The organism is Streptomyces sp. CB01635 (genome assembly GCF_002803065.1).
In the GTDB taxonomy this organism is placed as follows: Bacteria; Actinomycetota; Actinomycetes; order Streptomycetales; family Streptomycetaceae; genus Streptomyces.
The window spans coordinates 55,160-110,096 of record NZ_NNBL01000017.1 but is presented as its reverse complement, the minus strand read 5'-3'; the positions used below and the strand labels follow the sequence as shown (position 1 = coordinate 110,096).

The 54,937-nt window shown below is 69.0% G+C and carries 58 protein-coding genes, 5 pseudogenes and 1 riboswitch (2 of these 64 cut by a window edge); of the genes and pseudogenes, 35 read left to right on the top strand and 28 right to left on the bottom strand.

Features of this window, described 5'->3' with window-relative positions; genetic code table 11:
• The 9 genes in view from CG723_RS31680 to CG723_RS31640 are tightly spaced (at most 44 nt apart) and all read right to left on the bottom strand, a layout consistent with a single transcriptional unit that may run on beyond the window.
• Positions 1-1,102: the 5' portion of an FAD-binding oxidoreductase gene (locus CG723_RS31680; protein WP_100596939.1), read on the bottom strand. 290 nt of this gene lie to the left of the window's left edge; 1,102 of the gene's 1,392 nt are visible here — the first part of the coding sequence; the start codon lies at positions 1,100-1,102; the stop codon falls past the left edge of the window.
• Positions 1,099-2,235, bottom strand: a complete 1,137-nt coding sequence (locus CG723_RS31675; RefSeq protein ID WP_234374632.1) for an acyl-CoA dehydrogenase family protein — start codon at positions 2,233-2,235, stop codon at positions 1,099-1,101. The genes CG723_RS31680 and CG723_RS31675 overlap by 4 nt, the downstream gene beginning before the upstream one ends.
• Entirely contained in the window at positions 2,232-3,236 is a 1,005-nt protein-coding gene (locus tag CG723_RS31670) for an ABC transporter substrate-binding protein (RefSeq protein ID WP_234374631.1), read from the bottom strand. Before CG723_RS31670 ends, CG723_RS31675 begins: the two co-directional genes overlap by 4 nt.
• A 28-nt stretch (positions 3,237-3,264) precedes the next feature.
• Positions 3,265-4,365, bottom strand: a complete 1,101-nt coding sequence (locus CG723_RS31665) for an LLM class flavin-dependent oxidoreductase (protein ID WP_100596936.1) — start codon at positions 4,363-4,365, stop codon at positions 3,265-3,267.
• 44 nt (positions 4,366-4,409) lie between these two features.
• Positions 4,410-5,381: an ABC transporter substrate-binding protein gene (locus tag CG723_RS31660; RefSeq protein ID WP_100596935.1), complete on the bottom strand. Its 972-nt coding sequence runs from the start codon at positions 5,379-5,381 to the stop codon at positions 4,410-4,412.
• Positions 5,378-6,136, bottom strand: a complete 759-nt coding sequence (locus tag CG723_RS31655) for an ABC transporter ATP-binding protein (protein WP_100596934.1) — start codon at positions 6,134-6,136, stop codon at positions 5,378-5,380. Before CG723_RS31655 ends, CG723_RS31660 begins: the two co-directional genes overlap by 4 nt.
• A gap of 2 nt (positions 6,137-6,138) precedes the next feature.
• Complete coding sequence (locus CG723_RS31650) at positions 6,139-7,047, bottom strand: ABC transporter permease (protein WP_199841963.1); 909 nt, start codon at positions 7,045-7,047, stop codon at positions 6,139-6,141.
• 26 nt (positions 7,048-7,073) lie between these two features.
• Entirely contained in the window at positions 7,074-7,922 is an 849-nt protein-coding gene (locus tag CG723_RS31645; protein WP_100596933.1) for a sulfurtransferase, read from the bottom strand.
• Positions 7,919-8,626 (bottom strand): alpha/beta hydrolase, encoded by a 708-nt coding sequence (locus tag CG723_RS31640; RefSeq protein WP_100596932.1) that lies wholly within the window; start codon positions 8,624-8,626, stop codon positions 7,919-7,921. Before CG723_RS31640 ends, CG723_RS31645 begins: the two co-directional genes overlap by 4 nt.
• Positions 8,627-9,009: 383 nt before the next feature.
• On the opposite strand from CG723_RS31640, the gene CG723_RS31635 reads away from it, so the two are divergent.
• Positions 9,010-9,858, top strand: coding sequence for a LysR family transcriptional regulator (locus CG723_RS31635; RefSeq protein WP_100596931.1), 849 nt, complete (start codon positions 9,010-9,012; stop codon positions 9,856-9,858).
• Positions 9,859-10,750: 892 nt separating this feature from the next.
• On the opposite strand, the gene CG723_RS31625 is transcribed toward CG723_RS31635, so the two are convergent.
• Positions 10,751-11,668 (bottom strand): LLM class F420-dependent oxidoreductase, encoded by a 918-nt coding sequence (locus tag CG723_RS31625; protein WP_100596930.1) that lies wholly within the window; start codon positions 11,666-11,668, stop codon positions 10,751-10,753.
• 299 nt (positions 11,669-11,967) lie between these two features.
• On the opposite strand from CG723_RS31625, the gene CG723_RS48070 reads away from it, so the two are divergent.
• From CG723_RS48070 to CG723_RS31615, 3 genes are all read left to right on the top strand, one after another.
• Positions 11,968-12,171, top strand: coding sequence for a winged helix-turn-helix transcriptional regulator (locus CG723_RS48070; RefSeq protein WP_100596929.1), 204 nt, complete (start codon positions 11,968-11,970; stop codon positions 12,169-12,171).
• A gap of 353 nt (positions 12,172-12,524) precedes the next feature.
• On the top strand, positions 12,525-12,611 hold the full coding sequence (locus CG723_RS49355; RefSeq protein WP_351255689.1) for a putative leader peptide: 87 nt from the start codon (positions 12,525-12,527) through the stop codon (positions 12,609-12,611).
• A gap of 124 nt (positions 12,612-12,735) precedes the next feature.
• Positions 12,736-13,998, top strand: a complete 1,263-nt coding sequence (locus tag CG723_RS31615; RefSeq protein WP_234374630.1) for a vanadium-dependent haloperoxidase — start codon at positions 12,736-12,738, stop codon at positions 13,996-13,998.
• Between the two features lie 546 nt (positions 13,999-14,544).
• Here CG723_RS31615 and CG723_RS31600 read toward each other — a convergent pair.
• Positions 14,545-15,492 (bottom strand): glutathione S-transferase C-terminal domain-containing protein, encoded by a 948-nt coding sequence (locus CG723_RS31600; RefSeq protein ID WP_159032602.1) that lies wholly within the window; start codon positions 15,490-15,492, stop codon positions 14,545-14,547.
• Positions 15,493-15,603: 111 nt separating this feature from the next.
• A complete protein-coding gene (locus tag CG723_RS49350) occupies positions 15,604-15,669 on the bottom strand; it encodes a putative leader peptide (RefSeq protein ID WP_351255692.1) in 66 nt (21 codons plus the stop codon).
• Positions 15,670-15,706: 37 nt separating this feature from the next.
• Positions 15,707-15,852: riboswitch (SAM riboswitch) on the bottom strand.
• A gap of 517 nt (positions 15,853-16,369) precedes the next feature.
• Between CG723_RS49350 and CG723_RS31595 the strand changes: the two are divergent.
• The 6 genes and pseudogenes from CG723_RS31595 to CG723_RS31575 form a co-directional block, all read left to right on the top strand.
• Positions 16,370-16,606, top strand: a pseudogene (locus CG723_RS31595) (GNAT family N-acetyltransferase); the annotation flags it as partial.
• Between the two features lie 110 nt (positions 16,607-16,716).
• The gene (locus CG723_RS49345; protein WP_351255686.1) at positions 16,717-16,839 is read left to right on the top strand and encodes a putative leader peptide; all 123 of its coding nucleotides are present in this window, start codon (positions 16,717-16,719) and stop codon (positions 16,837-16,839) included.
• Positions 16,840-16,915: 76 nt separating this feature from the next.
• A complete protein-coding gene (locus tag CG723_RS31590; protein ID WP_100596927.1) occupies positions 16,916-18,124 on the top strand; it encodes an LLM class flavin-dependent oxidoreductase in 1,209 nt (402 codons plus the stop codon).
• Positions 18,125-18,143: 19 nt separating this feature from the next.
• The gene (locus CG723_RS31585) at positions 18,144-19,517 is read left to right on the top strand and encodes an NtaA/DmoA family FMN-dependent monooxygenase (protein WP_100596926.1); all 1,374 of its coding nucleotides are present in this window, start codon (positions 18,144-18,146) and stop codon (positions 19,515-19,517) included.
• Positions 19,514-20,611, top strand: a complete 1,098-nt coding sequence (locus CG723_RS31580; RefSeq protein WP_100596925.1) for an LLM class flavin-dependent oxidoreductase — start codon at positions 19,514-19,516, stop codon at positions 20,609-20,611. Before CG723_RS31585 ends, CG723_RS31580 begins: the two co-directional genes overlap by 4 nt.
• A 14-nt stretch (positions 20,612-20,625) precedes the next feature.
• Positions 20,626-21,753 (top strand): LLM class flavin-dependent oxidoreductase, encoded by a 1,128-nt coding sequence (locus CG723_RS31575; RefSeq protein WP_100596924.1) that lies wholly within the window; start codon positions 20,626-20,628, stop codon positions 21,751-21,753.
• 377 nt (positions 21,754-22,130) lie between these two features.
• On the opposite strand, the gene CG723_RS31570 is transcribed toward CG723_RS31575, so the two are convergent.
• Both CG723_RS31570 and CG723_RS31565 read right to left on the bottom strand, forming a co-directional pair.
• Positions 22,131-23,594: an MFS transporter gene (locus tag CG723_RS31570; protein WP_100596923.1), complete on the bottom strand. Its 1,464-nt coding sequence runs from the start codon at positions 23,592-23,594 to the stop codon at positions 22,131-22,133.
• A gap of 106 nt (positions 23,595-23,700) precedes the next feature.
• Positions 23,701-24,087: a winged helix-turn-helix transcriptional regulator gene (locus CG723_RS31565; RefSeq protein ID WP_100596922.1), complete on the bottom strand. Its 387-nt coding sequence runs from the start codon at positions 24,085-24,087 to the stop codon at positions 23,701-23,703.
• Between the two features lie 175 nt (positions 24,088-24,262).
• Here CG723_RS31565 and CG723_RS31560 point away from each other — a divergent pair, with 175 nt between their 5' ends.
• Entirely contained in the window at positions 24,263-24,832 is a 570-nt protein-coding gene (locus tag CG723_RS31560; protein ID WP_267893746.1) for an LUD domain-containing protein, read from the top strand.
• 151 nt (positions 24,833-24,983) lie between these two features.
• Positions 24,984-25,307, top strand: a complete 324-nt coding sequence (locus tag CG723_RS31555) for a TauD/TfdA dioxygenase family protein (protein WP_324905606.1) — start codon at positions 24,984-24,986, stop codon at positions 25,305-25,307.
• 903 nt (positions 25,308-26,210) lie between these two features.
• Here CG723_RS31555 and CG723_RS31545 read toward each other — a convergent pair.
• The gene (locus CG723_RS31545; protein ID WP_100596921.1) at positions 26,211-26,927 is read right to left on the bottom strand and encodes a hypothetical protein; all 717 of its coding nucleotides are present in this window, start codon (positions 26,925-26,927) and stop codon (positions 26,211-26,213) included.
• 240 nt (positions 26,928-27,167) lie between these two features.
• On the opposite strand from CG723_RS31545, the gene CG723_RS31540 reads away from it, so the two are divergent.
• The gene (locus tag CG723_RS31540; protein WP_100596920.1) at positions 27,168-28,340 is read left to right on the top strand and encodes an RNA-guided endonuclease InsQ/TnpB family protein; all 1,173 of its coding nucleotides are present in this window, start codon (positions 27,168-27,170) and stop codon (positions 28,338-28,340) included.
• 115 nt (positions 28,341-28,455) lie between these two features.
• Here the strand turns inward: CG723_RS31540 and CG723_RS31535 are convergent, their stop codons facing one another.
• Positions 28,456-29,037, bottom strand: a complete 582-nt coding sequence (locus CG723_RS31535; RefSeq protein ID WP_100596919.1) for a hypothetical protein — start codon at positions 29,035-29,037, stop codon at positions 28,456-28,458.
• 444 nt (positions 29,038-29,481) lie between these two features.
• Here CG723_RS31535 and CG723_RS31525 point away from each other — a divergent pair, with 444 nt between their 5' ends.
• The 9 genes and pseudogenes from CG723_RS31525 (at position 29,482) to CG723_RS31485 (ending at position 34,789) form a co-directional block, all read left to right on the top strand.
• Entirely contained in the window at positions 29,482-30,024 is a 543-nt protein-coding gene (locus tag CG723_RS31525) for a hypothetical protein (protein ID WP_234374628.1), read from the top strand.
• Between the two features lie 9 nt (positions 30,025-30,033).
• Positions 30,034-30,261 (top strand): annotated as a pseudogene (locus tag CG723_RS31520) (transposase); the annotation flags it as partial.
• 76 nt (positions 30,262-30,337) lie between these two features.
• Entirely contained in the window at positions 30,338-30,523 is a 186-nt protein-coding gene (locus CG723_RS48065) for a hypothetical protein (RefSeq protein ID WP_234374627.1), read from the top strand.
• 507 nt (positions 30,524-31,030) lie between these two features.
• Positions 31,031-31,336, top strand: coding sequence for a hypothetical protein (locus CG723_RS48060; protein WP_234374626.1), 306 nt, complete (start codon positions 31,031-31,033; stop codon positions 31,334-31,336).
• Positions 31,337-31,362: 26 nt separating this feature from the next.
• Complete coding sequence (locus tag CG723_RS31510; RefSeq protein ID WP_100596918.1) at positions 31,363-31,806, top strand: VOC family protein; 444 nt, start codon at positions 31,363-31,365, stop codon at positions 31,804-31,806.
• Between the two features lie 193 nt (positions 31,807-31,999).
• On the top strand, positions 32,000-32,539 hold the full coding sequence (locus tag CG723_RS31505) for a kinase (RefSeq protein ID WP_100596975.1): 540 nt from the start codon (positions 32,000-32,002) through the stop codon (positions 32,537-32,539).
• A 111-nt stretch (positions 32,540-32,650) separates the two neighbouring features.
• Complete coding sequence (locus tag CG723_RS31500) at positions 32,651-32,845, top strand: DUF6417 family protein (RefSeq protein ID WP_100596917.1); 195 nt, start codon at positions 32,651-32,653, stop codon at positions 32,843-32,845.
• Positions 32,846-32,984: 139 nt separating this feature from the next.
• Complete coding sequence (locus CG723_RS31495) at positions 32,985-33,473, top strand: hypothetical protein (protein ID WP_199841962.1); 489 nt, start codon at positions 32,985-32,987, stop codon at positions 33,471-33,473.
• A 287-nt stretch (positions 33,474-33,760) separates the two neighbouring features.
• Positions 33,761-34,789 carry a YihY/virulence factor BrkB family protein gene (locus CG723_RS31485; RefSeq protein ID WP_442802611.1) on the top strand — a complete coding sequence of 343 codons (1,029 nt, stop codon included), beginning with the start codon at positions 33,761-33,763 and terminating at the stop codon, positions 34,787-34,789.
• A gap of 166 nt (positions 34,790-34,955) precedes the next feature.
• Here CG723_RS31485 and CG723_RS49340 read toward each other — a convergent pair whose 3' ends face one another.
• Positions 34,956-35,159 (bottom strand): hypothetical protein, encoded by a 204-nt coding sequence (locus CG723_RS49340; RefSeq protein WP_442802609.1) that lies wholly within the window; start codon positions 35,157-35,159, stop codon positions 34,956-34,958.
• Positions 35,160-35,529: 370 nt separating this feature from the next.
• Between CG723_RS49340 and CG723_RS31475 the strand changes: the two genes are divergently transcribed.
• Positions 35,530-35,892, top strand: a complete 363-nt coding sequence (locus CG723_RS31475) for a four-helix bundle copper-binding protein (protein WP_100596915.1) — start codon at positions 35,530-35,532, stop codon at positions 35,890-35,892.
• A 118-nt stretch (positions 35,893-36,010) separates the two neighbouring features.
• On the opposite strand, the gene CG723_RS31470 is transcribed toward CG723_RS31475, so the two are convergent.
• The 4 genes from CG723_RS31470 to CG723_RS31450 all read right to left on the bottom strand — a co-directional run bounded on the left by CG723_RS31470 (position 36,011) and on the right by CG723_RS31450 (position 39,457).
• Positions 36,011-36,433: a hypothetical protein gene (locus CG723_RS31470; RefSeq protein WP_100596914.1), complete on the bottom strand. Its 423-nt coding sequence runs from the start codon at positions 36,431-36,433 to the stop codon at positions 36,011-36,013.
• Positions 36,434-37,242: 809 nt separating this feature from the next.
• On the bottom strand, positions 37,243-37,554 hold the full coding sequence (locus CG723_RS31460; RefSeq protein ID WP_100596913.1) for a hypothetical protein: 312 nt from the start codon (positions 37,552-37,554) through the stop codon (positions 37,243-37,245).
• A gap of 304 nt (positions 37,555-37,858) precedes the next feature.
• Complete coding sequence (locus CG723_RS31455) at positions 37,859-38,272, bottom strand: (R)-mandelonitrile lyase (RefSeq protein ID WP_100596912.1); 414 nt, start codon at positions 38,270-38,272, stop codon at positions 37,859-37,861.
• A gap of 288 nt (positions 38,273-38,560) precedes the next feature.
• The gene (locus CG723_RS31450; protein WP_100596911.1) at positions 38,561-39,457 is read right to left on the bottom strand and encodes a helix-turn-helix transcriptional regulator; all 897 of its coding nucleotides are present in this window, start codon (positions 39,455-39,457) and stop codon (positions 38,561-38,563) included.
• 337 nt (positions 39,458-39,794) lie between these two features.
• Here CG723_RS31450 and CG723_RS31445 point away from each other — a divergent pair, with 337 nt between their 5' ends.
• The 7 genes and pseudogenes from CG723_RS31445 (at position 39,795) to CG723_RS31410 (ending at position 46,532) form a co-directional block, all read left to right on the top strand.
• On the top strand, positions 39,795-40,157 hold the full coding sequence (locus CG723_RS31445) for a DUF2255 family protein (RefSeq protein ID WP_100596910.1): 363 nt from the start codon (positions 39,795-39,797) through the stop codon (positions 40,155-40,157).
• Positions 40,158-40,257: 100 nt separating this feature from the next.
• The gene (locus CG723_RS31440) at positions 40,258-41,331 is read left to right on the top strand and encodes a zinc-binding dehydrogenase (RefSeq protein WP_159032601.1); all 1,074 of its coding nucleotides are present in this window, start codon (positions 40,258-40,260) and stop codon (positions 41,329-41,331) included.
• Between the two features lie 208 nt (positions 41,332-41,539).
• Positions 41,540-42,306: pseudogene (locus CG723_RS49335) on the top strand (SDR family NAD(P)-dependent oxidoreductase).
• 70 nt (positions 42,307-42,376) lie between these two features.
• A complete protein-coding gene (locus CG723_RS31430) occupies positions 42,377-43,222 on the top strand; it encodes an SDR family oxidoreductase (RefSeq protein WP_100596908.1) in 846 nt (281 codons plus the stop codon).
• Between the two features lie 167 nt (positions 43,223-43,389).
• Entirely contained in the window at positions 43,390-44,370 is a 981-nt protein-coding gene (locus CG723_RS31425; RefSeq protein ID WP_100596907.1) for an aldo/keto reductase, read from the top strand.
• A gap of 1,523 nt (positions 44,371-45,893) precedes the next feature.
• Positions 45,894-46,079 carry a DUF6381 family protein gene (locus CG723_RS31415; RefSeq protein ID WP_100596906.1) on the top strand — a complete coding sequence of 62 codons (186 nt, stop codon included), beginning with the start codon at positions 45,894-45,896 and terminating at the stop codon, positions 46,077-46,079.
• Positions 46,080-46,271: 192 nt separating this feature from the next.
• Positions 46,272-46,532, top strand: a complete 261-nt coding sequence (locus CG723_RS31410) for a hypothetical protein (protein WP_159032600.1) — start codon at positions 46,272-46,274, stop codon at positions 46,530-46,532.
• Positions 46,533-46,814: 282 nt separating this feature from the next.
• On the opposite strand, the gene CG723_RS31405 is transcribed toward CG723_RS31410, so the two are convergent.
• A complete protein-coding gene (locus CG723_RS31405; RefSeq protein ID WP_234374625.1) occupies positions 46,815-47,453 on the bottom strand; it encodes a type III effector protein in 639 nt (212 codons plus the stop codon).
• Between the two features lie 126 nt (positions 47,454-47,579).
• On the opposite strand from CG723_RS31405, the gene CG723_RS31400 reads away from it, so the two are divergent.
• From CG723_RS31400 to CG723_RS31390, 3 genes are all read left to right on the top strand, one after another.
• Positions 47,580-48,014, top strand: coding sequence for an Hsp20/alpha crystallin family protein (locus tag CG723_RS31400; RefSeq protein ID WP_100596903.1), 435 nt, complete (start codon positions 47,580-47,582; stop codon positions 48,012-48,014).
• A 113-nt stretch (positions 48,015-48,127) separates the two neighbouring features.
• Entirely contained in the window at positions 48,128-48,514 is a 387-nt protein-coding gene (locus CG723_RS31395) for a DUF2267 domain-containing protein (RefSeq protein ID WP_100596902.1), read from the top strand.
• 46 nt (positions 48,515-48,560) lie between these two features.
• Complete coding sequence (locus CG723_RS31390; protein WP_100596901.1) at positions 48,561-48,992, top strand: DUF2267 domain-containing protein; 432 nt, start codon at positions 48,561-48,563, stop codon at positions 48,990-48,992.
• 478 nt (positions 48,993-49,470) lie between these two features.
• Here the strand turns inward: CG723_RS31390 and CG723_RS48050 are convergent.
• Positions 49,471-50,233, bottom strand: a pseudogene (locus tag CG723_RS48050) (sigma-70 family RNA polymerase sigma factor).
• A gap of 62 nt (positions 50,234-50,295) precedes the next feature.
• On the opposite strand from CG723_RS48050, the gene CG723_RS49330 reads away from it, so the two are divergent.
• Positions 50,296-50,835 (top strand): sigma factor-like helix-turn-helix DNA-binding protein, encoded by a 540-nt coding sequence (locus tag CG723_RS49330; RefSeq protein ID WP_442802608.1) that lies wholly within the window; start codon positions 50,296-50,298, stop codon positions 50,833-50,835.
• 16 nt (positions 50,836-50,851) lie between these two features.
• Here CG723_RS49330 and CG723_RS31375 read toward each other — a convergent pair whose 3' ends face one another.
• The 3 genes from CG723_RS31375 to CG723_RS48040 all read right to left on the bottom strand — a co-directional run bounded on the left by CG723_RS31375 (position 50,852) and on the right by CG723_RS48040 (position 52,035).
• Entirely contained in the window at positions 50,852-51,256 is a 405-nt protein-coding gene (locus tag CG723_RS31375) for a hypothetical protein (protein WP_159032598.1), read from the bottom strand.
• A 282-nt stretch (positions 51,257-51,538) separates the two neighbouring features.
• Positions 51,539-51,787, bottom strand: coding sequence for a DUF6192 family protein (locus CG723_RS47065; RefSeq protein ID WP_199841979.1), 249 nt, complete (start codon positions 51,785-51,787; stop codon positions 51,539-51,541).
• Positions 51,788-51,852: 65 nt separating this feature from the next.
• The gene (locus CG723_RS48040) at positions 51,853-52,035 is read right to left on the bottom strand and encodes a hypothetical protein (RefSeq protein ID WP_234374624.1); all 183 of its coding nucleotides are present in this window, start codon (positions 52,033-52,035) and stop codon (positions 51,853-51,855) included.
• Between the two features lie 299 nt (positions 52,036-52,334).
• Between CG723_RS48040 and CG723_RS31365 the strand changes: the two genes are divergently transcribed.
• Entirely contained in the window at positions 52,335-53,300 is a 966-nt protein-coding gene (locus CG723_RS31365; RefSeq protein WP_100596899.1) for a class I SAM-dependent methyltransferase, read from the top strand.
• 499 nt (positions 53,301-53,799) lie between these two features.
• Here CG723_RS31365 and CG723_RS31360 read toward each other — a convergent pair.
• Together CG723_RS31360 and CG723_RS31355 are read right to left on the bottom strand one after the other, a co-directional pair.
• Positions 53,800-54,483: pseudogene (locus CG723_RS31360) on the bottom strand (SDR family oxidoreductase); the annotation flags it as partial.
• A 148-nt stretch (positions 54,484-54,631) separates the two neighbouring features.
• Positions 54,632-54,937, bottom strand: the final stretch of a protein-coding gene (locus CG723_RS31355) for a PDR/VanB family oxidoreductase (RefSeq protein WP_100596897.1). 654 nt of this gene lie beyond the right edge of the window; only the last 306 of its 960 coding nucleotides appear in the window; its start codon lies off the right edge, out of view; its stop codon occupies positions 54,632-54,634.

The window sequence follows — 54,937 nt, the reverse complement described above, 5'->3', positions numbered from 1 at the left end:
GGCGTATGGAGATGGCGCGGATCTCGGTGACCGCTTCCGCCAGCCGGGAACGGGGCACCGCGATGTCCTCGATCAGTGGACGGCCGAGGCGTTCCAGCGCGGGCAGGGCCAGCCGACGGGCGGCGAGCAGGGCCTCGGCCTCGGCCGGGTCCGCCGTCGTCTCGACCGTCGTGGCCAGCGGGGCGAGGAGCCGGGCGACCGTCTCCGCCTCGGCCGCCGCGCCCGCGCCGTCGCACTGCACGAGCAGCAGGGCCGAGCCGCGCTCGCGCAGCGCGGGGTCGATGGCGTGTAGCACCGGCCCGTCGACCAGCTCCGCCAGAGCGGGTTCGACCCCGGCCCGCCCGATTGCGTACGTGGCCTCGGCAGCGGCCTCGAAGGAGGCGAAGTACGCGGCGAGCGTGGCCGTCGCCACCGGGACGGGCCGCAGCCGCAGTGTCGCCGACGTGATCACGGCGAGCGTGCCCTCGGAGCCGGTGAGCAGGGCCGTGAGGTCGTAGCCGGTGACGCCCTTGACCGTACGGCGGCCGGTGCGTACGACCGTGCCGTCCGCGAGCACCACCTCCAGGCCGAGCACGCTGTCCCGCGTCACCCCGTACTTCGCGCACCGCAGCCCACCGGCGTTGGTCGCGATGTTCCCGCCGATCGTGGACAGGGCCGCGCTCGCCGGATCGGGCGCATAGCGCAGCCCGTGTGCGGCTGCCGCCCTGTCCAACTCCGCTGTGATCACGCCGGGTTCGACGACCGCGAGCTGGTCGTCCGGCGACAGTTCGAGAATGCGGTTCATCCCGGACAGATCCAGGACGAGGTCGCCCTCGCCCGCCGTCGCCCCTCCCGAGAGGCCGGTGCCCGCGCCACGGGGGACCACCGGCACGCGCAGGGCGTGCGCGTGCCGGAGGGTGACGGTCACGTCCTCGGTCCGCTGGGCGTGTACGACTGCCAGGGGGATGCCGTCGGGCCGTGTGCCGGAGCGGTCGGTGGCGTGCGCGGCGAGCGTGGGTGGGTCGGTGGTGAGCCGGTCGGGGGCCAGGTCGCGGGCGAGGAGGCCGAGGAGCCTGGCGGACGTGGTGGTCGCGGGTGCTGCCGGTGCTGCCGGTGTTGTCACAGGTCCTGTGCCTTCGTGTCGTTCAATGCCTTCGTTCCGATCGCGAGCAGGGATATGTCCTCCTGGGGTGCGTGCACAGGCGCGCACTGGATGTCGCGGAAGTGCCGTTCCAAGGGGTTGCCTCGGGCCAGGCCCGGATTGCCGAGCAGGCGTACGGCCAGCTCCACGGCCCGTACGCCGTGGCGGTCGGCCAGTACGCGCGCGCCGAGTGCCTGCTCCGGGGTGTACGAGGAGTCGCCGGCGTCGACCCGGGCGGCACCGTCGAACACCAGCTGTTCGGCCGCGCCGAGCAGCACCTCGATCTCCCCGGCTGTCCGCCGGAAGCGTTCCGTACGGGCCACTGAATGACCGAGATTGGCGGGCACGCGGGAGTGCGCGAAGGTGTGGAAGAAGGCCTGCGCGGCCCGCGCGACACCCAGGTAGAGCGCGGCCAGCGGCAGATGGAGGGCCGCGCCCGCCCGGTTGTCCTGCTCGGAGGAGGGACCGTGCGGGCCCAGGCCGACGACGTGCTCGTACGGGATCTGCACCTCGCGGAACTCCACATCGTGGCTGCCGCTCGCGCGCAGCCCCAGCTGGTCCCACCGGTCGGTGATCTCGATGCCGGGGGAGCCGCCCGGGACCAGGAAGGTGCCCACGCGCGGCTCCGGCTCGTCGGTGGTGGCCCATACGAGGAACCAGTCGAGCCCGTCGGCGCCGGTCACGAACCGCTTGCGGCCACTGACTGACCAGCCGTCGGCGGTGCGCCGGGCGCGCGTCGCGGGCAGGCCGCCACGCGCGGGGGAGCCGAGATCGGGCTCCACGCGCGCGTGGTTGATGAGAACCGGTCGCTCTTCGGACTCCTTGAGTACCCGCGCGTACACCTCGTCGGGCCAGTGCGGCTGCGCGGCCTGCCGGGCGTGGGTGTTGAGCGTCATCGCCGTGATCAGGGCGACGGACGGGTCTCCCTGGCCGAGCGTGTGCAGGATGCGCGCGGTCTCGGCGAACCCGGCGCCTCGGCCGCCGTACCGCTCGCCGACGGTGGCGGTGAGCAGTCCGGCGCCGTGGACGGCCTCGAGTGATTTGGCGGGGAACGTCGCCGACTGGTCGTATCCGGGGGCCAGTTCGGCGAGGCGGGCCGTCACGTGCGCGTTCACAGTGCCTTCTTGAGGTCGGTGTTCAGCTTGCGGGACCAGAAGGACTTGACGTCCAAGCGCGACTTGAGCGTGCCGAGTTCGGTGAAGGCGTCGGCCACCTTTTGTTGTGAGGTGACCGTGTCGTCACCGACGGTCCTGGCTTGCGTCGGCTCCTGCGCCTGCGCGTCGCGGAAATCCTTCTCCGCCTGGACGACGGGCTGGTGGGTGGTCCTGGCGATCACCTTGGCGAACTCGCTCTGGCGCCCGTCGCGGACGTACGCGTACGCGCGGCTGATCCGGGCGATTAGATCGGCCGTGGCGGCCCGTTGGGCGGGACTCTCGAGCACGCTGTCACGCGCCGACCAGAGGAAGTTGCCCGACAGGATGTCCTTGCCCGAGCCGACCGTGACGGCGCCCTGATCGCGGGCGGTGATGATCGACGTGCCGTACGAGGCGAAGGCGTCGATGCCGCCGCCGTTCAGGGCCGCGAGTCCGTCGTTGGGCAGGAGGGGCTTGGCGTCGATGTCGGACCACTTCAGGCCTGCCCGCTTCAGCAGTTCGTACAGGAAGTAGTGGGCGGTGGTGTTCTGGACGTATCCGACCTTCTTGCCCTTCAGGTCCGCGATGTCGGTCACCTCGGAGCCCTTGGGGACGACGACCTCCTGATTGAGTGTCGCGGCGCGCTGTACGGCGACGACCTCGAAGTTGGGCTTCCCGTCGGCCGCCGCGAAGATCGGCGGGATCTCACTAGAGGAGGCGACGTCGAGGGCTCCGGCCCGGATGGCCTGGAGCTGCTGGTCACCGCCCTGGAAGAGGCTCCACTCGACCTTGTACGGGGTGTCGTCGAGGTGGGCGAACTTCAGGATCGCCTCCTCGTTCTTCCAGCCGGTGGCGCCGACGTTCAGGGTCACGGGCGACAGGTCGGATGCGGACTCGGCTTTCGCCGAGGTCCCGCAGGCTGCCGCGAACGGCCATAGGAGGACGAGGGCGGCGGCGGACGCGCGCAGGGTGTGCCGGAACACGGAATCTCCATGATGGGTGGAAGGGGGGTCAGGCGGCCTGGGAGGTCGCGGCGCGGTGCGCGAGCTCCTGACGGACCAGCGGCAGGATGTAACGGGCGTAGTCGATCGCGTCGTTGAGGGGGTCATAGCCGCGGATCGACAGCAGGTCGCAGCCGATGTCGACGTAGTCGAGCAGCGCCTTGGCGACCGTCTCTGGGGAGCCGACCAGCGCGGTGGAGGCGCCCGCGGCATTGGTGGCGGCCGCAGGGGCTGTCCACAGGCAGCGGTCGTGGACCTCGCCACGCTCGGCGATGTCGAGCAGTCGCTGCGAGCCGACGTTGGCTGGACGCCCCGTCGTCCGGTAGTGGCGCAACAGCTCGGTGCCCGCCGCCTGTTCCTGGAGCACGCCGAGTGTGCGGTGTGCCTTCTCCCAGGCCAGTTCGTCGGTGGGCGCGATGATCGGGCGGAACGACACCCAGATCCTCGGACGGGGACGCCCAGCGGCGTCGGCGACCGCGTTGACGGCGGCGATCTGCTCGGCCGTCTCCTTGAGTGGCTCGCCCCACAGCCCGAAGATGTCGCCCTGCTGTCCGCCCACCCGGTACGCGTCCTGCGAAGAACCGCCCACCGAGATCGGTACGAGCCCGTTCGCGGGCCGCACGTCGGAGTGGAAGCCCTCGAACTTGTAGTGCTTGCCCTCGTGCGAGACCGGCCCGCCCGCTGTCCACACCTTGCGCAGGATCTGGATGTACTCGTCCGAACGCTCGTACCGCTCGGCCTTGTTGAGGTAGTCGCCCTCGCGGTGCTGTTCCTCGTCGCTGCCGCCGGAAATGATGTGCACGGATAGGCGCCCGTTGCTGATCCGGTCCAGCGTCGCGAAGGCGCGAGCCGCATGGGTCGGGAAGATGACGCCCGGCCGGTGTGCCAGGACCGGGCGGATGCGCTCGGTGTGCGTGGCGACGAACTGTGCCAGCTGGAGGGCGTCCGGGGACGCCGAGTGGTAGGCGACCAGGGTGTGGTCGAAGCCGCCGTCGTCCAGGGCGCGGGCGTAGCGGCGTACGTAGTCGGGGTCGAAGCCGGTACGCGCGCTCGCGGCGGGACCGGACGCCCCGGAGTCGGTGTGGACAGCGCTGATGAACTCGACAGGCATTGTGAACTCCTTGCTTCGAAAGGCCGCTTGCGGGCTTCAAAAGGTCACTTGAGGACGGAGGTGTCGGCGGACTTCGCCACGTCCACGTTCGGGTCGAGGACGCCGATGCCGTGCATCAGATCGGCCACGCCTTGAACGGTCCCGTTCACATCGGAGGTGATCGGCAGGACCTTGCTGTACGCGGCGGAGGCGAGCGTCTTGGCCACGGAGGCGTCGGCGCCGTTGCGCTCGACGATGGCGTCGGCGTACGCGTCCTGGTGTGTACTCGTCCAGGTCAGGGCCGTGGTCAGGCGCCGCAGGAAGTCACTGAGCGCGGCCTTCTTCGCCGAGTTCGCCAGCGCCTTGTCCGAGGCGCCGATGAAGCCGTACCCGCTGACGCGCCCGTCGGCGCCGTCGACGAGGAGGCGGCCGCCCTGTCCCAGGCCGACGGCCTGGTATACGCCGAAGGTCGCCCAGGCCTTGAGCTTCCCGGAGGAGAAAGCGGCCTGCGCGTCGGTCGGCAGCAGGTACTGGACCTTCACGTCGGAGTACTTGAGTCCGTTCTGCCTGAGCACGTTGGCCAGCAGGTACTCGGAGATACTGCCCTTCGCCGAGGACACCACGACCTTCTGGCCCTTGAGGTCCTTGACGCGGCTGATGCCCGAGCCCTTGCGGACGACGATTCCGACGTGCCGGCCGTCGTTCTTGAGCGCGGCGACGTTCTTGAACTTCACCCCGCCGCTGAGCGCCTGGAGTGCGGGCAGATCGGCGGAGTACGCGGTGTCGGCGGCGCCCGCCTGAACGGCCTGGTAGAGCGGGGCCGCACCCTCGAACTCCGCCCACTTCACCTTGTAGTCGGCACCCTTGAGCGCGCCGGAGGCGGCCACGATGGTCTGGAGGGTCTTGGCCTGGTCACCGATGGTCAGGGTGACCGCGTCCTCGCTGCCGGCGGCGTCGGCAGAGGAGTCGGCGCCGCAGGCGGTGAGCGTCAGCAGGGCGGAGAGGCTCAGCGCGGCGGCGGCGAGTCGGCGTATCACGAGGGGATCCCTTCGGGGGTACGGGTGCCGGCGTCGGCCGGAGCGTTGGTGTGGATAACGCCGAGCCATCCGAGGAGGCGGGCGCGGAGGGTGACGAACTCGGGCGCGGTGAGATCCCGGGGGCGGGGCAGGTCGACGGTGAGGTCGTGGGCGATGCGCCCCTCGTCCATCACGAGAACACGGTCGGCGAGCAGCAGCGCCTCCTCCACGTCATGCGTGACCAGGAGGATCGCGCAGCCGTGCCGCTGCCACAGCTCGGCGACCAGCTGCTGCACCCTGCCCCGGGTCAGCGCGTCCAGCGCGCCGAACGGCTCGTCGAGGAGCAGGAGCTCGGGCTCGCGGACGAGAGCGCGTGCCAGCGAGACACGCTGGGCCTGACCTCCGGAGAGAGTCTTCGGCCAGACGGCTGCCCGCTCCGCGATGCCGACCTCGTCCAGTGCCCGCTCGGCGAGCGTGCGGTCGGGCCGTCCGGGCAGCCCGAGGATGACGTTGCGCCACACCTTCAGCCAGGGGAGCAGCCGGGGTGACTGGAAGGCGGCGCTGCGCCGCTCGGGCACGGTGACCTCGCCGCCGATCTCGTCGTCGAGCCCGGCGAGGATGCGCAGCAGGGTCGACTTGCCGCAGCCGCTGTGGCCGAGCAGGGCCACGAACTCGCCCTCGCGGATGTCGAGGTCGAGATCGTGCAGGACGGTGTGGCCGTCGAAGGCGCGTGAAAGCCCGCGGATCTCTACGCTGTTGAGAACAGAGGCGGTCATTGTCAGGCCTCGCCGTCGAAGTTGGATCGCCAGGTCAGCAGCCGGCGCGAGAGGATGCGTACGGCGAAGTCACAGGCGAGACCGAGCAGCGCGTACACGACGAGGCAGAGCACGATGATGTCCGTGCGGAAGTATTGCTGGGCGTTGCTCATCAGGTAGCCGAGCCCGGCGTCGGCATTGACCTGCTCGGCGAAGACGAGCGCCAGCCAGGCGGTGGAGAGCGCGTACCGCAGACCCACCAGCGCTCCGGGCAGCGCGCTGGGCAGGATGACGTACCGGATCAGGCCCAGCCTGCTGAGGCCCATCATCCGTGCGGCCTCGACGAGTTGGGAGTCGGTGGAGCGGATGCCGCCGTAGATGTTGAAGTACAGCGGATAGGTCACGCCGAGCGCGACCAGCGCGATCTTCGGGGTCTCCTCGATGCCGAACCAGACGATGAACAGGGGGATGAGACCCACCCAGGGGATCGCCCGGAACATGCCCATCGAGGAGTCGATGACGTCCTCCCCGAGCCGGAAGAGACCGGCCAGCAGGGACAGGCTCAGCGCGATCACCGCACCGATGAGGAAGCCGGTGGCGGCCCGGCGTCCCGACGCGGCGATGGCGCTGGGGAGTTCGCCGCTCTTCGTCAGTTCGACGGCCTGATCCAGCACGTCCATGGGCGAGGCGAGCACGGACTCGGGGAGTACGCCGGTGGTCGACGTCAGAAGCCAGAGGAGTACGAGACCCGCGGGCCCTGCGGCACGGCGTACCGAGCGGGGAACGGTAAGACGGCGGGCCGTGCGCGCGGTGCCGCGGATGATGACGCGCGGTGCGGGCGCCCCCTTCGAGGGCGCGATGTCGATCTCGGGTGTGGGGTCGTCTTCATCCGGCGGCGCTGTGGCCGTCAGACCGATCGGTTTTGTCGTCATGATGGGGGAATTCCTCTCGCGTCGCCTCAGGACGGCAGGGGGCCGGTCACGGCGGGACGTGCGGGATCGGCGGACCAGGAGGACCAGGAACCTGGGAAGAGCGTCGCGTCGAAACCGGCCAGGGCCAGCGCGGCGATCTGATGGGCGGCGGTGACGCCGGAGCCGCAGTAGACGCCGACGCGGGCGGCTTCGGCGGCGCCCCTGCTCGCGAACCTCTTGCGCAGCACCTCGGCGGGCAGGAAGGTCCCGTCGGCCGCGAGGTTCTCCCCGGTCGGCGCGGAGACCGCGCCCGGGATGTGGCCCGCACGCGGGTCCACCGGCTCCACTTCACCCCGGTACCGCTCGGCCGCTCGGGCATCCAACAGGAGCCCCCTCGCGACGAGTTCGGCGGCACCGTCCGCGTCGGTGACCGGCAGCCCGCCCGGACGCAAAACGATGTCACCCGGCGCCTGATCGGCGGGCGCACCGGACTCCAGGGGCTGCCCGGCCGAGCGCCAGGCACTCAACGCCCCGTCCAGGAGTGTCACGTCGGCCACGCCGGCGTAGCGCAGCAGCCACCACGCCCGAGCCGCGGCCGTGTTCCCCGAGTCGTCGTACACCACGACCGGCCGCCCGGCCCGCACGCCCCACCCCCGCGCGGCGGCCTGCAGATCCGCAAGGTCCGGCAGCGGATGACGGCCACCGGTCGGGCTCGGCGGCGCGGCCAGCTCGGTGTCCAGATCGACGTACACCGCACCAGGGATGTGCCCGGCCGCATAGTGGACGCGGCCATGCGGATCGCCGAGCGCCCAGCGGACGTCGAGCAGCACCGGCGGGGCGTCGGAGTGCAGCAGGGTGTCGAGCTCGGCGACCGTCGTCGTCACGCGGGCTGTCATGCGAGGTCCTCGGCGATCAGGGGCAGTTCGGCGGAGAGGCGCAGCCGCTCCAGGAAGAGGACGACCGTGGCGGCGGCCGTGCGGTGCAGCGCGTCGTTCAGTACGTCGTGGCGGCCGCTGTTGAAAGTGACGGTCCGCACCCCGGCAAATCCCGCGTACGCGCTGAGCGCCTGGTCGAGGGGGCTGACGGTGTCCTCCGCGCCGTGCAGGGCCAGCACCGGGACGCGGACGAGATCGAGGCGGAGCTCCGGTAGGTCCGAGGCTTCGTCGAGGGATCCGCGCCGGAAGTCCGGGTCGTTCGTGAGACGGCCCCGGTGGGTGGGGCAGGCGGTGCGTGCCTCGAGTTCGGCGTCCCAGCTCCCGGCGACCCAGGGGGCGGTAGGCAGGCCGGCGAGGATCAGAGCGTCGATCCCGGGCGTCTGCTCGGCGGCGAGGTGGGCGGCGTACCGAGCCCCGGTGTCCGAGCCGACGAGCACCTTCGGCCCGGACAGCGTCTCGTCGGCGAGGAGTTTGGCGGCCTCTTCGAGCACCGACGGGTCCGCGGACGGGTCACCGAGGGCACGCACGCGGTAGGCGTCGAACGCGAGCCGGCGGCCGAACCGCTCGTACACGCCGCCGTGTTCGCCCCGCCCGGCCAGCACGATCAGCGTGCCGCGCGCGGCGAGTCCTTCGGGTTCGTTCCAGGAGGAGAGAGATGTGGGCATGAGGGGGCAACTCCTTTGAGGGGCAGGGGAACAGGGGCATATGGCGGCGCGAGGCACTGCTCAGAACCCGTTGTCACGTGTCAGTCGGACAGCACGCGACCCGGGAGGGATGCGAGGGAGGAGGCTCAGCGGGCCGGACGCGTCAGTGACGGTCGGCGGAGCGCTTCAGGAGATCGCGGAGCTCTTCAGGAGTTCAGCGACAGCGCGCGCTGCTCGCCACGCCGAAGTCGATGACTCGGCGCTGCGTCAGGAAGGCAGCGGAAGCGGTCGTGTGAAGCATGGCCTCATCATGACCGGCCGCGACCGATCGCGTCCAACGACGATTCCGCATCGAAACCGATAAGCAATCGCGATCGGTACTGGAAGCGGGCTACGGTCACCGCATGCCCCAACCTGTCCTCGACATCGTGGCCCTGCGCAGCCTGACCGCGATAGCCGACCGCGGCGGCTTCCATCGCGCGGCCGACTCCCTCGCCCTCAGCCAGTCCGCGGTCAGTCAGCACGTGCGCAGGCTGGAGAAGACGCTCGGCCGCCCGGTTGTCGAACGCGAGGGCCGCGGTACGCGGTTCACGCCCGAGGGGCGGCTGCTCGTGGAGCAAGCCCGCCGTATCCTCGCTGTCCACGACCAGGCGGTACGAGCCCTGCTCGACACGGACGGCGACACCGTCACCGTCGGTTCCACCGAGCATGCCGCCGACCAGTTCCTGCCGCGGCTCACCGCCGCCGTCCAGGAGGTGCGCCCCGGCTGCCGGGTGCGCTTCCGCATCGACCGCTCGGCACGCCTCGTCGAGGCCGTGGAGCGCGGCAGCGTGGACGTAGCGGTGTATGTCACTGAAGCCGCCGCCACCGAGGGCACTCCGGTCGGCGGACTGCCGCTCACTTGGCACGCGACACCCGGCTGGGCGCCGCCCACTGCGCCCATTCCAGTTCCGCTCGTTGCCATCGAGGACCCCTGCGCGATCCGGCGCCGGGCCATCGCGACCCTCGCCGCGCACGGCGTGGCGGCCTCGGTGGTCGGCGACGCCGGCTATCTGGCGGGCGTTCTGGACATCGCCCGCACCGGCCAGGGCGTGGCTCTGCTGGCCGCGGTCGGACCCGCCCCCGACGGCCTGACCCCGTACGACGGGCTGCCCTCGGTCGCCCCGATCGCCATGAGCGCGCTGGCCCGCCCCGGTGCGGACCCGGCCACCGTTACGGCCGCCTTCGAGGCCGTACGGGACCTGCTGCGCTGACACCAGGCGGGTGGCTGGCCCGTACGAGTTGTGTCCGACGCGGCGATGCGGTCCCGCGTTGTAGACCAGGTCACGGCACTCGCCACGACGCTGGCCCCCGCCTCTGCGGGCCATGGGCCTGTGCCCGGACGAAGGCCGCCAGAACTGCCTCCCGCCACCGCGCAGTTCGGCCCGTCCCGGCAAGGAGCGGACACGGCGTGTGCGCAGGGACAAGATCGGTTGGCGATAGGGAAGGGCGGGGTGCACCGTGTTCTGAGTAACACCGGCAGAAGGGGAGACACGTGGGCGGCAATCCGCGGCGGGTCCTCCCGCGGGAGCCGGCCAGTCGAGTCCTCGAAGCTGCGGCGGCGTAGGGTCGCGACACCTGGTGGGTCAAGCGTCGTGAAGACGGTCCGCTGGCCGACGGACGAACCCGCGAAAAGCGCGGGACCAGGGACTTCGAAGACGCGGACGCTGCGGCTGCCAATGAATCATCCACCCAGGTCACGGTCTTGATCGACAGTTTCCGGGCCGTGTCCGCCACTAGTGTCAGGGCCTTCGTCTGATCAGGGTATCTACGTCTTCGTGATCTGTAATGCTGCTTCGCCCGGTCTATCTCGCCGCGACCAACACCTCCGCGCTCTCGTGCCTACTGCCGATGAGTGAGCGGAACAATGACATCGAGATCCTGGCGTTGTGACACCAACTGCTGGTCCTCTAGCGCCAGGTCGGCAAGCCCAGGTTCCTCGACACCGACTGTGCCGTCCTCGCCGGCCTGCTCACCCACCTCCCGATGGACAAGCCGCAGCATCTCCTGTTGCTGGTGCGCCTGGACACGCGAACTCGCGGCTCTCGGCATCCAGGCCGCCGCGCTGCTCGCTAGCGGCACTCGCAAGGGCACCACCGGCGCGCCTCAGGCGTTCGCCAGCTCTCCGAGTAGTTTCCATGTACGGCGTCGGTCCGCCTCGCCGCCCAGGTCCGTCGATGTGAACACCACCTCGGTCGCCCCGGCTTCTCGGTACCGGCGCACCTCGGCGGCGACAGTCTCCTCGTCGCCGATGACGGCGAGGTCGACGGCCCGGGTGGCGCCGGAGAGCCCGATGACACGCTGGTAGGAGGGGAACTGCTCGTAGAACGAGAGAGTCCCGGTCGCGGTCTCCCGTACCGTCTCGGCGTCGGCGGTGACGACGCCGGGCACGAACGCCACGATCCGGGGCGCGGGTCGACCCGCTACCTCGGCCGCGGCCGTGACGGCCGGGACGATGTGCTCGGAGAGCGCGCGCGGACCGGCCAGCAACGGCAGGATGCCGTCCGCGAGTTCACCCGAGACACGCAGTGCCTGCGGGCCCATGGCGGCCACCAGGAGCGGTACCGGTGGCTCGGCACCAGGTACTTGCGCCGGCAGGGGTGTGGTGGCGTTGAGCAGCTCGCCGTGGAAGTCGGAGTTGCCCGTCTCCAGAAGTTGGCGCAAGGCGGTGAGGAATTCGCGGAGCCGGCCGATGGGACGCTCGTACGGGAAACCGAAAGCCGCTTCGGTCAGCTGTTTTGTGCCGAGCGCGAGGCCCAGGTGGTAGCGGCCGCCGGTCGCGGCCTGGGCCGTCTGGGCCTGGCTGGAGACAAGCAAGGGGTGACGGCCGAAGATCGGGATCGCTGCGGTGCCGACGTGCAGTCCCGGCACCTCGCGGCCGACGATCGCGGCGAGTGTGGGGGAGTCGTACGCGAAGGTCTGGCCGAACCACGCGGAGCGCAGTCCGGCCTCGTGAGCTTCCCGCGCGAGTTGCACCGCACTGTCGACTCGGTTCTGAAGTGAAAGCGTTACTCCGATGGTCATACTCACGGCAACCAATAGTCGCGCGACCGCCATTCCGGCTCATTTATGACAAGCTCGTGGCGGCTTGGTACCGGCTGCCGCTGCTGGAAGAAGTCTCGCGACGCCGATGAGGAACGCGGCTCGGTCCACCGCGCCGGATCAGGGTGAACCCGGTGTTCTCCGCGACGGCGGCGACTTCGGCGGCAAGCCGCAGTGCGGGCCGGACATGGAGTTCCTTCCGAACCGTCGGCCCGACGGGCCGACCGGGCTCAAAGACGTGCGGAAGGACAGACAGTGGAGACGGTGCGGCAGTAGCCCACGTGTCGCGCAAGGTGTACGCGACCGTGCCGCCTAAGGTCGAGTACCGGGCGACTGGCATGGCCGTCGAGTGGTACAGCTCGCTCACGGACCTGACGAAGTGGGCCGAGCGGCGCCGTGAGGCCATCGCGGACTCCCGCGAGGCGTACGACCGTGAACACGGCCGCCCCGCCGAAACAACCTTGACCACCGAACACCGTCCGTGATCAGGGAGGCGTCGTCCGAACTGCCGTCCAATGGGCGGCAGATGTCCGCCTGATGGGTGGAAACGGCCCTTATCTACGCGTAGTACGTGGACGGACAGCGAGAGGCCGTTCCGGTCCGTGTTCGAAAGGGCCTCGCTGGTCGAGCTGCCGGCCGGCGCGTGGTTCGACGTGGCCTTGCTCGAGCCGGTGGTGCAGGAGCCGAGGTGACGACCCCTTCTCCGGCTTCTCCGGCTTCTCCGTGAAGCTCCCTCGGGTAACGGGCGCATGGCGGAGACACGAAGCGGTCGTTGCAATGCCAAGCGGTCAACACCGGTTTGTTGACCAAGAATTGGGGCGCGGATAGCGTCCTTGTCATGCGGATCTCTCTGCGGATCTCTCTGCGGTTCACCCGGCGGCGTGCCGTTGACCTGTTGCGTGTCGCCGCCGCGCTGTGTAGCTGACCCTCACCGCATCGCCGCGGCTGTCCTCATGCCCATCCGCCGTTGGCTCCGATATCGAGCGTGTGCAGGTCGGCGCGTGCGCCCCGGCAACAACACTCACCCGCACGTCCGCGAAGGAGTATCCGTGAACCCGATCAGAACCCGCCGCTCAGCCCTGAAGGCGCTGGGCTCGGCCGCCCTGCTGGCTGCCTCCGGCACCGTCCCGTCCGCCACGGCCGCCGTGGCGGACGAGCGGGAGTCACGCCCGTCCGTGGTGCTCGACTGGTATGACGCGACCGCCACGACCATCTCGGCGGCCGGAGCCGCAACTCAGATCACCAACAGCCGCACCTGGGCCGTCAGCTGGCTCGCGGCGGCCCGAGCCACCCGCGAGGTGCCGCTCGGAGTGGACAGGAGCGACTTCCAGGACGCGGCCCTGGCGTCCGCCGTACACGACTCCCTGGTGGCCCTGGCTCCGTCCCGTACTCAGGAGCTGGACGCTGCGCTGCGCGCGACGTTGGACCGCGTTCCGGACGGACCGGCCAAAACGAAGGGAGCGGCGGCCGGTGCCCGAGAAGCACGGCTGGTCCTCGCCTCCCGTGAGGGCGATGGCCTCGACCCGGCCTCGGTGAACGCACCGTTCACCGTGCCGCCGGCGGCCCCGGGCGTTTGGCAGCCGACCCCGCCCGCCTACGCCACGGCCGCACAGTACGGCAACCGGATCGCCAGGCCCTTCCTGCTGGTCGGCCCCGACCAGTACCGGCTGCCGGCGCCGCCCGTCCTGGACTCCGCGCGTTACCGTGCCGACCTGGCCGAGGTCCGTGCGTACGGGGCCATGAATAGTTCCGTACGCACGGAGCGACAGACCGAGACCGCCATCTTCTGGTTCGGTTCCTCTCTGACGCTGTACATCGAGCCGCTGCGGGTTGCCCTGGCCCGAGCACCGCATTCCACCGCCGGACAGGCCAGGCTGGTGGCCCTGTTCCACGTCGCCCTGGTGGAAACGCAGATCGCCACGTCCGACACCAAGTACACCTACCTGCGCTGGCGCCCGGTTACAGCCATCCACGCTGGCGCCATCGACCCCGACCCCGAATGGACGCCGCTGCACATCACGCCGGCCCACCCCGACTACCCCAGCGGGCACAACACCTACGCCGGCGCGGCGGAGACGGTTCTCACGGCGCTCACCGGATCGCGCACTGGCCCGTTCGAGCTGACCAGCCCCACCGCTCCCGGCGTGACCCGCACCTACACGGCCTGGCGCCAACTGTCCCAGGACAACCTGGACGCCCGCGTGTACTCCGGCATCCACACACGCTCAGCCGACGAGGCCGGCCTTGTCCTCGGCAAGCGGGTCGCGGAGCACACGTTGCACAACGCGGAACGGCTGTTCGGCGTGTTGTGAACGACGACTGACCGGCGGCCCGGCGGCTGCGTCCCGTCCCGAACGTTCCCTACTCGAACGCGGCCGCCGCTTCCCGCCGCGCCTGAGCCACCGCCTGGGGCGAGTAGGTCGTCACCTACGACAGCGGCGGTGGCATCTGGGCGGCCCGGCTCTGGTGGATGCTGCGGCCGATCTCCGTGCCGGTGGCGGTGCTCGACGGCGGATGGCAGGCGTGGGAGGCGGGCGGACACCCGATCGGCCACGGCGACGAGAGGGATGGCGGCGAGACGAGTGCCACGCCGGTCACCCGTCGCCTCATCCCGCCCCGGCATGTGGACCGGCATCGAGACGGCGGGGGCTGTCAGCCGCGGCGAGCGTCCCGGCACGCTGGTGTGCGCGCAGCCGCACGGCGACTTCAACGGCTCAGCCCCTACCCGCTGCAGCCGATGCAGCCACATCCCCGGCAGTCTCGGCCTCCCGGGGCGCGGCCTCCTCTTCGGCACGGGCTGGTTCCTGCCCGCCGCCGAACTCGCCGAACGCGTCGGCACGGTCCTCAACCGCGACGCGTCACCGGTGATCCTCTATCGTGGCGGCGGCATCACCGCCGCTGGCACCGCGCTCGCCCTCACGCTCCTGGGCCGTCAGGACATCGCCTTGTACGACGGTTCGGGTCGAGGAATGGTCCCAGGATCCGCCCCGACCGCCCGTGACGGGCACCTGAGTCCCGGGTTTCCACGCCGCGTCGGACACCGAGTCGGTCCTGCCCGGGAAGGCGGGGTGGTCGCCGAGGCGGCGAACGTAGTCCCGGAGACGGGGATGCGAGCAGAGGGTGCCGACCGGGCCGAGATGGACGAGCGCCACCCACAGGTCCACGTCAGCAGCCGTCAGATCCTCGCCCAGCGCATAGGGTTGACCGCCGAGCCGACGATCCAACAGGTCCAGTGCCGCCCATCGCCTTGATGGTTCGGCGGCCGGGGCGACGTCCAGCTCCAGCAGGTCACGGAGGGCGTCGATGTCCGCGGCGAGGGCCGGCGGGTGCAGCGGGGAGGGGCAGTCTCCGTCGTGGCCGGACAGCAGGCCCGCGAGATCGCGAAGGATGTCGGGGGTGTGGTTGCTGACGATGCGCCCGCTCCACCGGTCGCACAGCGCGGGCGCCGTCAGCGGTCCGTCGTAGTGGTGCACCGTGGCCTCGTACGCACGGCGCAGTGAGGCGAGGGCGTCGGGTGTCTCGGCGGGGTGCCCCAGGAGTGTGGTGGCGATCGAGTCCTTCAGGCCGAGCAGGCCGACGCTGATCGAGATGCGCAGCGAGCGCGGACAACTCTGCGACAGAAACAGTTCGTAGCGGTGCGGTGCCGGGTAGAAGCCGCCGGCCAGACCGACGCCGATCCGGCTGTGGAAGCGGTGGGGGAGGGGGGACGGTGCGGCCGCTCTGGGGCGGTGGCCCGAAGCGGACGAACTCTGGATACAGGCACCGGACTTGTCTGTGCTAGAACTGCGTGAAGATGTCTCGGACATGACTCTCCCTTTGGGAACGAGGAAGCCACCGCCGCCTTGTGGGCGTCAGCGGCCGAATGTGGAGCGGCTGCGCTTGCCGCACCGGTCCGGATCGCACGGACCGGTGGCGGATCAGTAAGCGCTGGAGACGCGCAACAGATCGATGTGCAGGCGTCTCGTCAAGCCGTTCCAGGGCATTCCCACCGGTCCCACCTCCCGGGGCTCGCAAGACGCGAGACCACGCTTGCCCCGCCGCACCGGCGGGACCTGGTCGTCACCCGGGGCACCCCGTCGCGGTGGAAGGGTTGCCTGTCAGCGGGCCGGGGCCGATGACCACATGAGCGGGGCGAACCCGCGCCGTGGGCGCTGACAATCGTGACCGTTCACGTCAGTTTCGGTGCGCTCCGTGACTCCGTCAAGAAGGCCGACAATGCGGTCTCACCTGGTGGTCACTCGCATTGACATTCTTTTCGGGAGCTGCCTAACTTGCGCCGGAGACCGAGATGCCCCAGGGCCGGAGACGTGATGGTGACAGCGATGTACGCAGCTGACGGGATGGCCGCACGGCGGCGCCTCGGCCGCGTCCTGCTGTGCTCGGACCGCTCCGTCGACCTGCTGCGCGTCAACAGCGCGCAGTGTACGGCTCCTTGCTGCGCCCTCTGCCAAGGCTGACGGCTTTCTGAGTCTCTGACGACCACCGTTGTCGTGGTGTGTTCTTTCCCTGCCCAGCCCCAGTTCCACGTGTAACCCGTGCGTCCCCCCGTGCCGAGCCGGTCCCGTGCCGTGTGGTTCTGCCGCCTTCCGTGGTCCTGGGTGTCCAAAACCGCTGGAGCCCTCCATGAGTGAATCTCCCGGCATCGTTGCGTCGTTGGCGCCAGCGCCGCCCGTCGAGGCGATCCCGGACCACCACGGCCGCGGCCTGGCCACCCGGCTGGTCCGCGCGGTCGCGGCGGGCATCAGGGAACGCGGCGACACTCCCTTTCTCCACGCGGCCGCGAGCAACACCCACGCGATCCGGCGCTACGAGTCGATCGGGTTCACCCTGCGCCGCCGTACCCGGCTCATGCTGGTGCGCACCCCGGGCGGACAGCCAAAAACGCAAGGCCGGGACGGACAGCCGGAAGGAAGGGCATAGCCGTGCTGTTGTACTTGTCGACGAGCGAGTGGTGTTCCTCCGGGGACCCTCGAGCGCGAGACCGGCAGGGACCCCGCGGCCGCCGGACCGTAAGGGTGGAGGTGAGGCACATGCGCCTGCGTCCTGTGTCCCGCCTCCACGCCGTGAAACCCGCCTCGCTCCACCGCCTGCACCTGTACTCCCGACCGCACATCGATCTGATGCGCGTGGCCGGCGCGCTCTGTTGCTCCTGACCTCTTGTTCTCGCAGCCGCGCCCTTCGTAGGAGGGCCGGCTCTCTCGTACGGCTGATCAGGAAGGCGTCACTCTCGTGTCCTCGTCACCCTCCCCTCTGCACCTCGCCGTCGCCCTCGACGGCGCCGGCTGGCACCCGGCCGCCTGGCGCGAGCCCGTCGCCCGCCCCCGCGAACTCCTCACCGCCGCCTACTGGACCGACCTCGTCGTCGAGGCCGAGCGCGGTCTGCTCGACTTCGTAACCATCGAGGACGCGCTCGGCCTCCAGTCCTCGTCCTTCAGCGAACCCGACGGCCGCACCGACCAGGTCCGCGGACGCCTGGACGCCGTCCTCATCGCCGCACGAGTCGCCCCGCTGACCCGCCGCATAGGTGTGGTGCCGACGGTGGTGGCCACGCACACGGAGCCGTTCCACATATCCAAGGCGATCGCCACCCTCGACTACGTGAGCACCGGCCGCGCGGGCCTGCGTGTACAGATCACGGCACGCCAGAACGAGGCCGCGCACTTCGGACGCCGTACGTTCCCGCCGTTCCGCAAAGAGGACTACGACACGCCCGCTGTGCAGGAAGTGGTGGCCGACGCCATCGACGAGGCCGCCGACTACGTCGAGGTGGTGCGCCGCCTCTGGGACAGCTGGGAGGACGACGCGGAGATACGGGACGTGGCCACCGGCCGCTTCGTCGACCGGGACAAGCTGCACTACATCGACTTCGAGGGCAGGCACTTCGGCGTCAAGGGCCCCTCTATCACCCCCCGCCCGCCCCAGGGACAGCCGATCGTCAGCGCCCTGGCCCATTCGACCGTTCCCTACCGGTTGGTGGCCCGAGCCGCCGACATCGGTTACGTCACCCCGCACGACGCCGGCCAGGCCCGTGCCACCGTCGAGGAGATCCGCGTCGAGCAGACGGCGGCTGGCCGTGCCGACGAGACCCTGCACGTCTTCGGCGACCTTGTCGTCTTCCTCGACGACGACCCCGCCGAGGCCGCGGCCCGCCGCGAGCGCCTGGACGACCTCGCGGGATACCCGTACACCAGCGACGCCCGGATCTTCACCGGCAGCCCAGCCCAACTCGCCGATCTGCTGCAGGATCTGCAGTCGTCGGGACTGTCCGGCTTCCGGCTGCGTCCCGCCGTCGCCGGTCACGACCTCCCGGCGATCACGCAGGGCCTGGTCCCTGAGCTCCAGCGCCGGGGCGCCTTCCGGCATGCCTACGAGGCTGACACCCTGCGCGGCCTGCTGGGCCTCGCCCGCCCCGCCAACCGTTACGCCGCTACCGCCTGAGCCGGAAGGATCCCCGACCATGAGCAAGCCGCTCAAGCAGATCCATCTCGCGGCCCACTTCCCTGGTGTCAACAACACCACCGTGTGGAGCGACCCCGAGGCCGGCAGCCACATCGAGTTCAGCTCCTTCGCGCACTTCGCACGGACCGCCGAACGTGCCAAGTTCGACTTCCTGTTCCTCGCCGAGGGCCTGCGACTGCGCGAACAGGGCGGAAAAATCTACGACTTGGATGTCGTCGGACGCCCGGACACTTTTACGATCCTCACCGCGCTGGCAGCGGTCACCGAACACCTCGGCCTGACCGGCACCATCAACTCCACCTTCAACGAGCCCTACGAGGTGGCCCGCCAGTTCGCCAGCCTCGACCACCTCTCGGGCGGGCGCGCGGCGTGGAACGTCGTCACCTCCTGGGACGCCTTCACCGGCGAGAACTTCCGCCGCGGCGGCTATCTCCCGCAGGAGGAGCGCTACTCCCGGGCCAAGGAGTTCCTGACCACCGCGCACGAACTCTTCGACTCCTGGCACGGGGACGAGATCGTCGCCGACCAGACCACCGGCGCCTTCCTGAGCGACGCGAAGGCAGGCGCCTTCGTGCACCAGGGACAGCACTTCGACATCGAGGGGCAGTTCAACGTCCCGCGCTCCCCGCAGGGCCGCCCAGTGATCTTCCAGGCCGGCGACTCGGAGGAGGGCCGCGAGTTCGCCGCGGCCGGTGCCGACGCGATCTTCAGCCGGTACGCCACCCTGAAGGAGGGCCAGGCCTTCTACACGGACGTCAAGAACCGCCTCGCCAGGTACGGACGCCGCGCCGAACAGCTGCTGATCCTGCCCGCCGCGAGCTTCGTCCTAGGTGACACCGACGAGGAGGCAGAGGAGATCGCCAAGGAGGTGCGTCGGCGGCAGGTGAGCGGAGCCACCGCCATCAAGCACCTGGAGTTCGTCTGGAACCGGGACCTGTCCTCGTACGACCCCGACGGCCCCCTCCCCGACGTCGATCCCGATCTCGGCGAGCACACCATCGCCCGAGGCCGAGCCCAGGTCCGGATGTACCGCGACCCGCTGGCCACCGCACGCGAGTGGCGCGAGCTCGCGACCGCCAACAACTGGTCGATCCGGGATCTGGTCATCGAGACCGGAAACCGGCAGAACTTCGTCGGCTCCCCGGCCACCGTCGCCAGAACCATCAACGACTACGTCCAGGCCGATGTCAGTGACGGCTTCATCCTCGCCCCGCACATCACGCCGACCGGCCTCGACGCCTTCGCCGACCAGGTCGTCCCCCTGCTCCAGGAACGCGGCGTGTACCGCGCGGAGTACGAGGGCACCACTCTGCGCGACCACCTCGGCCTGGCTCACCCGGACCAGGTGCGCGACGAGGGTGCGGCGTCATGAAGTTCCTCGCGATCACACTGATCGTGCACGCCCCGCATCCGGTGACGGGCGTACGAAAGCCCACCCAGGACCGCTTCCGCGAAGTGCTCGACAACGCGCTCCTCGCCGAGGAGCTGGGCTTCGACGGCTTCGGCGTGGGGGAGCGGCATGAGCGGCCCTTCATCTCCTCCTCGCCACCCGTCGTCCTCAGTCACATCGCCGCCCTCACCTCCCGGATCCGGCTGTTCACGGCGGTCACCACGCTCAGCCTCCTCGACCCGGTGCGGGCGTACGAGGACTACGCGACCCTGGACCATCTCTCCGGTGGACGCCTCGACCTGATCATCGGCAAGGGCAACGGAGCCGCCCAGCGGGACCTGTTCCAGGTCACCCCCGAGGACCAGTGGGACCGCAACGCCGAGAGCTACGAGGTGTTCCGCAAGATCTGGCGCCAGGAAAAGGTGACCGCCGAGACCAGCTTCCGCCCGGAACTCAAGGACGCGGAGGTGTGGCCCCGGCCCCTCCAACAGCCAATCCGGGTCTGGCACGGTAGCGCGACCAGCAAGGAGTCGGTCGATCTGGCCGCCCGTTACGGCGACCCGCTCTTTTCCGCCAACGTCACCAACCCTATAGAGCCCTATGCCGAGTTGATCCGCTACTACCGCGAGCGCTGGGGACACTACGGCCACGATCCGGCTGCCATCGCGGTCGGCGCGGGGACGGCGGGCCTCTACGCGGCCCGCACCTCCCAAGAGGCGATCGCCGCCTACCGGCCCGTGTTCGAGGGGAACCTGGCATTCCAGAAACAGCTGGGCCTGGAGCCGGTGTTCTCGACACTGGAGGACTTCGTGGAGCGCAGCTCGGCGCTGATCGGCAGCCCCCAGCAGATCATCGAGAAGGTGCACCGCTACCACGAACGGTTCGGGCACACGGTGCTGCATCTGCACGCGGACGCAGGCGGACTGACGGACCGTCAACATCAGGAATCCCTCGCGCTCTTCCAGTCGGAGGTCGCGCCGGTGCTGCGCCGCGAGATCCCCGATCCGCCGTTCTCATGGGGCCCCGTCCTCGCGGAGTCCGTGCCCGTGTCCGAGTCCGTGCCCGCCGACCACTGAGGAGCCCTCCGTACATGACTGACATCCCCCTCGGCGTCCTGGACCTGGTCCCGATCTCATCCGGTTCCACCGCCACCGAGGCGCTGCGCAACACCATCGACCTGGCCCGGCAGACGGAGAGCTTCGGGTACGCCCGATACTGGTTCGCCGAACACCACCTCAACCCGGGCGTGGCCGGCACCTCGCCCGCAGTCGTCCTCGCCCTGACCGCCTCCGCGACCTCGACCATCCGGCTCGGCTCCGGTGCCGTACAACTCGGCCACCGCACCGCCCTGTCCACGGTCGAGGAGTTCGGCCTGATCGACGCACTGCACCCCGGGCGCCTCGACCTGGGCCTCGGCCGCTCCGGCGGACGCCCGCCCGGCGGGGCCGCCACCCCGCTGCCGACCGCGACTGAGGTGGTCGATGGCCGGGCCCCGGGCGGCCTGCGCGTCCCGCCCCGGGCCTCCTTCAAGCATCTGCTCGGCTCACCGCGCATCGCCCTCCAGCGCAAGCTGCTCCAGCAGCCGAACGCCGATTCGCAGGACTACGGCGAGCAGATCGACGACATCCTGGAGTTGCTGGCGGGCACGTACCGCTCCGCCGACGGCGTAGAGGCCCACGTCGTGCCAGGGGAGGGCGCCGACGTCGAGATCTGGATCCTGGGCAGCAGCGGCGGCGAGAGCGCCGAGGTCGCGGGCCGCAACGGTCTGCGGTTCGCGGCGAACTACCACGTCAGTCCTGGCACGGTGCTGGAGGCGGCGGAGGGCTACCGCGCCGCTTTCCAGCCTTCCGACGTCCTGGACGAGCCGTACGTCAGTGTGTCCGCGGACGTCGTGGTCGCCGAGGACGCCGAGACCGCCCGCGAACTCGCCACCGGCTACGGCCTCTGGGTCCGCAGCATCCGTACGGCCGAGGGCGCGATCCAGTTCCCCACGCCGGACGAGGCGCGCGCCCACGCATGGTCCGACGCGGATCGGACGCTGGTCCAGGACCGCCTCGACACCCAGTTCGTCGGCTCCCCGGCCCGGGTCGCCGACCAGCTGGAACAGCTCCAGGAGGCCACCGGCGCCGACGAGCTGCTGATCACCACGATCACCCACGGCCACGCGGACCGGGTGCGGTCCTACGAGTTGCTGGCCGAGGAGTGGCGCAAGAGGTGAGGCGCTGGACGATCAGTGCCAGGACCTTCGGGTGATCAGTGGGGGCGGCGTATCAGAGCGCGGCGGCGACACGCACCGGATCGGTGTGGCGGCGGGCAGGTCGGAGAGGGGAGGCGGGCGCCGCCTCCCCTGGACGTTCTCGGCGGGGCCGGTCCCGCTGCCCGAAGACGTGTCGTCACCGCTGTTCGTAGGTGCGCTGTGCCAGGCCGGTGCGTAGACGGGTCAGGCGGTCAATCTCGGCGTCGAGGGCCGCGAGGCTGTGATCGACCACGTCGGAGCTAGGGACGTCGGGGGCGGTGTGTCCGCACCGTCGTTGAGGATTCTCGACCGCACGCCGATCCGGTCGACGACACTGCGCAGGCCCGGTGATCCAGCCATCACGCTTCCTCGCGAGCGGGGGCGGAGTGAGGGTGCCCGGGCGCGGCAAGCGGAGGACGGCGCCGGCGGGCCGTGAGGCCGGGGCGCAGCAGCGACAGGACGGCGGCCGCGGCAAGCAGACCGGCACAGATGAGAATCGCCTGCGCGAAAGGCGCACGAGAGCCGCCCGTTGCTCCCGACGTACCGCGCAGGTAGCTCCCGGAGACGGCGCTCAGGGCGACGGCCGCGGCGATCCGCTGAGCCATCTGGAGAATGCCGCCGGCTACTCCGGCTGCCTCGGCCGGGGCGTGCTGAAGAACCAGGGCTTGGTTGGGGGAGACGGTGAGCCCGGCGGCGGCACCGGACAGGAGTTGAACGGCGGCGAGCACCAGAGGGAGCGAGGTGCGCGGCACGGTGAGGGCGACGGCCGCGCCGCCCAGCAGCGTGAGGATTCCCAGGGCGAGACCGAGCGTGACGGTGTGCGGTCCGAGGTGGCGCACCACGCGCCAGGCCACGGCCGAGGTGACTCCCATGGCCACGGCCGAGGGGAGGGTGACGAGAGCGGCGGTGAGCGCGGACAGTCCGAGACCGCTCTGCAGGAACATGGTCAGGACCAGCGTCGCGGCCAGTGAGGAGCCGAAGGAGGCCATCGCGATGGCTGTCCCGAGCGTGTAGGGGCGCGAGCGCGGGAGCGAGGGGTGTACCAGCGGAACCCGCCCGGATCGTCTGCGCAGACGTTGCCCCAGGACCAGGCAGCAGGCCAGTGCGACCGCGGCGCCGGCCCACAGTGCCGCTACCAGGGCGCTGCCCGGTGTACTGATGAAGGGCAGCATCAGGGCCAAGGTCAGGGCACCGGCCCACACCAGCCCCCACCAGTCGAGCTGACTGCGCCCGGCGGTCCGTCGTGCCTTGGGGAGCCAGCGGAACGCGAGCCAGAGGGTGACCATCCCGCAGGGTGTGTTGAGGAGCAGGCACAGCCTCCATCCCAGTTCAGGGCCGCAGGCTGCGACCAGGGCGCCACCGAGGGCCGGTCCGAGCGCCGCGGCGACGCCGCCCGTGACGGCGTACAGGCCCAGAGCACGCGCCCGGTCCAGGCCACTGAAGACGTCCTGGAGGGTGCCTATGACCTGGGAGTTGACCAGACCCGCCCCGGCGCCCTGCACCAGCCGCGCGGCGATCACCAGGTCCGGTCGCGCACCGGTAGCTGCGACCGCACCGAACAGGACGAAAGCCGACAGCCCGACGAGGAACAGGCCTTTGCGCCCGTGCACGTCACCGAGGCTGCCGCCCGGCACCAGCATCAGCCCGAAGGTCAGCGAGTAACCGGCGACGATCCACTGCACGTCGGTGGGACCCGCGCCCAGCGAATGACGCAGCGCCGGCACAGCGATGTTGAGGACTGACTGGTCGAGCAGAGTCGTGGTCCCTGCCGCCATGCACACCATCAGCACCCGCCGGGCGGCGCGATCTTCTCCCGGGAGCATGCGCACATGGTCACACCGGCGGCCGGTCCCTGTCTCCCGTCACAGGGGCCTGTTCGCACAACGGAAACATCGCGTTCGCAGGTGACGAGGAAGAGGGTGGTGCGTCTCAGGCGCGGGTGTCGTACACGTCCCGGGCCTTGTCGATGTCGTCGATGTGGTCCAGAGCCCAGTCGAGGAGCGTGCGCACCGTGTCGAGGAGCGTCCGGCCGAGCGAGGTGAGCTCGTAGTCGACGCGGGGCGGCACGACGGGGTGCACGGTGCGCGAGATCAGACCGTCGCGTTCCAGACCACGCAGGGTCTCGGTGAGCATGCGCTGGCTGATACCGGGGACGGCGTTTTTGATTTCGGTGCAACGCCTCGTGCCCGGCCCGAGTTCGTTGATGACGGTCAGCGACCACTTGGAGCCGACGCGGTCCAGGACGTCACGGACCCGGCAGGTGGTGTCGTCCCGCCCGTTCAGCACTCTCATGGGATCGGCGTCGTGGGTGGTCATGGTTCCCTCCGGCTCACTGAGGCAGTAAAAAGTGCCGTCTTCCGTGGGCGGTCCAGGGTTTCGCAGACTGACGCCAGTAACCAGACGGATCCGATGCCTTCACCGGGAGGACCCCACGACCGCACCAGCACCCGTAGTCGACGAGACCTTCGCGAAGCCCGCCGACGAGGCCCAGTTGGACCGTGCCGCCGTAGCACTACGCGACCACAACTTCATTGTGCACCTCGTCGACACGCTGACCGACGCCCGCGAACTCGTCCTCTCGCTCGTCCCGCGCGAGGAGACTGTGTTCACCGCCAGCAGCGAGACGCTGCGCCTGTCCAAAATCACCGAAGCGATCGACCAGTCCGGCGACTTCACCTCGGTACGGACCGCCGCGGGCGACCTGGGCGCCGACGTGGACGCCCAGGTCCGGCTTGGCGCCACGCCCGATGTGGTCCTCGGCAGTGTGCACGCGGTCTCCGAGGACGGATACCTGCTGGTCGGCTCCGCGAGCGGCAGCCAGGTCGCCCCCTACGCGTCGGGCGCCCGCAAGGCGATCTGGGTGGTCGGCGCGCAGAAGATCGTCCCGGATGTGGCGACCGGGCTCCGCCGCATCCATGACTACAGCCTGCCCAAGGAGTGGCGTCGGCTGCAGGAGAACTACGGCCAGACCTCCTTCATCGGCAAGATCCTCATTCTGGAGCGCGAGGCCTTCCCCGAGCGCGGTGTGGTCGTCCTCGTCCGCGACGCCGTGGGCTTCTGACACGCTTGCCCGGAAGATTCATGCACCTGCAATGATCCGCCCGGGGCTCGCCTGGTAGACCTGGTGAGGTGAGTCCCAACGCTGCTGTACCGCAGGTTGTACGTGGATCTGGCGCGCGTCCGCGTGTCGCCGCGTCTGACGTCGCCTTCCCCTGTCCAGGAGGAGGCGGCCTCAGCGCGAGATCCCCGTACGGCAGCACACAGGGGGTGAGACGGGCCGGAAGGGGCTGTTCATCAGCACATCGGCGAAGGGCCTGACCGGCCTCACGGAGTCGGAGGGGAAGGCGCTGCTCGACCATCTGCTGCGGCACGCGTCGTCGCCCGACTACACGATCCGCTTCAGCTGGAACCCGGGCGACTTCGTGCTCTGGGACAACCGGGCGACCTGGCACTACGCCGTGGACGACTACGGCGACGGCGCCCGCGCCTACCGCAAGGTCATCGGAGTGGAACCGGTGCGGCAGCCCGCGGCCTGACCGCGTTCGGTGAAGTGCCCTGCGCCCGCCACGACCGGGGGAGGTGGGCGCAGGGCACTTCACGCCGGGCCCGGTGCTTCCTGCGGCTGCGCCGTGCACGAGTGCCAGGGACAACTGCGCAGCCACTCCTCTCCGGGGCTATGGAACGCGGGTCGCCGACCGCGGTTTCCGCGCTGGTGCGCTTCGCCGCCCGGCTTGGGCGCCCCAGATCGCGTTCGGGTGCGCGGTGTTTCCGAGGACGCGGATGCGGCGGGTGGCGTGTTCGCTGATGGCCAGGATGTAGTGGCGTCGGCCGGTCAGGGTGACGCTCTCGATGAAGTCGCAGGCAGCAGTGCGTCGGCTCACAAGTGCTGCGATGTCGCTCTTGCCGAGACTGTCTGCGCGCAGGCAGCGCACATGCGAATGCCCGTGACCACCCGGCTGGCTCTCCTTTCCCAGATGGGCCGCCGACTGTGACTTTGTAGAGGCGCGATGCCGTACCGAGCGGTCCCGACTTCCGGCGGTCGGGACCGCCTGTCGGACGCCCCTGCGCTCAACTCGACGCACCTGTCGTCACGTTGGCAGGAAATCAATGAACGGGGAACACCCGGCCTGTTCCATCGGCTGGGTTCCGGGTGGTCAGGAGAGTTGGTCTCTGCTCTCTCCGGTTGAGCTGCAGGGCCGGGTCGGCGTCTTCGGCAAGCCAAGGCCTGCCGAAGAAGCCGCAAGCCAGGAATTGTTGCTCGCGCCACAGCTCGGTGCGACCGGTCACCGTCGGCGCCGGAGCGATGCGCTGTGCCTCGGGCGGCCGGTCCACGCGATGTTCATGTCAGCACTGCTCCAGCCGCAGCATTTGCCCCTGCCCGTGGACCCCTCGAGGTTCACGAACGATCCGTCAGGGGGCCGGGCCCGAGGCGGGCAGTGTCAGGCCTTCGGCGTGGCGTTCACCACGACCTCCGCGGAGTTGTTCTTCGTATCCGGGTCGAAGGCGAACTCCCCGAAGACGGGGCGCACCACGACTGGTCCGGTGGCGTCCTGCACCACGGTGTCCACGCGCAGCTGGAAGGCGAAGGCACGCTCGGTGTTCTCCGACACCCAGTACGGCAGGTTGCAGTCGTAGCGCGGGGCTCCCACCCGGTTCGGGTAGTAGCCGCCGGTCAGCGTGCGCGGGCGGCACTCCGTGGGGGCGTCGGAGACGGTCGTTCCCTGCGGTACCCGGAATTCGACGACTGCGGCCGGGTCGCCGGAGCCCAGGTTGCCGAACCAGGCGGGGCCCTCGTTCTGGAACCGGACCTCGGCAGTGACCGTCTCGCCTGCGCTCCCCATGACGTCGGTGCCGCGCACCGCGAAGTCGGCCGTGTTGTCGGCGAGTACCTCCTGCGCCACGTAGTTGTCGCCGCTGTCGATGTCGGTGACGCCGCCGGCCGGGTCCACGCTGAGATCGAGCCGTTCGTACAGCGCCTTGTCGTTGACGGCGACCACCAGTTGCTCGGGCAGCTCCACGCGGGCTCCCGGGGCGATCTCGTCGTCGAAGGTGCACGTGGCATGCGTCATCGGCGCGTCCTCGCCACCGCCCTCGTCTTTGCGGTACGTGCACTGCGGGTACGAGGTGACGAAGTCCAGGCCGTAGGAGGCGCTCATCTTCAGCGGATTCTTGCGAGGAACCCCGGGCGTTCACGCCCGGGAGGAATCGCATGGGATGCGACGCGGAGCGTCGCCGTGATGTGCCGCAGGCCATGACGGCCGCGGAGCGGCCCGGGGCGTTCCGGCGGAGCCGGGCTCTGCCGGTGTGCGGTCAGGGCCGTGGCCGGTATCGCTCGTTCGGGTGAGGTGGGGCGAACGTGTGGTGGGTCTTCGTCCAGGTGTATAGGTTCGCTGATCGTGAAGCTGGTAGTGCGGGTGAAGCTGCTGCCGACGCACGTACAGGCGGCGGCACTTGAGGCGACCCTGTATGCCTGCAATCAAGCGGCGACCTGGGCGGCCGGGGTAGCTTTCGAGGAAAACGCGCGACGTCCGCTTGAGCTCCGCAAGCACACCTATGCCGAGTTCCGGGCCAGGTGGCAACTGGGCGCCCAGGCCGCCCAGCACGCCATCAAGAAGACCTGCGATGCCTACACCACCTTGAAGGCGAACCTGCGTAACGGCCGGTACGGGCGGCCCGGTTGCAGGCGGCACACTCGCGCCTCGGGCAAACCGGTGGTCTTCCGGCCCCAAGTGGCGCAGCCCTACGACGACCGGATGCTGTCCTGGCAGTACGAGCAGCAAACGGTGTCGATCTGGTCCACGGCAGGCCGGCTGAAGAACGTGGCGTTCACCGGGCAGGCCGGGCAGCTGGAGGTCCTGGCTGCGTACCGCAAGGGTGAGTCCGACCTGGTGTGCCAGGGCGGGAAGTGGTTCTTGATCGCGACCTGCGACATCGACGAAGCGACCGCGAGCACTCACCCGGTCGGGTTCCTCGGCGTCGACCTGGGGATCGTGAACATCGCGGTCACCTCCGACGGGGCACGCCACTGCGGCAGGCGGATCAACCGCAAGCGCGAGAGTGACCGCAACCTGCGGTCCAAGCTGCAGAAGAAGAACACCAAGTCCGCCAAGCGGCGGGCGAAGAAGCATGCGGGCAAGGAAGCCAGGCGCGCCAAGGACATCAACCACAAGATCAGCAAGCGGATCGTGGCGGAGGCTGAACGCACCGGTCGCGGGATCGCCCTGGAGACACTCACGGGTATCCGCGAGCGGGCACGGCTGAGAAAGCCCCAACGTGTCAAGATCCACTCCTGGCCCTTCGCGCAACTCGGCTCGTTCATCGCCTACAAGGCGAAGCAGGCCGGCGTGCCGGTCGTCTACGTCGACCCGGCGTACACCAGCCAGGAATGCTCCCAGTGCCATCACACCGCACGCGGAAACCGGCCCTCCCAGGCCGTCTTCTCGTGCCGGGTCTGCGGCTTCGTTGAGCACGCAGACCACAACGCGTCCCACAACATCCGCCAACGCGGCTGGATGGCATGGGTCTGCGGGGCCCAGTCAACGGCCCCTGAACTTACCCTCATCGCGTGAGAACTGGACGCAGCCGACCCCATCACCACCAGTGATGACTCGAGCAGCAAGCCCGGTCGTTCACGACCGGGGTAGTTGACGGTGTAGCCGTGCGCCGTCTCGTTGCCCTCGTTGGTCACGCTGACCGGCCGCGGAAGGTTGGCGCCCGGCTGCACGCCCTCTGCCTTGCCGGGGTCGTTGAGCGCGAGTCCGGGCCCGACGCCACCGTCACCGTGGTGGTGAAACCCTGCGGCGACTTCATCGTGCCGGACGGCGTGGTGGCCGTCGCCGTGTACGAGAGAGTGCCCTGCGCGCCCTTCAGCGCGCCGGTGGCGGCCCGGATCCCCAGGTGCACGGCGTCGACGTTGGTCACCGGGATCTCGCCGTCGACTGTGCACACCGCGACGGTGCCCTCGGGCGTGCAGTTCGCCGGCCAGATGATGTCGGCCACTCCGGCGAGCCCGAAGACATCGAGTGTCAACCGCCCGTCGGTGACCGAGACGTTACTGTTGTCGTGGTAGAGCCCGAGGTCGAGCGAGCGGGCCGGGGCCTCGCCGCCGTCGACGCCGAGCGGCACGTTCAGCTCGTACGGCGACTGGATCCACAGTGTGTCGGAGGCCGCTGCAGTCTCAGCTCCCAGGCCGATCACGAACAGGCCCGCGAACGCGGTACCGCACGCTCCCAGCCGCAGGGCGCGGCCGACGGAGACTCTGTGCATTGCATCCCCCAAGGATGTCGGGGAGCCGGACGGTCCAACTCCTCGACAAGCAGACGATCTTGAAGAGGACAAGGTTGTACCGCTGTTGATCACGGCCGGGTCGACCGGCGACGACCGCGGTGGCCGCCCGCCCTCAACCCGCTGGACGGGCAGCCGTAGGGACTGTCCGTCGTCTGGCTCGGGTTCGGCGGGCGAGAAGACGCTGTACGAGCAGTACGACGGCCGCCGGACAAACCGCGGAACGGGCCGAGGACTTCATGCCGATCCCGAGTTTCTGGCTCTGCTCGGAGTTCCTGACGTGAAACGACTCGGTGCCGGCTGGGGCGACCACGATCGAATGTCATACGGACCGGCTCAGGAACCGTTCCCCCAGATCTCGCGTGTCCTCCTCTGTTGCCGACTGTTGCTGAGGGGGACTGGATGCGAGTTCGGACACTGGTGAGCGTGGCGGTATCGACTTGCGTGGCGCTGGCGGCGTGCGCGTGTGGTCCGGAGAAGTCGGAAGAAGACACCTCCACGGCCGCGAAGCCTTCGCAGTCGTCCGAATCGGCACGGCCCGGAAAACCGTCGGCCACGCCGTCCTCGTCGCCTCGGACCGAGAAGCCGTCGGCCGCGCCGACCGGGGACCAGCCCGCGCCCAGGACGAAGGAGGGCGCGATCCAGCGGTACGAGCAGTACCTCCATGCTGTGGGCCGTGAGGACATCAACGCTGTCTGCGAAGTGGCTGGGCCCGCCGCGAAGCAGGCAGAGGACCAGGGGTTCGGCCCGTGCACGTCGACGTTCGTCGTCACGTTCCAGATGATCTCGCCTGCGAAGAAGAAGGCCCTGCGAACCGCGACGGTCGACCCGCAGCGCGTCGCTGTGCTGGCCCCCGACAAGGTCGAGATCCCAACCGAAGCGATCAGGGCCTCCGTCACCTTCTCCGAGAGCGAGCTCGGCAGCAGCACCCTGGAGTACCTCAAGAGCAATTGGTACATCACCGACTAAAGCCCGAGCCGGCGTCCGCGGAGCCCGATCCAGACTGACGGCCGCTGGGTGGTAGAGCGCACGAACTCGTGGATGAACAACTTCGGCAGACTCCGCCGCAACACCGAACGCCGCCGCGCATGCGTGGAGCTCTACCTAGCCCTGGCCACCGCGATCATCACCGTCCGTAGCCTCATCCGTCGGGCCTGGTACACCCAGGGCTGGGACACCCGACCCGCCAGCCCCCGCATCCGGTAACCCCCAACCACCTACTGGGGGACGCTGCGGCGGCATCCCCAAGCTCCTCACCGCCGCCGAGCTCGTCCAATCCACCGTGCTGGCGCTGGGTGTCCAGCTGTGCATCCTGCCCTGGAACGCGCTGGACGCCCGGGAGTGGGACCGCAAGGACGACCCGCAGCTGCCGACGATGCACCCGGTCGACCTCGCCCGGTACCTCGGCCTGTACGCGGAGCGGGTGATGACGCCGCGCGGCACACCGCGACGACCGGTCTGGAGCTGATGGTCGCGCTGCGCCCGCCGACCCGCGCGGAGAAGGACCAGGCGACCGGCGAGTTCAAGCGAGCTTTCATCGACGACGCGCTCACCGCGCTGTATCCCGTGGTGGAGTGCGAGGTTCCCGACGAACACCCCGTCCTTGAGGGGAAGTTCTCCCGTCACCGCCTGCGCACTGCGGCTGAGATGCTGATGGAGGAGCCCTACGACTGGTGCCGGCCGCTGACCGATGAGGAGTGCATGAGCCAGTTCCTGGTCACGGTCGAGATCAACGTGTCGTTCGCCGCGGCCGCGAACGGGCTCACGGTCTGGCTGAACGGGCTGACCCACCTGACCGGCAACCCAAGGTTTGACGCGTCGCTGCCCGGCTCGTGGCTGGTCGACTTTTTGCGCGTGGACTTGTCCCGCGTGGAGGTCAACGGCGGCACCGTCGACGGCGACCGGCTCCCGAGCCCGTTCACGCACGCCGAACGGCGGCCGGCCCGAGGGCCCTGCCTGGTACGCCACGCCCGCCGTGCAGGACGCGGTGGAGCTCGGCTTCGACGTCGCGCCGATCGAGGCGTACGTCCGCACCCAGACCGGCCGCTATCTGGACCCCTGGTACAAGCGGCTGCGCGACGCCTACATCGCGACCATGGCCGACCCCGGCGTCACCACCAGCATGGGCGGCCAGGAGTTCCTGGAGGCGATCGCAGCGCCCCTATTCAGTGAGGCGAAGCGCGATGGTTGTCACATGGGCAGGCGTGTTGTCACTTCGTGTCGGCGCGTGACTTTCCAGGGCCGCGGCTTTTGTCTCACAACTGGCAGGATGACGGGTTGAGTTGTGCGGCTGAGAAAGGAATCCCGATGTCCGTTCGCTACCAGCTGGTGATCGACTGCGCCGACCCCGACCGCCAGGCCCACTTCTGGGCCGCCGCGCTGGGCTATGAACTCGCACCGCCCCCATCCGGTTTCGCCACATGGGACGACTACTACCGTGACCTGGGGCTGCCCGAAGAAGCGTTGACCGGCGGCGCGGACCGGATCAGCGACCCGCAGGGCGGTGGACCGGCCATCTGGTTCCATGCAGTCCCGGACGCGAAGGCCGTGAAGAACCGGCTGCACATCGACATCCACGCCAGCGGCGACCGGACAGACCCGATCGAGACGCGGAGGAGGCGAGTGGACGCCGAAGCCGACCGCCTGATGGGCTTGGGCGCCCTCATCACGGTTGTCATGTACGAGGAAGGAATCGACCATTACGCGGTCGGAATGAAGGACCCCGAAGGGAACGAGTTCGACATCAACTGACCAGAGCTCGGCCTCCGGAAGTCTGTCGAAGGTGTCAGGAAGGACGTCGAGCAGACCTCAAGATCCGCAACGCCCCCCGTTCCGCCGCAAGCCGGCGGGAGCGGGACGGCTTGGAGCCGTACGCAATGCCGCGGCCGTGTTGACCGGCAGGTGGGCTGTTGTCAGTGGTGGTGGCTACGCTTCTCGGGTGTTCGTGGGAAGTGAAGAGACCCGGCTTGTGGTCGTGCGCGGGAACTCGGCATCGGGCAAGTCGTCGGTGGCGGCCGGGATCCGGGACCGCTTCGGCCGGGGCCTGGCCCTGGTCGGTCAGGACAACCTGCGCAGGATTGTGCTGCGTGAGCGGGATGTGCCCGGCGGCAAGAACATCGGGTTAATCGATACGGTGGCCCGCTATTCGCTCGACGCCGGCTACCACGTCGTGGTCGAGGGCATCATGTACGCGGACCGGTACGGGCCGATGCTCGAGGATCTGGTCGGCGAGCATCGGGGTGTCTCCCGCTGCTACTACCTGGACGTGCCCTTGGTGGAGACGTTCGCGCGGCATGCGACCAAGCCCGACCTCGACTATCTGACCCACGTCACCGAGCAACACCTTCAGGGCTGGTACCGGGAGCGAGATCTGCTGCCCAGCGGAATCGAGACGGTGATTGACGCGAGCAGCACGCTGGAGGGGACCGTGGCGCGCATCGTGCGCGAGACCGGGCTGGACCAGGTTCAGCCGATCGACCGCTGACCCTAGCCGTCAGGGCCCAGCCCGGCAGGTACACGGATATGGGTAGGTCCGTGCGGGTGCTCTGGCGGCTCTTCCAGATGCTCTTGAACTCTGGCGGTCGTTACCCAGGACATGAACTCGGATGCCACCAGCCTGATCCCGGCGCAGGACCCCACAACGCGCCGTCTGGAAATGCTCACCCTCGACGAATCCCACGACCTGCTACGCCTTCTTCAACTGATCGCTGCGGAGGGCCTGGACGATCTGAGTGAGGAAGCCGAGTGGTTCGCCCGGGAGATCGCCACACGAATTCCCTCAGAGAGCTGAGCTGTTGGCCTCGCGGCCATGGCCGTCTACAGCCTCCCTACAACTCGCCGACTACAGCCGCCAACGTCCAGCACATGCTCGACCAGATGTCTTTGAGCTGCACGGACTGCTGCCCGTACTTGATGCTTATCGTGCGGAGGTGACCGGTTCTGCACAGCCTCCACTGCTCTTCCTCGTTGTCGACGGACCCCTCATTCTCTTCGGGGCGACGCCGCAGCAGTGCCCAAACGGCTATCCGACCTACCCGGCCCCCGAACTGCAGGGGGCCAACGCGAATCTGTTGCTGGCCAGGATCAATCCGGCGCACGGGCCCCGGTTGGCGGCGCTGCCGTGCGATCTGGTCTGGGCCACGACATGGATGGCGGATGCGAACGAACACATAGCCCCGCGTATCGGCCTGCCGCAGTTGGCAGTTGTGCTTTGGCCGGAGTCGTCCGACCCAGAAGAGCAGGACGAGCGAGACGGACTGCATTGGAAAACCCGCGCCCTCGTCGACTGGGCTGCCGGACGCTCATTCACATGGGTCGACGACGAGATCACCGACACCGATCGCGCCTGGGTATCCACGCCGGAGGACACGCGAGGTCCCGAAGTATCAGATGCTGTGGCGCCGCCGTCGATGGCCTGAGGTAGGGGGCGGCGGGGGAGGAATGCAATGGTCCAGCCCTTGCCGAGGCCGCGGTGAGCGCCGCAGGCACCAACATGTCCGCTACCACTGGCCCTAGGCAAGCCTTGGAGGCGGCCCCCGGCGCTGGTCGGCTGGCCCATGTGGGTGCCGTCCAGTCGCAGATACCCAGCTCCGCGGGTGTGATGGGGGTGCGGTCCGTCGACCGCCTCGACGGCCGGCATCTGCCGCTGGAGTGCAGGTGAGGCAGAGCGCGCCGACTGCCGTGGGTGTCGGCGCTCGACGAAGGAGTGAATGTGGCAACGCCCTCCTCGGATGGCCCCCAGGCACGCAAGGGCGGTAACGGTGATGGCGCAGCTAGCCCTGCGCACGGCGGCGAGGAGGGCCACGGCGCCGATGCCGGCCGTGCATCCCGGAAAGGTGCCGCGGAGGGTAGTTCGTCCAGAGGCGCCGTGAAGCGCACGATGCGCGAGTTCAAAGAGGACAATCTCACGGACTGGGCAGCTGCCCTGACCTACTACGGAGTCTTGGCGATCTTCCCTGCCCTGCTGGCTCTTGTGTCCATTCTGGGCCTGCTGAGTCCTTCTACCATCGACTCGCTGATCAAGAACCTCTCCAGCATGGCGCCCGGGTCCGTGCGCAACATCCTCACCACCATGCTGGAGCAGCTCAAGGGCGGCCAGGGCAAGGCCCTGATCGCGCTGATCATCGGTGTCGTCCTGGCGCTGTGGTCGGCCTCCGGCTACGTCGCCGCCTTCATGCGCGCCTCCAACATCGTCTATGACATTGGTGAGGGCCGGCCGGTATGGAAGACCTTGCCGGTCCGCCTCGCCATCACCGCGGCGGTGGTGATCCTTTTGGCCCTTACCGCGGTCGGCGTCGTCTTCACCGGCACCCTGGCCAAGAAGATGGGGTCGGTCCTGGGGCTTGGCGACACGGCGGTGACCGTGTGGAACATCGCCAAATGGCCCGTCATGCTCATCCTGGTCGTGCTGATCGTCATGCTGCTGTACTGGGCCGCACCCAACGTCAAACGCCGAGTCCGGCGAGTGATGCCCGGCGCAGCCCTGGCGGTAGTCATCTGGCTCATCGCGTGCGCGCTGTTCGCTCTCTACGTCGCCAACCTCAGCAGCTACAACAAGACCTACGGCACGTTCGCCACCCCCATCGTCGCGCTGATCTGGCTGTGGCTCACGAACATCGCGATCCTGCTCGGGCTGGAGTTCAACGCCGAACTCGAACGCGGACGTGCCATCGAAGGCGGCCTCCCACCGGGCAACGAGCCGTACGCCGAGCCCCGCGACACCCGCAAGCTCTGATGACGGCCGGCACGTCAGCGGTTCCCTCGCGCGGTAGCGACTTCGCCCGGCTGTCACTCTGGGCCTCTGAGCCGGCCTGAAGCACCGCTGCCCTTGGACACCCTCGCCGATCTCCTGTCCTAGCTGCTGCTGCTGCTGCGCAGCAGCAGCACGCGTTGGGGCCCTCTCAAGCACCGAGGAGGCTCCCCGCGTCGCGGGCCGCCGACGCATCCGCGCCCCGTTGGTGGGTGGGTCCGCGCATCCGGAGCGACAGGCCGGGCGTCCCTGCGCCGGCGTCTGGCTCACCGTGCGGGCCCAGCGTGGCCACGGCCAGGGCGAACCTTGTAGCGTCGACGACGGCCGCACCGCCCAGGTCGTTGTTGAAGTACACGTACACGTCGTCCTGGTCCGGCCAGGCGTCGGCGATGCGTCCGTGCAGCCGTGTAGACCTCGTCCGCCTCTTCGGGCGGTGGAACTCCTCGAACCTGGCAACGTCTCGTGCTCGCGCCGGCGCCCCCGAGGCTGCGGACGGGGAGATCGTCGACGGCGCGACGGCGCCCGCTTCGGGGGCGTGGCCGGAAGCCGTGGGTCGACAACTCCGATGGACTCGTGACGTGCCCCTGGAGAAAATGCCGGGGATCATATGCTTTCGGCGCAAAGGTTGCGAAATCCTTCCATCCGTTCCATGGCGGGAGGGCACGGGCAGGCGTAAGACAGGGGTATGGGGTCCGCCCCGGGCCCCCTCACCCCCAGGAGGAGCCATGACCCAGGCCGGATCCATGACCGCGATGAGCAAGGAGATGCAGGACTGCGTCGCAGCGTGCATGTCGTGCCACAGCGTCTGCGAGGAGACCATGAGCTCCTGCATGCAGATGGGCGGCCAGCCCCAGATGCAGATCATGCGCGCGCTCATTGACTGCTCCGAGATGACCCGCATGTGCGCGGACATGATGATGCGCCGCTCGCCGATGTCGCCCGAGATGTGCGCGATGTGCGCCAAGGCGTGCGACATGTGCGCCGAGGCGTGTATGTCCATGCCGGACGATCAGCAGATGATGCGCTGTGCCGAGGCGTGTCGCCGCAGCGCGGAGATGTGCCGCGCGATGGCGGGCGCCACGATGTGATCCCTGCCTGATCGGCTTCGACGGTGCCCGGGCCCGGGCGCCGTCAAAGCCCACGGCGGCGCCAGATCGGACTGGGGGTCCTCCAACTGTCTCCACGGGTCGCCCAGTGGATGTGACTTTAGAGTGCGCCGTCCGCGATCAGTAGTGCTCGCGCCGCCGTGATCAGCTCCTCGCGTGGATCATCGATGTTCTCGATGTGCTCCGTGCGGTCCTCCCAGCCGGGCCCCCTCCCTCCGCCCAGGACACGCGCGAAGGCAGGGGAGGGAGGGACACAGAGACGGCCGCCCGGGGTGAGGAAACGTTGTTGTCGATCGCCCAACACCACCCAGAAGTCCACGCGGCGTTGGCCACGGGCACAACCCTCGCCGACCAGACCCCGCTCGTCGGCCGCCTCCTGCGGGGCGGAGTGAGCCGCGAACACATCCGAGAGGCCCTCGTGGGGCGCCCCTATCCGCCACCTCAGCAGCTCACCCACTCCCTGTCCGCCCTCGACGCCGCCCGCCTGCAGCAGCTCGCGCTCCTGGCCGCAGCCTCCGGTCAAGCTCGCCGTTCCTGGACGGCGCCGCCACAACCCACGAGCCCCGAGCCAATCCCCAATACATCTGCGATGGACGCGATCACGCCCAAGCCTGAGCGCCCGGGACAAGACGGCCTGTGCGGACGGCCCGTGGGCGCACCCGGCGCGCTGTGCCCCCGCTGCGCTCCCGAGCCGGCCTGAAGATCCGCGCACCACAATGAGGCGATGCCGAAGACAGGGGAGGCATCGCGGACGTTCCAGCAGGAGGCTGTCAGTCCCTGTTCATAAGATCACGGCATGTCTGATGCCTTCACCGTCTTGTGGACCCATGACACGTGCCGCGCGCTGCGCAAGGAAGGGCGCGTGGGCGAGCGACCTCCGGTCGCTTTCAGTGGCGTTCACTCGTCCCTGCCAGCGTGGACGGGTGCCCGTGCTGGGGACGAGGTGTACGCGCTGCACGTCAAGCAGCGCAAAGTGTTCGTGGTGAGTCAGATGCGAGTGATCGACGTGGAGCGTCGCGACTGCTGCGGCATAGCCCCCGCCGCCTGGGACGATCCTGCGTATCCCGGGCATGACGACTGGTCGATGCTCGGAGCGGGCGGCTGTGGGGCTCACGAGGCTTACCTGGCGCAACCGGCGAGGGCAGACCCGCGGTCTGAAGTACGTGGTGGATGGTCGCCTCGAAAGATCGATCAGCCTCCAGGGGTTCTACCGTCTGACCCCGGAGGCCGCTGACGAGCTGGCGGAAGTCGTCAGCCGTCCTGCCCGTTGAATGACCACCACCCGTCTGGTCACCGAGGCCGGCGGAACCTGGAGCCGACACGCCCCAGCGGCTACTGGGGGCCCGCTGACCTATCCTCAGGTCTTAGCGTCCGCACGCCTCGCGTCACCTTGGCGCCCCAGGTCGGAGCGACCGCTCCAGACGACGGAACATCACCGCCCGAGGACGTAGACCATCTGCGGAGCTCCCACTCGACGCCGGCGTCGTCGGCCTCGGCCAGCCGGAGTTGTGCGGAGGCGCTCGCCGTGTGCTCCTTGTATTTGGTGAACTCTCTGATGTCGGCGTTGCTCCACCAGCCGTGCAGGACGTCGGTTCCGTTGATGGTGAGGACCGGGTGGTAGTGGCCTGCTCTCACGCCGCTCATGACTGCTCCCTGGGGTGCCCGCCTCGCTTGCGGCGCGCGAGGGTGGCGGCTGTGATGACGTGTGGTCCGAACCGACTGCGAGCGGCATCTGCGACGGCTTCGATGCGGCGGGCTTTGTCGTCGCCGTCGTCGAGCAGCAGTTGATGGTGTGCAGTCTCGTCTGGCCCGAGCCGGTCGGCTCGCAGGGCGAGGTGGCGTACTCGGGCCCGCTCGAGCCCCAGCGAGGTGTAGAGGCTGTAGGCGAGGGCGGTGAGGGGCGGGCGAGTTGGCGCCCAGCGGCCATCGACTGCTCGGTGGCCGCCCATCAGCCGCCGAGGGCTGTGAGAGCCGCTGTGTACTGCTCGACAGTCACGGGCTCCAGCCAGGTGGTGCCGTCGCCGGTTCCGTCACCCACCACCATGGCGATGTGCGCCATGAGACGGGTGTTGGTGGCACCGTGCCAGTGTTCCTCACCGGCCGGGCACTTGAGCGCCTCACCAGCACTGACGCGCACCACGTTGCCGTCTCGGGTGCCGACCAGACCGACGCCGTCAGTGATGTAGAGGACCTGGCCAAGCGCGTGGGAGTGCCAGTTGGTGCGGGCGCCGGGGGTGAATCGCACCAGGGCGGCCGCGAGGCGGGCGGGCTCGGTAGGGGCCTCGATCATGTTGAGGTAGACGTCGCCGGTGAAACGCTCGGCCGGCGCCTTCATGGTGGGGGTGGAGGTGATGTGTTCCATGGCTCTTTTCCTTGATCGTTCCTACGGGAGGGTGAGGTCGGCTCAGGGCTGGCCCGTAGGCGGGTCGAATGGGCGCATCGTGCCTGACTTCCCGCCCAGGCTCTTGAGCCGACGCGGTAAGGACCGACACAGATGTGCTGCTGCCGAGGACTCCGGCAGCGGTGACGATCCCGGTCACGCCAGCCCCGGTCTCGCATCTCCGGATGACGGCGATCGGCATGAGGCGTCAGGCGCAGGCTGGTCCTGGTCATGACATTTCCGCGCATCGCCCTCGTACCGTCGCGGACGTCAACCGGTCCGGTCGCGTGTGTCTTCAGCGGGGGCCGACGCGGAAGCGGCAGCGGCGGTACCGGTCCAGCTGGCGAGTATGGAGAGTGCTTCGGCTGAGGGGGAGGCGGGCTCGGGGGTGAGGATGACGAGGGACTGGTCGGGGGCGCCGGCGACATTCAGGGTCACGTAGTTGAGGGCGAGGTCGCCGACGAGTGGGTGGTGGAAGTGTTTGGTGCCGGTGGCGTGGGCGAGAACGTCATGGTCGGCCCACATGCGCCGGAAGGCCTCGTCGTGCAGGGACAACTCGCCGATGAGTTCGGTGAGTTGGGGGTCGTCGGGGTGGCTTCCGGCGTACAGGTGCAGCGTGGCGACGGTCTCGGCGGCGGCCTTGTCCCAGTGGTCGCCGTACAGGGTGCGGGCATCCTCGTCGAGGAAGAGGTAGCGCAGGAAGTTGCGCTCGGCATGCGGGCGGGCCTGGAAGTCGGTGTAGAGGGCGCTGCCGAGGTGGTTGGTGGCCAGGACGTCCATGCGGCGCCCCAGGACCAATGCCGGGGAGCTGATGGCGTCCAGGGCCTGGTACAGGGTGGGGTGGACTCGCTGGGGGCTGAGGGGCCGCTTGCGCCGGGGACGGGCTGAGGTGGGCTGGGCGAGGTCGAAGAGGTGGGACCGTTCGGCGTCGTCCAGGCGCAGAGCGCGGGCGACGGCTTCGAGGACCGTGCGGGAGACGCCCTGGGTGCGGCCGCGCTCCAGGCGCACGTAGTAGTCGACGCTGACCCCGGCGAGCTGGGCGACTTCCTCGCGCCGTAGCCCCGGTACCCGGCGGGCGCCGGGGTGCGGGGTCAGGCCCGCCTCCTCCGGGGTGATCCGGGCCCGGCGGGTGCGCAGGAACTCGCGGATCTCGGTGCTGTGGTCCATGCCTCCACGCTACGGCGGACACCTCAGGGCCAGTCACCTGTAAAGGGGTACCAGCAGACCCCCGGAAGAGACGTGCCCCGTACAGCGCCCCGCGCTGGCCCCGCGGGTGGTTGCCTGGAGAACAGGCAGAGACCGGCACGGGGCGTCGAGACACCGAGGGCCGCAGAAGCGAAGCGCAATGCAGGCCGGATCGCGCAGCGCCCCAGGTCACCTACCTGTCGCGGCGCTGAGCACCACGATCTCTGGCGGTAGTGCTCTCGTGTGCGAGCAGTGGCGCGCCCACCGCCTGCGGCCGGTCTCACCCCACCACCCGCACCACACCGAAGGAAGGACTGTCATGACCTCCTGGAGCCCGGCAGAACTTCGTGCGATCACCGAGAACACGGACCTGTTCGTTTCTCCCTTCCGTACGGACAGGACCACCTACGGCACCCCGACCCAGACCTGGGCGCTCGTCGTGGACGGCGACGTCTATGTGCGTGCCGCCAGCGGCCGGCAGTCGAGCTGGTACCGGGCGGCCGTCAGTCAGCGGGCCGGTCGTGTGCGTAACGCCGGAGAGTTCCACGATGTCGTCTTCGAGCCCGCGGGCGGCGGCGACATCGATGCGGCGTACGAGGCGAAGTACCCGGGCAGCGACGCCGTCCCGATCATGCAGGGCGACGGGCCGAAGGCGGCCACGGTCCGCATCTCGCCCTGCTGAACCCGGCAATTCGCGTGCCCACCCACATTCGGGCTCGCCCGGAGACGCAGGGCTCCACCCGCAACGTCAGGGCGGGACGACACGAGAGGAAATCCCCCCCATGAAGACCATGAAGGGTTACGTCATCCAGGAGAAGGGCCGCGCCGACTGGCAGAAGGTCCCGCTCCCGGAGATCGGACCGTACGACGCGCTGGTCCGCCCGACCGCGGTGGCGACCTGTACGACAGACGTACACCTCATCGACTCACTCGCGCTCCCGAATGCGCTGGGCAAGGTCATCGGGCACGAGGCTGTGGGGGTCGTCGAGCAGGTCGGTGACCTGGTCGCCGATTTCGCTGCCGGGGACCGTGTCGTCCTTCCCGCGGGGCTGGCCGACTGGCGACATCCCAGGGCGCAGCGGGGCGAGGGCAAGTTCCACCAGAGCAAGAGCCCCTACTTCTCCGACGACCCGACCAACGGCGGGTGGTTCTCCGAAGTGGTGAAGTGCTTCGACGCCGACTCCAACCTGGCGCACATCCCCGACGGAGTCACCGATGTCCAGGCAGTTTTTGTCGACGACATGGCCGCCACCGCCTTCACCGGCGTCGAACGGATGGAGATCCAGTTCGGTGAGGTCGTCGTCGTACTGGGCGTGGGGCCCGTGGGGCTGATGGGTGTGGCCGCGGCGGCGCTTCGGGGGGCCGGCCGTATTGTCGCCGTCGACTCGCGCCTGGACAGGATGACCCTCGCGACGCAGTACGGGGCGACTGACCTCATCGACTACACGCAGGGCGACATCTACGGGCAGATCATGGCGCTGACCGGTGGCGCGCATGTCGACAGCGTGCTGGTTGCCAGTGGCGGCAGCGCGAGCGACCAGATCACCACCGCTATGAGGATCACCAAGTTCGGCGGTCACGTGTCGGTGGTTTCGGGGTTCTTCGACGACGAGACCGTGACGCTCCCGATGGACGTCTGGAACTACGGCGTGATGGAGAAGTTCCTCACCGCGGCTCAGGCCAACCAGGGCCGGGACTACATGGAGCGGCTCCTGCTGCTGATCGCGAACGGAAAGCTCGACACCCAGCCGCTGGCGACCCACGTACTGCACGGCTGGGACAAGGTCGGAGCCAGCCTGGAACTGATGCGCAGCCGCGACCAGAGCGTCGTCAAGCCGGTCGTCATCGTCGACTGACGGCCCTCGCCCGGAACAGCCAGGCGCGGGCATGTCTGCCGAAGGGGGCACTGGCAGACCCCCGGAAGAACGGTGCCCCGTACGGCGCCCCACGCAGGTTCCGCGGGTGATTGCCTGGATATCGAACCGTTAGAACCCTTTAGCGAAAAATGCGCGAAGTGCCCGCATCGACTGAAAGCGCGGTGCACCGCCAGAACGGATCCGCCTCATGACTTCGAAACTCACCGGCGCCGTCGCGCTCGTCACGGGCGCGAGCAGCGGTATCGGCGCCGCCACCGCCCGTCTGCTCGCCGAGCAGGGCGCCGCAGTGGCGCTGGTGGCCCGCCGCAAGGACCGCCTCGACGACCTCGCCGCCGAGATCACCAAGGCCGGAGGGGCGGCCCTGGCGGTAGGGGCGGACATCACCGACCGCGCCCAGGCCGAGGCGGCCGTGCAGCAGAGCATCGGACAGTTCGGACGCCTCGACATCCTGGTCAACAACGCCGGCCTGATGCTCCTGAGCCCCGTCGTCGGCGCCGACCCAACGGAGTGGGAGCGCATGATCGCGGTCAACGTCCAGGGCCTGCTGCATACCACCCACGCCGCCTTGCCGCACCTGCTCAAGGCCGCCGAGGAGGGTCCGCGTCGGGTAGCCGACATCGTCAACATCAGCTCGATCGCCGGCCGCGTCGCCTGGAACGCTACGGCGTCTACAACCTCACCAAGTTCGGCGTCAACGGCTTCACCGAGTCCCTCCGCAAGGAGATCACCCAGCGCCATGTGCGCGTCGGTGTCCTGGAGCCGGGCGGTGTGGACACCGAGCTTGCCTCGCACAACGACCACAAGCCCGAGATCCGCGAAGCGACCGCCGCCTTCTACGAGCAGACCGAGGTCCTGACCTCCGAGGACATCGCCGACAGCGTCGCCTACATGGTCACCCGCCCCCGCCACGCCTCGGTCGGCGAACTGTGGATCATGCCCACCGACCAGGCCTGACCGCGCCGCTCGCCCGCACCGTCACCCCCCCAGGCGCCGCCGCACGGCGCCCGAAAGAAATGGATTCCCCATGAGCAAGGTCATCTTCGTTACCGGCGCCGGGCGCGGTCTGGGTACGGACATCGCCCGCGAAGCCCTCGAGAGCGGCCACCAGGTCGTCGCCACCGGCCGCCGTCCCGAGGAGGTCGAGAGGACTCTCGGCGGAACGCAGGACAACCTCCTGGTCACCAAGCTGGACGTCACCAGCCTGGAGGACGCCGAAGCCGCAGCCCAGGCAGCCGTCGACCGCTTCGGCCGCATCGACGTACTGATCAACAACGCCGGGAACTTCTACGCCGGCTACTTCGAGGAGGTCACTCCCGAGCAGATGCGCCAGCAGTTCGAGACCAACCTCTTCGGCCCGATGAACGTCACCCGAGCCATCCTGCCGATCCTGCGCAGGCAGCGCGACGGGCACATCATCACCCTCTCCTCCTCCGCCGGACTGATCGGCCAGGAGTTCTGCGCCGCCTACGCCGCCTCCAAGTTCGGCGTGGAGGGCTGGATGGAGTCGCTGCGCTTCGACATCGAGCCCTACAACATCCGCATCACCCTGGTGGAGCCCGGGTTCTTCCGCACCGAGCTGCTCGTGGACGCCTCCACCACCTGGCCGGAGCCGACCATCGCCGACTACGCCGAGCGCACCGCCCGGACCGTCGAGGCCTGGAAGGGCATGAACGGGCGGCAGGGCGGTGACCCAGTCAAGCTTGCCCGTGCCCTGCTGGCCATCGCCGACCAGCCCCAGCCCCCGCTGCGCTTCGTCGCCGGCGCCGACGCCATCGAGGGCGTCGAGGCCAAGGCCAGGGAACTCCTCGCCCAGGCCCAGGCGTCCCGCGAGCTCGGCGGCAACCTCGGCCACGACGACGTCACCGCGTGACAAGACGCAGTGAGGCCGGACGGACAACCCTCCGTCCTCGCTGCCAAGTCGGGGAAAGGCGTGCCGCGTCATGGGTGCTTCCGGTCCCCGGGCAGAGCCGTGCTCCGCACGGCTTCGATTCCTACCCGTCAGCCATGCCTGACGCTCTTTACGACAAGGAGTATCCGATGAAGCACGTATCCCTGGGTGGGCTCGATGTCTCGCGCATTGGCCTGGGAGCCATGACCATGGCCGGCACCTACACGACGGGGGGCGGCCTCGACGACCCCGAGTCGATCCGCACCATCCACCGCGCGCTGGACCTGGGGGTCACCCACATCGACACCGCCGAGATCTACGGCCCCTTCCACAGCGAAGAGATCGTCGGCAAGGCCGTCAAGGGGCGGCGCGACGACGTCGTCATCGCGACGAAGTTCGGTCTGGTCTCGCACTCCGGGGGCGGCCCGGGAGTCATCGACAGCAGCGCCGCCAATGTGAAGGCCGCGGTCGAGGGCTCACTGCGACGGCTCGGCACTGATCACATCGACCTCTACTACCAGCACCGCGTCGATCCGGACATTCCGATCGAGGAGACCGTCGGCGCGCTGGCCGAACTGGTCGCCGAGGGCAAGGTGCGCCACATCGGCCTGTCCGAAGCCGGGCCCGCCACGATCCGGCGGGCTCACGCCGTGCACCCAGTGGCCGCGCTCCAGACGGAGTACTCGCTGTGGGCCCGCGACGTCGAGGCCGAGATCCTGCCGCTGCTTCGCGAGCTCGGCATCGGATTTGTGCCCTACTCGCCGCTCGGGCACGGCCTGCTGACCGGGCAGATCCGCTCCGCCGAGGACATCCCCGACGACGACTGGCGCAAGACCAACCCGCGCTTCACCGGTGAGAACCTCCAGCGCAACCTGCGCATCGTCGACGAGATGCAGGCCATCGGCGCCGAGCTCGGCGCGAGTCCGGCCCAGACCGCGCTGGCCTGGCTGCTGACCCGCGGCGACGACATCGCTCCCATCCCCGGAACCCGCCGGGTCGCACGCGTCGAGGAGAACACCGCCGCCGACGGCATCGAACTCAGTGCCGCCCAGCTCGACCGCCTCAACAACCTCACCCCGGCCTCGGGGGAGCGCCACGACGAGGTGAACATGGCGAGCATCGACGGCTGATGAGCGCGCGGCGCACGGAGGGCGGGGAGCGCGCCCCCGCTCCCCGCTTCCCCCTTCTTTTCAATCCCCTCATACCCACCTGACCAGGAGACTTTTCCATGCAGGCAATCGGTCTGTCCTCGTACGGCGGCCCTCAGGTGCTACGCGTCGTCGACCTGCCCGAACCGCACGCCGGTCCTGGTGAGGTGCGTCTACGGGTGCGCGCGGCCGAGGTGAGCCCGGCCGACGTGATGCTCCGCGCGGTTCTCTCGCCGAGTGGTACCGGGACGCGGAGCCTCCCTTTGTCCCCGGCATGGACGTGGCAGGGACGATCACCTTCGCCGCGCTGATCAGGTCCATGCGTGCCTCGACCAGCTCCGGGCCGGAAAAGCTGCCCCAGAACTCGTGCCCGGTCACGAGCGTGGCGAGGCGCATGACGTCCGCCTTGAGCCGGGCGACCTCGGCGCTCTGCTGCTCCGTGTAGCCCGGGGTCGGCGGCCGCGCGATGTCGTGGGGACCGTGGCCGGTCGCGGCGATGCCGTTCTCGTTCGGCTCCACAGACCAGGGCGGTGGTGGCTGCTTTGCTGGTGGGTCCCGTGCGCGCAGGGGCGTACCGGGTCTGGACGGGGGAGTAGCCACGTGGTGCGCGTGAGGGAGTATGTCCGTGAGGACGGCACGAGGGTCCGGGAGCACTCGCGGTGGGCGGCCGGTGCGCGGGGGGAGATGAGTGTCCTGGCTGTGATCGCTGTAGTGGTTGTCGGCTTGGCCGGCACCTCAGGGAGCGGCAGCGCGGACGGCTCCGGAAGGCAGACGCCCCGCCCGGGTCGACGGCCGTCTACCCGGTGAAGTTCCCTCACTGGGACAGGCCGCGGCCCCGGCCGGCGCCGACCGTTTCGTATCCGATCCCGTGGGACCGGAGTCACTGAGCGACACGTGGAGGCGTCCCAGGGGTGACTGCAGCTGGATTCGCGCGTTAGAACTGTGTGACCACGACGACCCCGCAGTCAGCCCCGGTCACCGGCCGCGAGGAAACGGTTCCTCCAGCGCCTGGTGAGCCGATCTTCGCGCAGCTGGCCACCCGCTGGAAGGCGGAAGGGCGTGTCGTGCCGGGGCAGATCGACCGGGAGTGGGGCAGGCTGGCAGACAGGTGCCCGTGGCCCACCCGATAGGCCAGCGTGGTGCGGTGATCTCCGCCCCTCATTCCCGCACCCGCTGTACCGGCCGGCAGCCTCGCCGACCTGCCCGGTAACCGAGGCTGCCGACCGGGGGACCAACCTGACCAGCTGACTTGCTGGCCGGGGAGGCCTCTAGGTGGTGTTGGCGGTGAACAGGCGCTGGGCCGCCGAGCTGGCTCCGCTCAGGCTGAGGGGGATGTCGAGGCCCTTGCATATGCGATGGGCGCCGTGTCTGCACCGGCACGCAAGTCGTTCCGCGTGGGCTTTTCCAACTGTGTAGATAGCAGAGGGTGATTGATCGAGATGCCGGGGGTGACGAGTCCTGTTTCGCTCATGTGACCCGCTCTTCCTCATCCCCAAGGAGTGATCATGAGCGCTGCAGGCGAGTCCGGCCGTGCCCAGCAGATCCGTGCCAAGGCCCAGGACCTGGAACAGGCCGCGGAACGCGCCACTGACCCGCAGGAGCGTCAGCGCCTGAAGGACAAGGCACGCCACCTCAAGGAGCAGAGCGAGCAGATAGGCGGTACGGGCAAGCCGGACATCCACCCGATGTAGTCCCGGCAGTTCCCAGCACAGACACCGGCCGGGGGCCGACCTCCGTGGCTCTCCGGGCACGCGAGAGGCCCCCGGCCGGTCACTGCTTCTCGCCGCTCAAGAACAACGCCTCCCCGGCCAACGACACTGGCAAAGGCAGTACCGCCCAGTCGTCCTGCGCTCGCGTTCTCGCTGCCCACCGGCGCTTTCCTGGTGACCTCGCGCGTGATCCGGTGGGCCGTGGCCGGGCTCGGGGTCGTAGCCGCCCTCGTGTACCGGGCCTGGGTGGGCCCGGGCCGCCGCAATGCGCGTAGCGGTGGCGGGGCCGAGGGCAAGCAGAGCTGGTTCGGTCCGAAGCGCCACGGCATGGGCTGGGGACCGCAGACGTGGCAGGGCCGGCTCATCACGCTGGCCGTCGTTACCGCTGTGCTCGCGGCCAAGTTCGTCTTCGGCCTCCACTTCTTGAATGGCTAACGACGTCGGGGGAAGTGCCGGCTGGGCTGTTGGGCCGTGACATGAGAAGGGCCGCGCGGGTTGGGTGAGTTGTGAAGCTGGCTTGGGCCCGCACGGCCTGCTCCAATTCTGCCCTTTCCGGGGTCTCCCTTGCACCTTCGGAGCTGTTCGCCGAGCTCGCGGGCCGTGGGAGGCCGCACGTCAGGCGGCACGCGATGGTCCACGCCGACGGGCGGCCGGGGCCGGACGCACCACCCTGCGGATAAGGGTCACGCGTGCGACTCGGGCGCTCATGTGCCCTAGCTAGCGGACGTCGTTGCCTTGGCGGAGGTGGCCGGTGTTGCGGGTGAGGGTATCGATGCGTGCCGCGAGTTCGGGGTGGCCGGCCTTGAGGTGGACGTGGGTGGCGGAGAGGGGGGTGATGAGGTTGGCGGCGTCGTTGTCGGCGAGGGCTTCGGTGAGACGGGCCAGCGGCGGCTGGGCTTGGGCGGGGAGGTCGGTGAGGGCGATGATCTGGCCCGCGAGCTGTCGCAGGTCGGCGGCGTTGGTCCGGGCCCAGGCGGTGAGGGTGCGGTCGGCTGCGCGGCGGCTTCGGGTCGCCTGCACGCGCTGTTCGCGGGTGGTGCCGGGGGCGCCGGGGCGGACCCGCAGGTAGCGCCGCTCCGCGGCCTGTCGGCTGGCAACACCCAGGGGGTGGGCGAGGTCGGCCCAGCTGGTGCCGGCGGCGCGGGCCGCTTCGATCAGTCCTGGCTCCCATCCGGCGAGCTGTTCGCGTAGTTCGCGCAGCATCAGCAGGGCGGCCAGGGCCTCGTCGGAACTGACCTGTTCTCCGTGGGCCGACGGTTCCTGCGCGTTCTGGGCGCTGTGGACCGCCTCGTTGATCGTTTCCAGCGCCGCAGCGGCGGCGAGGAACGAGGCGGGGGCCTGCCGGTAACCGTCCACGAAGATCCCCTCATAAATGTCATCCTATAGATGACATTTCGCTTGTCATCGTTTCGATGACGTGCTACAACGGTGTCAGGTGAAGCGCATTGGCAGGTTCTGCCAGACCTGTGGAGGTGTTCCGTGATGTTGATGCGCACCGACTCGTTCCGTGAACTCGACCGGCTCGCCCAGCAGCTGACGGGGGTGACCGGCACCTGGTCCAGGCCCTCGGCGATGCCGATGGACGCCTACCGCGAGGGCGAGGAGTACGTGATCGCCCTCGACCTGCCCGGTGTCGCCAAGGACGCGATCGACATCGACGTCGAGCGGAACATGCTCACCGTCCGGGCCGAGCGCCGCCCAGCCACGAAGGCGGACGACGTGCAGATGGAACTCTCCGAGAGGCCCCTGGGCGTCTTCTCCCGCCAGCTGGTACTGGCCGACACCCTGGACACCGAGCACATCACCGCGGACTACGAGGCCGGTGTGCTGACCCTGCGCATCCCGATCGCCGAGCGCGCCAAGCCCCGCAAGATCGCGATCGGCGGGGAGTCCGACCACAAGCAGATCAGCGGCTGAGGAACCCGTTCCCCGGCCCGCGCCGACGGCGGAGGACGGGCGTCGATTTCCCCCTCCCGGCCCGTCCTCCGCATTCCCTCCATCCTTCGCACTACAGAGGAGGCAGAGCGGCCATGCGATGGGACGCATTCCTCGAGCAGGTGCAAGAACGCGGCCAGTACGCCACCCCCCAGGAAGCGGAGCGGTCTGCGCGCACCGTTCTGGCGTTGCTGGGCGCCCATCTGGTGGGTGAGGTCCGGGCTGAGCTGGCCGCCCGGCTTCCGGAGACCTTTGCCGTGATCCTTCTCAACCCGCTGCAGGCCACCGAGCCGCTTTCACCGGAGCGGTTCGTGCGGGCGACCGCGGCGTGGATCGAGGGAGCCACTGAACGGACCGCGGCCTGGGACGTCAGTGCCGTGCTGAGCGTGGCCGCCGATGCGGCCGGCGAGGACCTCACCCACCGCATCCTGCTCCAACTGCCCCCGGGCTACGACCTTCTCTTTGGCCATCCCGAGACCTGAGCCCCGAAAGACGACATCGTCCTCGGGCGAGAAAGGCAACCACCTTATGCTCCCGCTGCATGAACCGGCCGCTGCCCGGCCCGGCATGACGTTTCATCAGTTGCTGGAAAGAATCCGCTACGAAGGCGCGTATCCCACCCGGGAGCGGGCCGACGACGTCACGCGAGCCGTGCTGGCAGCTCTGGGCCGCCAGCTCACCGGCGACGAACGCGTCGACCTCGCCGCCTGCCTCCCCACGGAGGCCGCACGCATCTTCGCCGGCCAGATCCCCGCTCAACCACTCACCGGCTGGGGCTTCGTCAAGGACCTGGCCGCCCGCACCGAGGCCACCACCGCGACCGTCCGCTGGGACACCGGAGCCGTTCTCGCCGTCATCGGCGACCTAGCCGGCCCCAGCCTCCTGGACCGCATCCTCACCCAACTCCCACCTGGATACGCCCTGCTGTTCGGCCGCGCCGAACTCACCCAGACCGTCTGACCTCTGGCGCAGGAGCGGAGCGAGAGCAACTGCGCCGACCGTGAGCACGGCTGGAACATGAAAAGACAGGCTCGCCATCCCGTGTCACCGTTCGGAACCCCTTGGGCTGCTGACGCGTGACGGACAGTCGGCACTTCGCGTGCGATCCTCGCGCCAGGTCCGTGCCGAGCCGTCCCGCCCGGCACGCCAGGTCGACACGCAGGTCTGAGGCCGTGAGGCGCCTCCGGGCGACGCGTACGTCCCCGCCATGTTCTCGCCAGAAGTCCGACCTACAAGTAGCGGCCCTGTCGGCTTCGGTTCAGGGGTAACCGGATGACCCGGCGCCGCCTGTGCCGTGGCTCCTTTACCTGTCGATCGCAGCGGCGTACGAAGAAGAGGTGGCCCGGCCCGGTTCGGCGAAAGCCGGGCCGGGCCCTCCGCCGTTGGAGACGCAACCCGACGGCGTGAGAACACGCGGGCGCACCCCAAGATTCGGGGCTCAGCGTTCAGGCGCCTGTGCGTCCTCGCCCAGCTGCTCGCCGCGGGTGGCTTCGTCGCGTACGCGCTGGCAGCTGGTGTGGATGAGGCGGGAGACGTGCATCTGTGAGATCCCGAAGTGTTCCGCGATCTGGCTCTGCGTCATGTCTTCGAAGAACTGCAGGTGGAGAATGGTGCGTTCGCGTTCGGGGAGGTGCTTGAGGGCGGCCTTGGCGGCTTCCCGGTCGGTGATGACCTCGTACGCAGCTTCGGGTGCGCCGAGAGGCTCGCCGAGGCTGAACTCGTCAGAGAACAGCAGGCTCGCATCGAGGGACAGAGCGCTGAAGCCGTCAATCGCCTTGAGGCTGTCGCGGACCTCGTCCTCGCTGAGGCCGCTGTGGGTGGCGATGGCAGCCACAGCTGGGTTCCGAGCCGGCTCCGGGCTGCTGGGCGAGGTCGCGGCGGGCGAGGCGGACCTTGTTGCGCAGGTCCTGCACGCGCCGGGGGACGTGGACATCCCACATATGGACGCGGAAGTGCCGGCACAACTCGCCCCTGATGGCCGGAACGGCGTAAGGCTCGAACCGACCGTGCTGCGGGTCGTAGTTCTGTACGGCCTTGAGCAGCCCCATGGCCGCGACCTGGCGAAAGTCCTCAAGGCTTTCGCCCTTGTCCTGACCGACGATGAGGTACACGACGGGCCTCAAGGCGATCGACGGCTTCAGCGCCTGTCCCTCGACGCGGGACTTATCCCCTCCGGCGACGATGAGTACAGCCTCGTCCACGCGCTCGGCACACCCGTGGCGCCTACGACATCGTCATCGACCGCGAAGCGGCCAGGACCGGAATGGAGCAACTTCCGGAGCGTGAGCGCTCCATCCTGCACATGCGGTTCTTCGAGGACATGACGCAGAGCCGGATTGCGGAGAAGTTCGGCATCTCACATATGCACGTCTCCCGTCGCATCCACAACAGCTGCATACGCGTTCGTGAGGAAGCCGGCTGTGGCCGGGACCGTGATGAGGTGATCGGGCGGCGTGAACTGAGTGGGGTCCCAACGGCCGACCCCGCTGTAATCGTCGTGGGCAATGGCGGGGCCGGACAAGAGCAATCACACAGCGTGCCCCCGCACATCAGCAGCGGTCTCGCGACCGGCCTGACCAGCAGCCTCGTTAGTCCGGGCAGGTCGTCGAGGCTGCCGGCCGGTAAAGCGGGTGCGGAGACGGGGACGGAGGCCGCCGCGCCGCGCTGGTCTATGTCAAAAGACCTCGAGCAGCTGCCTGCCAGCTTGTCTCATTCCCGGTCCGCCTGTCCCGGGGCGACACGCAGCTCCTCGCTCCAGCGGACAGCCAGCGCCGCGAAGATCGGCTCACCAGGCACAAGTTGAGCCTCCTAGAGCCGGGCTACGTCCGGGCGGCGCGTACGAGCCGGTTGTACTCCAGGTCGGTCTGGCTCATGGCCTCGACGAAGAGGTCGACGCCATCAAGCTGATTTCTGAGGGCGACGTACACCGCGGTGTGCGCTGCCCCCTGCTCGGGACTGACGCTTTGGGGCGACCAGGAGATCAGGACAATGGCCTCTCTGCGACGGCCGTCCCGGTCGGCGAAGCACAGCTCATAGGCCACGAGGCGTGGATCGGACGGCAGAGCCTTGAGGAGCTCGTCGTGGGTCAGATTCCCCTCGAAGTCCAGGATGAGGGTGTCCAGCTTGTCGTTGAGCCGGTACAGCACGGTGGTGATGTGCCGGCTGGTTTTGAGCTCGTTGAAGGCGTCGATGCAGCGGTCTTCCACTGAGATAGCACTGGTCACGATGACACCTTCCGATCACGGGCTGGACGTTCGGAGAGCTCAACGAGCCCTTGACCGGGAGGTTGTGGACGAGGCCGTTCGCCAGCACCTTAAGTCCAGGGCGGGGGCCGCTTGCGGCACAGACTTACGGGCCGACTTTCTCGTCGGCGAAAGGCGAGGCACTCAACTCAACCATCGTGAGCGCGTGCCGGGCCCCGCGTAGTCGCTTCGCTTAGGTCACCGCCAGGTGCTGGCGAGGCGAGGGCTAGCGGTACGGTTGCGTGCGCGAACCCGGCTGGCCGACTAGTTGCCGAACTGGGCCCGGTTGACCAGGAAGCGGGCGGTGTCGTCCTGCATCGTCTCCCTCGCGATGTCGGGGCGTTTGAGCATCTCGGTGGTTACGTACCTGCTTGGCGACCTCGTCGTCCCGGGCGCCGCCGTATCCGTCGACCCACACACCGTGGAGCGGGCGTGGTTCATGGCGTCCAGGTGGAAGAACAAGACGACGGCAGCGTTCTCCAAGCCGGTCGACCCCGCCGTCGGTGAGCTCATCGATGCCTGGGAAGACGTTCGCCCTGCCCAGCAGCGACGCAGTCCGCCCGGCAGCATCGCCGGGATCATCGCCCTGTCCGTGCGGTGTTCAGCGCGCTGAGGGCTGCCTCGACCTCGTTCGATCCGAGGACGCGCGGGAGGGTGAGGGGTGTGCGCAACGGAGGTGTCCCGCGGGTGGCGCTGCGGCGGCGGTTGGCCAGTCCCGTTGGCACCGGGTTGCGGTCGATGGCGAGGGCGTCGCGGGTCATCAGGTAGCCGAACTGCCCGGAGATGCTCGCGAGCCGGCGCTTGATGGTCCGCGCTGACAGACCGTCTTCGCCGTCCTCGAGCCGGACGACTTGGGACCTCAGGGTGTGCCAGGTTGCACGGCGTGGACGGAAGAGCCGAGCGGCGAACCCTCGCTCAGGGGCAGGTCCGCCGCCGATCGAGCGGGCTGCAGACCGTGGCCGGTGTGTAGCCGAAGGTTCTGCCCTCGAACGGAGTTATCTGGAGCCATGGTCTGGGCTGGCCGACTGGCCTTCGTCGCCGAAATGAACTGGTGGGCACTGTGGGACACGAATCGAAGAAGAGGTCGGCCTACAAGGGGACATCGTCGAAGGCGATTCTTCATCAATACGATTTCTTGGGTGACTTCTACCGGCTGACGCTGGGCCCCGAGCTCGTCTTTTCCTACGGCATGTGGGAGGAGGGCGACACACTAGACTCGGCTCAGATCCGAAAGCTCGACTACCACGCCGAGGCAGCGCACACCGACGGCGCGGACCATGTGCTCGACATCGGCTGCGGATACGGCAGTCTCCTGCACCGACTGGTGAAGAATCATCATGTCAAGCACGCCGTAGGGATCACGATGAGTCCCGGCCAGGCCGCCTGGGCCCGTGACCAGCACTGGCCGGGCTGCGAGGTCCGGGCCGAGAACTGGTTCGATCACGAACCGGACAGACCTTACGACGCCATCATCGCGATCGAGGTAATGGAGCACTGCGCGGGAAACACTATGTGGCGAGCGAAGCGCGTCGCCCGATACCGGGAGTTTTTCCAGCACTGCCATTCCTGGCTGCGGCCGGCCGGACGCCTTTCCGTACAGGTCAACGCCTGGAATGAGCGCGGATGGCTCGCCTCCCTGGTCCTGCCTCCCCAGCAACTGGACCCGCATCGGAGTGGCGTCCGTGAACGCCTCGGCCTCAAGGACATCCTCGGCGGCATCAAGAACGTACGCGAGGGCCTTCACGCGTCGCGAAAGGTGTATCCCGAGTGCTTTCTTCCGACCTTGGACGAACTGATCGAAGCCAGCCGTGGCTTGTTCAGCATCGTGGAGGCGCGCAGCGACCCTGACGACGGCGTCGCCACGGTACGCAGCTGGTTGGAAAGGGCAGAGGCCAACCACGTACGCGGAGCGGAACTCATCGGCGAAAGCGCGGTGTCAGACATCATCAGGGAGCAGAAGACCGCGCTCAGGTTCCTGCGCGAGGGCCGCTTCACCGTCGTTCGCATGGTCTTCGAGAAGGTGTGAGGGCGCCAGCCAGCGATCTTGCCCAGGGTTACCCGTCCGCATCGGACGAGCACCCGATCCAGCACCCGCTACCAGTCGCCGGCAGCACCACCCCACCTGCCCCAGCACGCCCGAGGATCGCCTCGCAGACAGCGACGACGCCCTCATTGGCGCCGCCCGCACGCAGATGCTGGTCGACCTCTCCCTGCGCTCCGCCCCGTCCTCGTGGCTACGGACCGTCGGCCTCACGGCACGCGAGACGGGCTGCTGCTTGTTCGACCCTCACGAACCGGATGATGGATGCGGAACTTGAGCAGAAGCTGGCTGTGATCCAGGAGCGTTGGTCCCGCGCCCTCGGGTGTTGACTGGTGCTCACCGGCGCCGGTGCCAAGCTGTCGAAGTCACTCATCCGCGAGGGCAGCGCTCCGCCCCTGCCCGGCGCCAGGCCATGGATGCTCGACGCAGGCTCGAGCCAGGTCGGTTTGGCGCCGCCGTCCTCGCCGGATGTGCGGCATAAGACTCAGATCTGGTTGAGGCCGCCGTCGACGTACAGGCTCGAGCCGGTGATGAAGCTGCTCTGCTCAGAGGCGAGGAACGCCACCGCGGCAGCGACCTCCTCCGGCCGCCCGATCCGGCCCAGCGGCACCTGCGCCGCCAGTTGCTGCCTGAAGGCGGCGGCCTGCTCCTCGTCCGGGGCGAGCCCCGACAGCCCAGGGGTGTCGATCGGGCCCGGAGTGACGGCGTTGACCCGGATGCCGCGTCCCTTGAGTTCGTTGGCCCAGGTCCGGGCGAACGAACGGGTGGCTCCCTTGGTCGCCGAGTACACGCCCATCGTCTCATTGCCGGAATCCACGTTGGTGGAGCCGTTCAAGATCACCGAGGCGCCGTCGTTGAGCAGAGGCAGTGCCTTCTGAACGGTGAACAGTGTGCCCCGGACGTTGATTCGGAAGTGGGTGTCGAAGTGCTCTTCGGTGACCTGCTCAAGTGTCGCGAACTCGGCGACGGAGGCGTTCACGAACAGCACGTCCAGGCCCTGGCCCCGGTTGCGGACCGCCTCGTAGACGTGGTCCAGGTCGGCCAGGTCCGAGATGTCGCCGACCACCGCGGTGGCCGCCGCTGAACCGATCGCTTCGACGGCCACATCGAGTTCGGTCTTGCGCCGTCCGGTGATGAAGACGTGTGCGCCCTCGGCCGCCAGCCGTACGGGATGCAGGACGCGCAGGTTGATGAACGCGGCAAGGGCGGCTTCCGGGGCGGGTTCAGCGGGTGGCCTGCTCCTCGCTGCGCGTGGCGGAAGGTCCCGGCCGGAATCCGGCGGGACCTTCGTCGTTCCGTGGCTGCGGTGACCGCCGTCAGCGTTCGAGGGCCAGCCTCGAGCAGCCGGGGGCGGCCCGGGAGACGCAGACGAACATCACATCGTTGGCCGCTCGCTCGTCGGGCGTCAGCAGGACGTCGCGGTGGTCGATCGTGCCCGACAGGACGCCGGTCTCGCAGGTGCCGCAGGTGCCTTCCCGGCAGGAGGAGAGGACCTCGATGCCGGCCTCCTCCATCACGTCGAGGATCGTTTTGTCGGCAGGCACCTGTAGAACCTGTCCGGAGTCGGTCAGCTCGACCTCGAAACCCTCAAAGACGGCGTCCGAGTCGGCCTCGAGCGCCGT

What these genes read in the sequence shown, in the direction of transcription:
- CG723_RS31665 (WP_100596936.1), bottom strand. Translation starts at nt 4,365, where the DNA reads ATGCCTGTCGAGTTCATCAGCGCTGTCCACACCGACTCCGGGGCGTCC.
- CG723_RS31655 (WP_100596934.1), bottom strand. Translation starts at nt 6,136, where the DNA reads ATGACCGCCTCTGTTCTCAACAGCGTAGAGATCCGCGGGCTTTCACGC.
- CG723_RS31650 (WP_199841963.1), bottom strand. Translation starts at nt 7,047, where the DNA reads ATGACGACAAAACCGATCGGTCTGACGGCCACAGCGCCGCCGGATGAA.
- CG723_RS31645 (WP_100596933.1), bottom strand. Translation starts at nt 7,922, where the DNA reads ATGACAGCCCGCGTGACGACGACGGTCGCCGAGCTCGACACCCTGCTG.
- CG723_RS31640 (WP_100596932.1), bottom strand. Translation starts at nt 8,626, where the DNA reads ATGCCCACATCTCTCTCCTCCTGGAACGAACCCGAAGGACTCGCCGCG.
- CG723_RS31635 (WP_100596931.1), top strand. Translation starts at nt 9,010, where the DNA reads ATGCCCCAACCTGTCCTCGACATCGTGGCCCTGCGCAGCCTGACCGCG.
- CG723_RS31625 (WP_100596930.1), bottom strand. Translation starts at nt 11,668, where the DNA reads ATGACCATCGGAGTAACGCTTTCACTTCAGAACCGAGTCGACAGTGCG.
- CG723_RS49355 (WP_351255689.1), top strand. Translation starts at nt 12,525, where the DNA reads ATGCGGATCTCTCTGCGGATCTCTCTGCGGTTCACCCGGCGGCGTGCC.
- CG723_RS31600 (WP_159032602.1), bottom strand. Translation starts at nt 15,492, where the DNA reads ATGTCCGAGACATCTTCACGCAGTTCTAGCACAGACAAGTCCGGTGCC.
- CG723_RS49345 (WP_351255686.1), top strand. Translation starts at nt 16,717, where the DNA reads ATGCGCCTGCGTCCTGTGTCCCGCCTCCACGCCGTGAAACCCGCCTCG.
- CG723_RS31585 (WP_100596926.1), top strand. Translation starts at nt 18,144, where the DNA reads ATGAGCAAGCCGCTCAAGCAGATCCATCTCGCGGCCCACTTCCCTGGT.
- CG723_RS31580 (WP_100596925.1), top strand. Translation starts at nt 19,514, where the DNA reads ATGAAGTTCCTCGCGATCACACTGATCGTGCACGCCCCGCATCCGGTG.
- CG723_RS31575 (WP_100596924.1), top strand. Translation starts at nt 20,626, where the DNA reads ATGACTGACATCCCCCTCGGCGTCCTGGACCTGGTCCCGATCTCATCC.
- CG723_RS31570 (WP_100596923.1), bottom strand. Translation starts at nt 23,594, where the DNA reads ATGCTCCCGGGAGAAGATCGCGCCGCCCGGCGGGTGCTGATGGTGTGC.
- CG723_RS31565 (WP_100596922.1), bottom strand. Translation starts at nt 24,087, where the DNA reads ATGACCACCCACGACGCCGATCCCATGAGAGTGCTGAACGGGCGGGAC.
- CG723_RS31545 (WP_100596921.1), bottom strand. Translation starts at nt 26,927, where the DNA reads ATGAGCGCCTCCTACGGCCTGGACTTCGTCACCTCGTACCCGCAGTGC.
- CG723_RS31535 (WP_100596919.1), bottom strand. Translation starts at nt 29,037, where the DNA reads ATGCACAGAGTCTCCGTCGGCCGCGCCCTGCGGCTGGGAGCGTGCGGT.
- CG723_RS31510 (WP_100596918.1), top strand. Translation starts at nt 31,363, where the DNA reads ATGTCCGTTCGCTACCAGCTGGTGATCGACTGCGCCGACCCCGACCGC.
- CG723_RS31500 (WP_100596917.1), top strand. Translation starts at nt 32,651, where the DNA reads ATGAACTCGGATGCCACCAGCCTGATCCCGGCGCAGGACCCCACAACG.
- CG723_RS31475 (WP_100596915.1), top strand. Translation starts at nt 35,530, where the DNA reads ATGACCCAGGCCGGATCCATGACCGCGATGAGCAAGGAGATGCAGGAC.
- CG723_RS31460 (WP_100596913.1), bottom strand. Translation starts at nt 37,554, where the DNA reads ATGAGCGGCGTGAGAGCAGGCCACTACCACCCGGTCCTCACCATCAAC.
- CG723_RS31455 (WP_100596912.1), bottom strand. Translation starts at nt 38,272, where the DNA reads ATGGAACACATCACCTCCACCCCCACCATGAAGGCGCCGGCCGAGCGT.
- CG723_RS31450 (WP_100596911.1), bottom strand. Translation starts at nt 39,457, where the DNA reads ATGGACCACAGCACCGAGATCCGCGAGTTCCTGCGCACCCGCCGGGCC.
- CG723_RS31445 (WP_100596910.1), top strand. Translation starts at nt 39,795, where the DNA reads ATGACCTCCTGGAGCCCGGCAGAACTTCGTGCGATCACCGAGAACACG.
- CG723_RS31440 (WP_159032601.1), top strand. Translation starts at nt 40,258, where the DNA reads ATGAAGACCATGAAGGGTTACGTCATCCAGGAGAAGGGCCGCGCCGAC.
- CG723_RS31430 (WP_100596908.1), top strand. Translation starts at nt 42,377, where the DNA reads ATGAGCAAGGTCATCTTCGTTACCGGCGCCGGGCGCGGTCTGGGTACG.
- CG723_RS31425 (WP_100596907.1), top strand. Translation starts at nt 43,390, where the DNA reads ATGAAGCACGTATCCCTGGGTGGGCTCGATGTCTCGCGCATTGGCCTG.
- CG723_RS31415 (WP_100596906.1), top strand. Translation starts at nt 45,894, where the DNA reads ATGAGCGCTGCAGGCGAGTCCGGCCGTGCCCAGCAGATCCGTGCCAAG.
- CG723_RS31400 (WP_100596903.1), top strand. Translation starts at nt 47,580, where the DNA reads ATGTTGATGCGCACCGACTCGTTCCGTGAACTCGACCGGCTCGCCCAG.
- CG723_RS31395 (WP_100596902.1), top strand. Translation starts at nt 48,128, where the DNA reads ATGCGATGGGACGCATTCCTCGAGCAGGTGCAAGAACGCGGCCAGTAC.
- CG723_RS31390 (WP_100596901.1), top strand. Translation starts at nt 48,561, where the DNA reads ATGCTCCCGCTGCATGAACCGGCCGCTGCCCGGCCCGGCATGACGTTT.
- CG723_RS49330 (WP_442802608.1), top strand. Translation starts at nt 50,296, where the DNA reads ATGGAGCAACTTCCGGAGCGTGAGCGCTCCATCCTGCACATGCGGTTC.
- CG723_RS47065 (WP_199841979.1), bottom strand. Translation starts at nt 51,787, where the DNA reads ATGAGCTCACCGACGGCGGGGTCGACCGGCTTGGAGAACGCTGCCGTC.
- CG723_RS48040 (WP_234374624.1), bottom strand. Translation starts at nt 52,035, where the DNA reads ATGACCCGCGACGCCCTCGCCATCGACCGCAACCCGGTGCCAACGGGA.